This window comes from Capnocytophaga catalasegens, assembly GCF_026005215.1.
Lineage (GTDB): Bacteria > Bacteroidota > Bacteroidia > Flavobacteriales > Flavobacteriaceae > Capnocytophaga > Capnocytophaga catalasegens.
In genome coordinates, this window is record NZ_BPMA01000057.1 from 1 (window position 1) to 57,167 (window position 57,167).

Genomic DNA, 57,167 nt, shown 5'->3' on the forward strand with positions numbered 1-57,167 from the left:
AATGCGCCATGAAACTGAAAATATTCATAACTATTGATTTTGAGGCAAATATACAAAATTATTTTTAATTACGGATATACAAATTAAAATCTATTAAAATTACCACCCAATTTTTATTTTGAAAGTTGAAATGGGTAAAGTATTATTATTTCAATAATTTTACCAACTATTCACAAATAAAGGGAATAATTTTTTATGAAAAATTATTTTATGGTATAGGTAATACTTGAATATTGAGCTACACGGAAAGCTCCCAACGGATTTTCTTTTGGATTTTGTGTATTGACAACATTTCCATAAACACGAGCAGGGAAAACGAACGGTGCAGCATTTTCCAAAGAAATATTAGATAATAAATGAAAAATTTGTCGATATTCTTTGGTAACACGGTATAGCGTAATTTCAACTGTGTCATCTTTTTTGAATTTTTCATCTTTACCTCTGATGAAGAAAAGAAATTTGCCAGCGGTATAATACTTGTCATCAATGGCAAAATAGCGTTCTTGCTTGTCTCCCGAAGCTTTTATACGAACCACAAAATTGTTTTCTTGCGTAGGGTCGGTGGTAAAATCAATTTGTAGCATAATTTCATTTCCGAGGAAACCACCATTTTCCATTTGTGAAATATGAATATCACTACTATTGGGAGCTTCGAGTATTGTGCCTTGCGAGGTGAAATTTTTTCCATTGTGAGTGATTGACAGATGATAATCTTTATTCAAAGTAGGGGTAAAATTATCACAAACGTACTCACCCTTTGACGTTTCTACGAAAGAAAACGTTTCGGTGTCGGTTGTTACTTGTACGTTGGCACTGTCTATTTTTTCTGATTCTTGGTCTGAATAATAATCAGAAGTATAAAAGAGTTTTATTTTTTGAACATTGCCTGCGGTGCCTTTTTCCCAATCGATAGCGGCATCGACAACTATTTCTTTTTGTTGCGTATCCAAGTTCAAATTAATGAGTTCTTCACAACTGAGAAATGTACAAACGAATATTGTAAAAAATATTTTTTTCATCAGGAATTTATTTTAAAAACTAAAAACTAAAATTATAAGTTACACTAGGTACAATACCGAAAATAGACAATCTGACAGCTTCATTGCGTTGTGTATCTCTGTTTTGACGGAAAAAGATAGAAGTTGCATTTTTTCGGTCGTATAGGTTATATACTCCAAAAGTCCATTCGCTTTTCCAGCGTTTGTCTTTCTTTTGAGGCGTATATGTTGCCGCCAAATCAAGCCGATGGTAGGTAGGCAAGCGATATTCGTTTCGTTTGCTATAATTAGGAATCGTTAAACCTGAATATTCATATTTTGCTACGGGAAAATTTGCAGGAAGTCCTGTTTGTAGTGTGAAAACAGCACCCAAAGTCCATTTAGGCGAAAGGGCATAAGTGGCTGTAACGGACAGGTCGTGAGGTTTGTCATAAGGAGTATTGTACCAATTCCCGTGGTTGATACCAATTTCTTCGGGCGTACGACCCGGTGTGCGTTGTTCCGATTTGGAAAGCGTGTAGGCAATCCAACCGGTCAATTTTCCTGTATTTTTTCGTAGCAAAAGTTCCAATCCGTAAGAGCGAGTATGTGCGTTGAGCACAACCTGTTCTATGGCTTCGTTGGCTATCAGGTCTGCACCATCTATGTAATCTAACCGATTTTCGACCGTTTTGTAATAGGTTTCTACTTCCAAAGAAAATTTATTTTGGGCAAAATTGGTAGCATAACCCAAGGCAAATTGGTCAGAATGCTGAGGTTTTAAGAACTGGTCGCTGGGGGCCCAAACATCTAACGGAGTAGGAGAGGAGGTGTTAGAAATTAGGTGCAAATACTGAGCCATTCGCGCATAACTGGCTTTGATAGAGCGGTTATCATTCAGTGCATACGAAAGGGTTAACCGTGGTTCAAGGTGAGAGAATAAATCAATAATTTTACCACTTTTGTATGTTTTTGTACCTATGGGAGTTGCTTTTTCATATACTTGTCTGTCTGCATTGAAAACAACAGCTTGGTCATTGGTATACAGATTTACATCGCGTTTTCCTAAGTGATAGAACGAACTCAATCGCAATCCGTATGAAATATTCAACGAAGAGGTAATAGTTTGCTCAACATCGGTATATATCCCTATTTCAAGAGCATATTTGTTAGGTAAAATTCGTTCAGCAACCGAAGAAGATGCGTCTGTGGGATAAAGTTTCCCTGGGTCAAATACATAGTAAAGCCCTTGAACTCCGTACGAAAGTTTAGTTTTTTCGGACAAATAATGTTTAAAATCATATTTCAAGTTGAAATTTTTAATTCTGGAATCCCACTGAAATTTGACAAAACCAATACCTACACCATAATAATAATCACTATAAATCATAGATAAGTTAGAGAATAATTTGTCACTGAACAAATGATTCCATCGCACATTGATAAGCGAATTTCCATAAATATTTTTGAAAGAACTAGAAAGAGAAAAATGATCTCTTCCGAAATACCCTGAGAGGTATAACGTATTATTATTGTTGAGTTGATAACTTAGTTTAGTGTTCAAATCATAAAAGTAGGCAGAGCTATTGTTATCTGTCAGTTTTAAAAACAAGTGAGCATACGAGCCACGTCCTGCAATTAGGAAAGAACTTTTATCTTTTACAATAGGACCTTCGGCAAGTAACCGAGAAGATAAAATACCAATACCACCTGTCATTGCCAAATTATTTTTGTTACCTTCTTTTTGATAAATATCTAATACTGAGGAAATACGACCTCCATAACGGGCAGCGATACCTCCTTTGTATAATTTCATATCTCGAACAGCATCTGCATTGAAAACACTCAAAAAACCAAACAAATGTGAGGCGTTAAAAATAGTAGCTTCATCAAGTAAAATCAGATTTTGGTCAGCAGCACCTCCACGTACGTTAAATCCTGATGAAGCCTCACCAGCATTACTTACTCCGGGTAGTTGTAATAAAGATTTCACGATATCAACTTCGCCAATGAGTACAGGAAGTTTCTTGACCGTAGCTATCGGAATTGAAACAACACTCATTTCGGGTTTTCGTATATCTGCTTTTTGGATAGCATTTGCCGAAACTATTACGTCAGAAAGAGTAATTGTTTCAGGAGAAAGCTGATAATTTTTCTGAATATTTCGAGAAAGTTCAATCGTTTCAGTAATTGTTTGAAAACCGAGATATTCAATCGAAATAGAATAAGTTCCCGAAGGAAGTGTTAGTGAATAAAATCCGTATTCGTTGGTTGTTGTTCCCGTGGTTAAATTATGAACAATATAGTTTACTCCAAGCAATTTTTCGCCGTTAGATTTATCAGAAATACTACCACTTATGGTATATTTTTGCTGAGAAAAACTACTACTTACCCACAATAAAAATAGTAAAAAAAGTATTTTTCTTTTCATAATTAAAAGAAATTTAAAGTGGCAAAATTAAGAAAATAAATAGGGAATATAAATATTTTATGTAGAAAAATTGATAAAAAAATAACGCGAGCTAAGCAAATAACTCACGTTATAGTCCACTAATTTTTTTTGATTGTATATATTTAATGGTATAAATGTTAAAATTCGGCATTTTGTGGTGTGCGTGGATATGGAATGACATCGCGAATGTTTGTCATTCCTGTTGTGAATAATACCAAACGTTCAAAACCAAGCCCAAAGCCACTATGTACTGCTGTACCAAATTTACGTAGATCTAAGTACCACCAAAGTTCTTTCTGGTCAATCCCCATTGCTTTTATTTTTTCAACCAATACATCATAACGTTCTTCGCGTTGCGAACCTCCTACGATTTCTCCTATGCCAGGGAAAAGAATGTCCATAGCGCGAACTGTTTTCCCATCTTCGTTCAACCTCATATAGAAAGCTTTGATTTTGGCAGGATAATCATATAAAATAACGGGTGATTTAAAATGTTTTTCGACTAAATAACGCTCGTGTTCGCTTTGCAAATCAGCTCCCCATTCATCAATTAAATAGCTAAATTTTTTATTTCTATTAGGTTTAGAATTTTTCAGAATATCAATAGCTTCTGTATAGCTTACTCGTTTAAAATTATTATGGATAACAAATTCTAATTTTTCGATAAGAGAAAATTCACTTCGTTCATTTTGTGGTTTTGTTTTTTCTTCTTCTTGAAGGCGTTTTTCTAAAAATTCAATATCTTCTCGACAAGTTTCAAGTGTATATTTTAAAACATATTTAATAAAATCTTCTGCCAAGTCCATATTTCCTACCAAATCAAGAAAAGCCACTTCGGGTTCTATCATCCAGAATTCAGCCAAATGCCTAGATGTATTGGAGTTTTCAGCTCGAAAAGTAGGTCCAAAAGTGTATATTTTTCCCAAAGCCATTGCAAAAGTTTCTCCTTCGAGTTGCCCCGAAACAGTCAAATTCGTTTCCTTGCCGAAGAAATCTTTTTTATAATCTATATTACCTTCTTGGGTAAGTGGCGGATTTTTAGCATCAAGGGTTGTTACACGAAACATCTCTCCTGCACCTTCTGCATCACTCCCTGTAATGATCGGTGTATTTACGTAGAAAAAACCATTGTCTTGAAAATATTTATGAATGGCATACGCCAATGTAGAACGAACACGCATCACAGCACCAAAAGTATTAGTTCTGATACGTAAGTGTGCATGCTCACGTAAGAATTCCAACGAATGTTTTTTTGGTTGAATAGGATAAATTTCGGGGTCAGAGTCTCCCAAAATTTGCATTTCTTTGACTAAAATTTCTACTGCTTGTCCTTTACCTTGACTCTCAACGATACTTCCTGTTACTTCAATAGCAGCTCCAGTAGTAATTCTTTTTAAGAAAATTTCATTAAAATTTTCAAAGTTAACAACAGCTTGTATATTTTCAATGGTAGAGCCGTCATTTATTGCAATAAAACGATTACTTCGAAAGGTACGAACCCATCCTTTTAGGGTAATTTCTTGCCCAATTGTACCTTCTTTTAAGATAGATTTGATACTTTTAAACATATTTATTATTTTTTTGAATGAAAAAAATCCCTGCAAATATCGGTTTTTTTTATTGATTTTGATACAAAACGAAGAAAAATTTACAAAAAAATATAGAAAAAACTTTTTTATTCCGAACTTTTTTCTAACTTTGCCCCGTGGTAAGAATAATTATAAAAATCATTTTAACAATTTAATTAGAGTTATCAACATATTGTTGAAAAAATATTTTAAAAATAGTTTGGATTTTTAAAAATAATTTAAGTAAATTTGTCCCTTGAAAAAATATTGTAAATTATGATATTAAAACTGAAAAGAGTAGTATTTTTGGTGATCCTTACATCTTTGGTAGCCTGTGGAGGTGGAGATAGAGGAGAATTGGTAGGAGTACAGGGTAAAAGTTGGAAACAACCTAAACCTTATGGGATGACGTTGGTTCCAGGTGGCGCTTTTCTGATGGGTAGTGCAGACTATGATAAAACTCATGCGGAAGATGCTCCTACAAAAACGGTAACAGTTCGTTCTTTTTATATGGACGAAACTGAAATTACCAATAGTGAATATCGTCAATTTGTTAATTGGGTACGTGATTCTATTGTACGTAGACGTTTGGCGATAATGGCTGAAGAAACAGGTCAAACCGCTGGAAGTGGAGGTATTGGAGAATATGCTTTCTTAGATGCTGATTCTGAGAATTTGAGCGTATATGATAAATATATGTATGAGAATTACGCAGATGGGCAAAATGGAGTAGAAACTCGTAAAATCAATCGTAAGACAAAACTAGTTTGGGATAAAAATAAATATCCTGATGAGTATTACGTAGAGGTTATGGATACCATGTATATTCCTGTTGATGAAATGTATAATGGAAAACGTCCATTAGATGTTGAAAAATTAGTCTTTAAATATCAGTGGATGGATATTGAAGCAGCGGCTCGCTCCAAAAAAGGAGGACGTAAAGATTTTATAAAGGAAGAAATTGTGAAAGTGTATCCCGATACTACAGTTTGGATAAAAGACTTTGAATATTCTTACAATGAACCTATGCACAATGATTATTTTTGGCATCAAGCATACGGCGATTATCCCGTGGTTGGGGTTTCTTGGAAGCAAGCAAAGGCGTTTTGCGAATGGCGTACGATCAACAAAAACACCTATCAAAAGGCTAAAAAGAAAGATTTGGTGAATTCATTTCGTTTGCCTACTGAAGCTGAATGGGAATTTGCTGCTCGTGGAGGATTAGAATCGGCTACTTATCCTTGGGGAGGACCTTATACCACTGATAGTAAGGCTTGTTTTATGGCTAATTTTAAACCTATGAGAGGAGATTATGCCGCTGATAATGCGCTTTATACTGTTGAAGCAAAATCGTATGAAGCAAATGATTACAATCTTTATAATATGGCTGGTAATGTGTCTGAATGGACAAATACATCATACGATCCGAGTTCTTACGAATATATGTCAGGAATGAATCCTAATGTAAATGATTTTAACAATAAAAGAAAAGTGATTCGTGGAGGTTCTTGGAAAGATGTAGCTTACTATTTGCAAGTTAATACGCGTGATTATGAATATCAAGATTCTGCACGTAGTTATATAGGATTTAGAACTGTACAAGACTTTATGGGAGCAGAAACAGTAGGTAGTTCAGGTCGTGTTGGAAAAAGAAGACAATAAAACAAAAAAATAAAAAATAATTTTAATATTAAATAAAAATGGCAAATTCAAGAAAATCAACAAAAAAAATCATAAATATGGTTTATGGTTTAGGAGCAGCAGTAGTAATTATCGGAGCTCTTTGTAAAATTCTTCACATTGATTTAATTCCAGGTGTTATAACAGGTGGAATGGTTTTAGGTTTTGGTTTGATAGTAGAGGCTTGTATTTTTGTGGTTTCTGCATTCGAGCCAGTAGATAAAGAGTATGATTGGTCTCTTGTATATCCTGAATTAGCAGGAGGAGAGTCAAGAGGAAATCAATTAGGATTTAATCAAAAAGTTGCTGTTAAAGAAGTAGAAACTCAAGCTCTTAAAGAATCTCTTTCTGAAAAATTAGATGGAATTCTTAAAGAAGCAAAAGTAGATGCTGATTTGATGCAATCATTAGCAAAAAGTATCCGTAATTTTGAAGGGGCAGCTAGAGAGATAGCTCCTGTCGCCGATGCAATGGCTTCTACTCACAAATACGGAGAAGAACTTTCATTAGCTGCAGTTCATTTAGAATCATTAAACTCTTTGTACAAGATTCAATTAGAGAGGACAGAAATGCAAGTGAATGCGCAGGGAGGAATGGTTGATAATTTGAATTCGTTGAATGCACAAGTAAGTTCATTTAAAGAACATCTGAAATCACTCAATAGTGTGTATGGTGGAATGTTGTCTGCTATGGGGTTCAATAAATAATTTTTAATCCAAACGTTAAAAAAGTTACGTAATGGCAGGAGCAAAATTATCACCACGGCAGCGGATGATTAACTTGATGTATCTCGTTTTTATCGCGATGATGGCTCTTAATATGGGAAAAGAAGTATTAAGTGCATTCGGATTGATGAATGAGAAAATAGAAACATCAAACAAACGCGCACAAGAAAATATCGCAGTAGCTTTTGAATCTCTTAAAATCAAAGCAGCTGAAAAACCAGAAGATTTTCAAGAATCTCTTGAAAAGGCTCAAAAAGTAAAAGAATTATCAGATACTTATTATTCATATCTTGAATCTTTAAAAACAGATGTAATGTCTCAGGCTTCTGATAAAAAAGATTATCAAGTAATGGATAAATCTGATTATTTAGATAGTAAATTCTTCAATGCAGGAGGTTTGACACAAGAAGGGAAGACTTATGTTGAAAACTATCAAAACTTCCGTAAAAACATTATAGAATTGTTAGGACAGAAAGGAACAGATCTTAAATCAACTGTTGAAAAACGTTTTGATTATGGAGAAAATGGTAAAGTTAAAGACAGAGAAGGGAATACTCAAAATTGGTTGAATTACAACTATGAAGGATTTCCTTACATTGCAGCTGTTACCAAAATGTCTCAAATTCAGGCTGATATCCGACAAACAGAACAAGATTTCTATGCAGTTATGTTAGGAGAGCAAATGAAAAGCGAAATTTCAATGAAAAACTACACCACGTTGTTGGAACAAGCACGAGGAGCTTTTTATGCAAACCAAGCATTTGAAGGAGCAATTGTATTAGGAAGAAAAGATAATTCAACGAAACCAAGTAAAGTAGATCTTAGTGTTGATGGTAGAAAGTTAGCTGATTCTGAATATGATGTGCAAGAGGGAAAAATAGTATTGAAGATGAATACTGGAAATGTGGGAGACCATAAAATAACAGGAACTCTTTTTTATGAACAAGATGGAGAAGAAGTTCCAGTAAATGTAGATCAGGCTTTTACTACTATCCCTCGTCCTAATGAAGCTGTTATTTCTGCAGATAAAATGAATGTAGTGTATCGAGGAGTATCAAACCCAATGACTATATCAATGCCTGGAGTTCCTGATAATAAAATTACAGCTTCAGCACCTGGTTTGTCTAGAAAAAGTGGTTCAAGTTATGTAATGAATCCAGGTCAAGGTAAAGAAGTTAATATCGTTGTTACAGGAACTATTGATGGACAAAAGTTTACTTCATCTAAAAAATTCCGAATCAAAGGGCTTCCAAAACCAGAAGGAGCAATTTTGCGTACTACGGGAGCTGTTAAATTAGGAAAGCAAAATATTACAGCTGGGGAAATATCAGTTATGTATAATGATTTTGATTTTGATTTGTCAACTCGTGTAACATCTTTCAGAATATTAGTTCCTGGACAGCCAAGTATTGTAGTTCAAGGAAATAGAGTTAGCCAAAGTGCAGCAGCAGCGGCAGCAGTTAATAGAGCAAGAAAAGGTGATGTTATTCAGATTTCTGAAATCAGATATAACGTATCAGGATACAGCGGTACACCAGTACCTGCAACTCCGATATCAATTGAAGTATTATAATTAACAGAAAAATACTAAACTATGTCAAAAAGGAATAATATAGGATTTGTTATTGCATTATTATTGTTGTTGAGTCAATCAACCTTTGCTCAAGCAAATTTATTGAATGCAAAAACACCTTCTGAAATTGGACGTAAGAGTGAAGCTCAAATAGAGTCAGATAACGATAATCCGTTGCCTTACGTTTATGTAGATGATAGAGATATTATGTGGTCAACCACAACGTGGGAAATAATTGATTTAGATGAAAGAGTGAACTTTCCTTTATTATTCCCCATTGATACAATCGATATTGGTGCTGATAGACGTTCACTATACGATGTATTACTTAGAGCAATGAAAGAAGGAAGGCTTAAGGAAACGTATGTGGATTCATATTTTACTGAAAAAAGAACTTACGATGATCTGAAGTTCAGTCTTTCTAAAGCAGATACGTTAGATGCTGGTTATGAATTGCTTAACTCTGGAGAAATGTTACCTCCTGAGTATATTGTAAGAACTGATATTACTGCAGGTGACATTGTACAATATCGTATTAAAGGATTATGGTATTTTGACAAACGTCAAGGAGAGTTAAAATATCGTCTGCTTGGTTTAGCTCCTGTAGCACCCGATGTGAGTGTACTTGGTACAGACGATTCAGAATCTAATTTGGTTGAATTATTCTGGGTTTGGTTCCCAGCAGCTCGTGATATTTTACATAATGCGAAAGTATTTAATGCTAAAAACTCAGCTAGACCGCTTTCTTTTGACCATTTGCTCAATTCAAGACGCTTTACAGCAGTTATCTATAAAGAAGATAATGCTTATGGAGATAGAGCTATCAAAAGTTATATCCCTGATAATGCATTATATCAATTGTTAGAAGCAGACCGAATTAAAGAACGTATCCGAGATAGAGAACAGGATATGTGGGCTTACTAAAAATGATTTGAAAAATTCTTATAAAGAAGAAAAACGCTTCAAAACTTGAAGCGTTTTTTTCCATTTTATATTTATAATATGAAAGATTATATAATTGTAGGATTTGGTTTTGCAGGTGTAGCTTTGGCGCATTTGTTGAATAAAAATCAAAAAGATTTTGTTGTTTTTGATGATGGCTCTTCTTCTTCAACCTCTATTTCAGGAGCACTTTATAATCCGGTAGTACTCAAACGATTTACTCCCGTATGGAAAGCAACGCAACAGATACAACTCTTGCAAAATTTTTATGTAGAAATGCAAGAAGATTTGGGAGTAAAACTAATAGCTCCAATTCGAATATTGCGAAAATTTGCCTCATTGGAAGAGCAAAATAATTGGTTTGTAGCCTCAGATAAACCTGAACTTTCTTCATTTTTATCTACTAAAATTATAAAAGAAATTAATTCTTATATAAATACGCCTTTTGGTCTGGGAGAGGTATTACACACAGGACGTATTCTTACAAACAATATGCTCAGTGCTTATAGAGATAAAATCAATAAAAAAAATATTTTCTATAAAGAAAAATTTGATTATTCTGCAGTAAAATTTCATAAAGAAGGCGTTTTATACAAAGGCATTGTCGCTAAGCGAATAGTTTTCTGTGAAGGATATGCCGTTATGAAAAATCCTTATTTTACTTATTTACCAATGCAAGGATGTAAAGGAGAATTACTTACTTTTTCTGCTCCTGATTTACATATAAAAGATATTATCAAATCAGCTGGATTTATTTTTCCAAATCAAGAAAATACTTATAAAGTAGGGGCAACATATAATTATAAAGATACAACCGATACAATAACAGAGCAAGGGAAGGAAGAACTTATAGATAAGCTCAAAAACTTAATAAGTTGTGATTTTACCATTATTAACCAACAAGCCGCTGTACGCCCAACAGTACTGGATAGACGACCTCTTGTAGGAGTACATCCTGAGATACAAAACATGTTTATACTCAATGGCTTAGGAACTCGAGGAGCTATGCTTGCTCCCTATACAGCTACTGCTTTGTTTGATTTTATTGAAAAAGAAAAACCTTTGGAAAAAGAAATGAATATTAGTCGTTTTCAAAAGCGTTATCGTCTTAGAAATCAAAAGTAGGTTATTTGTTACGGATTATTTCTTTAAAAGGAAGAATTGTTTTAAATCCTTTGGAAATAAAGTAATTATGAATATAATCAGATTCTCCAAAAGCAAGTATAAAATCTCCCCCCCAAGCACCTAAACTTTTTGTAACTCCTTCGAAATCAGAAAAATATTGGGTTTGGATAGGAATAGTATTTATACATTTTGAAATTATTTCCTCGTGTTTTATTAACAATTCACAAAATTCCGTTTCAGACGGATACCTGAGGATATTTTCGGTAATTTCAGTAATTTGTTCAATAATTTTGGATTTACTTTTTTTGAATTTTCGATATTGGGAAATACCTTCTCTACTATTTTGTTTTTTATTCAGATGAATAAAAAATAATTTATGACTAAAAGGTGGTTGGAAATCAATCGGATAAGCATTTGGAGTTTTATTGTTTAATTGATAAAGTATTGGAGAAAGGGCTCTTGCACAAGCAATATCATATCCGCTTCCTCCAAAACTATCAAATAATAATTGGTAAGGATTAACTTTTGCCCATTGAGCGATGCAGTCGATAAGGGTTGAGGAGGAACCTAATCCCCAATTTTGAGGAAAATCTAATAAAGTTTCTACAACAACTCCTTCGTTGTTAAGTAAGAAATTTGGATTTTGCTCTTTGGCGCAGAGCAAAATTTTCTCTAATGTTTTTGCTATTGAATTGGAACTTTTTGAGAAAAGTTTTTCTTCAAACCAGATAGATTTTTCATTAGTAAAACTTTTCCAAAGAATCCCTTTTTCTTTAGAAGGGAAAATTCGTAAACTTTGTCCCAATTTCGTAGGTAATGCAAGGCTTAAAGCACCATCAAGAACTACATACTCACCTGTAAGAAGTAATTTTCCATTACTTTTATAAAGAGTCATACGAAAAATTTATAAATCTTTGGCAAAAACTTCTTCTTGTGGAAGAAAATCAACTTGATTAGGTCGAATAATTAGTTTCCAATATAGGTATTGTCTCTGTTTCGTAATAAGTGCTCGCCCTTGTTGGTTATTTGCTGTTATGAAATCTACTTCAAAAGAATTATCTTTAATGTTTGAAATATCTATCAAAGCTGAGCATTTATAACTTGAAGAGCAATCCTCATTTTTTCCGTCGGGAGAAACATAACAATAATTTAGACACAAATTACCACCTGCTTTTTTTTCAATTCCGATAGTAAAATGGGGAATATCTCCTACTTGGGCAATAAGTTGCGTCGTACTAATCCAATTTCCTAAAAAATGGTCTATATCGGTTTGTGCATTAGAAAATCTACTATAAAGGAAAGAGAAAAATATAAGAAAATTTTTCATGAGTTTGAATGTTAAGTCAATTTTTAAACCTTGTTCGTAAATTTATTTTTGCAAATCTACAAAATTCTGAAAGAAATAAGGTATTGTTTCGATTCCTTTCAAATAATTAAAAATACCATAATGTTCATTAGGGGAGTGAATAGCATCGCTATCAAGCCCAAATCCCATAAGAATAGATTTGCTTTTGAGTTCGTCTTCAAATAGAGCAACAATAGGAATACTCCCTCCGGAACGCATAGGAATGGGTTTTTTACCAAAAGTAATTTCGTAAGCTTTAGATGCTGCTTGATAACCGATGTTGTCAATAGGAGTTACATAGGCTTGTCCACCGTGATGAGCTGATACTTTGATTGTTACGCTTTTTGGAGCAATACTTTCAAAGTACTTGGTGAAAAGTTCAGTAATTTCTTCCCAATTTTGATTAGGAACAAGTCGCATCGAAATTTTAGCAAATGCTTTACTTGGAATAACTGTTTTAGCACCTTCTCCTGTATAACCTCCCCAAATTCCATTTACATCAAGAGTAGGTCGAATAGCATTTCGTTCATTGGTTGTGTATCCTTTTTCTCCGTGTATGTCATTGATGTTTAGTGATTTTTTATAATCATCAAGAGAGAAAGGTGCTTTTGCCATCTCGGCTCGTTCTTCATTTGAAAGTTCTTGTACTTTATCATAAAAATGGGGAATTGTGATATGATTATTTTCATCGTGAAGCGAGGCAATCATTTGACACAAAACATTGATAGGATTGGCAACTGCTCCTCCGTACAAACCCGAATGTAAATCACGATTAGCTCCTGTAACTTCTACTTCAACGTAGCTCAATCCTCGAAGCCCTGTTGTGATAGAAGGCGTATCTTTGGCTATCATTCCTGTGTCAGAAATCAGGATAATGTCATTTTTAAGTTTATCGTGATTTCTTTTAACAAACCAACCTAAGCTACTTGACCCAATTTCTTCTTCACCTTCAATCATAAATTTGATATTGCAAGGTAGTGAATTAGTTGAAGTCATATATTCTAACGCTTTTACGTGCATATAAAATTGACCTTTGTCATCGGCTGAACCACGCGCAAAAATGGCTCCTTCAGGGTGAAGTTCTGTTTTTTTGATAATTGGTTCAAAAGGAGCAGATTCCCACAATTCGATGGGGTCGGCAGGTTGTACATCATAGTGACCATAAACTAATATCGTAGGAAGTTTTGGGTCAATAATTTTTTCTCCATATACAATCGGATTGCCTGGTGTTTCGCAAATTTCAACTAAATCACAGCCTGCTTTTTCAAGAGCCAATTTTACCACATCAGCAGTTTTTAGAATATCTTGTTTGTAAGCAGAATCGGCGCTGATAGAAGGTATTTTAAGTATTTCAATGAGCTCGTTAATCAAACGTTCTTTGTTTGTTTCGATATAATTTTTTATAGACGACATAAGAAAATGATTTTTTGGACTTCAAAGTTACATGTTTTTTTAGGCAAAAAAAAATATTTTGATAAAAAATTCGGATAACCCAAATATTATACGTACTTTTGCACTTCCAAAAAGATTAAAATATTGTAAATAATGAAAACAATACAATTCAGAGAAGCGGTTTGCGAGGCAATGAGTGAAGAGATGCGTCGCGATGAGTCCATTTATCTTATAGGCGAAGAAGTTGCTGAGTATAATGGAGCTTATAAAGCCTCAAAAGGAATGTTAGATGAATTTGGTCCCAAGCGCGTAATCGATTCTCCAATAGCCGAAGCTGGTTTTGCAGGGATTTCGGTAGGAGCTGCGATGAATGGGAATCGTCCAATAGTAGAATTTATGACTTTTAACTTTTCATTAGTAGCTATTGATCAAATTATTAACAATGCGGCAAAAATGCGACAAATGTCAGGAGGACAATTTAATATTCCGATTGTTTTTCGAGGACCAACAGCCTCTGCTGGACAATTAGGAGCTACACACTCTCAGGCTTTTGAAAATTGGTATGCCAATTGCCCAGGTCTCAAAGTGGTTGTTCCTTCTACCCCTTATGATGCTAAAGGGCTTTTGAAATCTGCTATTAGAGATGATGACCCTGTTATTTTTATGGAATCGGAGCAAATGTACGGAGACAAAGGAGAAGTTCCCGAAGAAGAATATACGATTCCACTTGGAGTTGCTGATGTTAAACGCATAGGTAAAGATGTAACGATAGTTTCTTTCGGGAAAATAATTAAAGAAGCTTTTAAAGCAGCTGATGAGCTAGCCAAAGAAGGTATTGAATGCGAAATCATTGATTTGAGAACCATCCGTCCGATGGATAGAGAAGCTATTTTTAATTCCGTTAAAAAGACAAATCGATTGGTAATTTTGGAAGAGGCTTGGCCTTTTGCAAGTGTAGCTTCAGAAATAACTTATCAAGTACAAGAAAATGTATTTGATTATTTAGATGCCCCCATTCAACGTATTACAACAGCTGATACACCAGCTCCATACTCACCGACTCTTCTATATGAGTGGTTGCCTAATGCACATGATGTTATCAAAGCTGTTAAAAAAGTAATGTACAAATAAAATTGTCTATTTGAATATTTAGTTTAAGCGAATAAAATGAAGTAAAATTTTATTCGCTTTTTTGTTTTTTAGAATAAAAAATTGTAACTTTCGCTAAAAAAAATTATTATGCAAATTTCGTTTGAAGCCATTGTAACGATTGTTATTTTGCTGACTTCGGCAGCATTTTTTATGAGTGGAAAGGTTCGTTCAGACCTTGTGGCGATGTGTTCGCTTATTTTTTTGATTCTTTTGGGAATTCTCACTCCGACTGAGGCTCTTTCCGGTTTTTCTAACTCAGTAGTGATTATGATGATAGGACTCTTTGTGGTAGGAGGAGCTATTTTTCAAACAGGACTTGCCAAAATGATAAGTAGTCGTATTTTACATTTGGCAGGAAATAATGAAACCAAACTTCTTATTTTAGTAATGTGCGTAACAGCTTTTATTGGAGCTTTTGTTAGCAATACAGGGACTGTTGCTCTGATGCTTCCTATTGTGGTAAGTATGGCTATGAGTTCCAATATTAACACCAGTCGGTTACTTATGCCTCTTGCTTTTGCAAGCAGTATGGGAGGTATGCTCACTATTATTGGTACTCCGCCCAACCTTATTATTGATGGTGAGCTTGTTAAGGCAGGTTATTCGAAACTTTCTTTTTTCTCATTTACTCCGGTAGGATTGATTGGACTAATTGTAGGATTGTTGTTTTTGATTCCAGCAAGTAAGTTTTTTTTATCTAAAAAAGGAACATCAGACGCTTTGGAAAATAAGAAAGAAGGAAAATCGTTGAATGATTTGGTTAATGAATATCAACTCTCTACCAATTTGTATCGGATTCAAATAAATGCAAATTCTACTTTTGTCAAAAAATCAATCAAGGATATAAATATTTCGCAGAAATATCAGCTTTCTGTTTTAGAAATCCGCAGAAAATCAACTACTAATAATCCCTTTTTCAAAACAACAAATCAGGAAGTTGTAAGTGCAGGAACTATTATTTTTGAAGGAGATATCTTGTATCTTCAAGGAAGATTTGACAATGTACAACGAGCTTGTAGCGAGAACAATCTAACACTTTTAGATGTGCATCATACTGAAGAAAATCGATCAGAGGTGTTTGATTTTAATCAAATAGGAATAGCAGAAGTTTTGATAATGCCAACCTCTAAATTAGTGAATATTCCCGTAAAAGAATCAAAACTTAGAGAATTATTCGGGTTGAATATTTTAGGAATACAACGACAAGACCGCTATATTCTCCAAAATTTGAAAGATGAAAAGATGCACACAGGAGATATTCTTTTGGTGCAAGGTACGTGGGAGCGTATTGCCAAATTAAGTCAAGAACGTTCTAGTTTACTTGTTTTGGGACAACCCCTAAGTGAGGCTTCTAAAGTTACATTAAATCACAAAGCACCTATTGTGGCGTTTATTATGGTTGCAATGATTTTTACGATGATGTTCGATTTTATTCCAATTTCGCCTGTAACAGCGGTACTTATAGCCTCAGTTCTTATGGTCATTTCAGGAGCGTTACGTAATGTTGAAGCCGCTTACAAAACTATCAATTGGGAGAGCATTGTACTGATAGCAGGAATGTTACCGATGGCTTTGGCTCTGGAAAAAACAGGTGTTTCTAACCTTGTATCAGAAACACTTGTGGGAAGTTTAGGTAAATATAGTCCTTATGTGCTTTTGGCGGGTATTTATTTTACGACCTCGCTTATGACCATGTTCATTAGTAATACAGCGACAGCAGTGCTTTTAGCTCCAATTGCTTTGCAATCAGCAACCTCACTGAGTATCAATCCTCAGGCATTTTTGTTTGCGGTAGCTATAGCGGCAAGTATGTGTTTTGCTTCACCTTTTTCGACACCACCTAATGCTTTGGTTATGTCTGCAGGTAGATATACCTTTATGGATTATGTAAAAGTAGGGCTTCCGCTCCAAATAATTATGGGAATTGTAATGATTTTTGTATTACCTTTACTGTTTCCGTTTTGATTAAAAAAGTTTTTTTAAGGGTAATATTGGTGGTATTTTTTATTCAAAAATTCCTCTGATAAAATACTCTAAGAGTTACGCCCGAAAATTATTTGATTTATAAAGAAATTCAAAAATGTTTAAATGACCACATAGATTGAAGTTTTTTCAAATGAGCATTTACAAAAAATTGTAAAATATTGAAATAAAATATAACTTATTCATTGTCAAAAAATTAAATTATAAGAATTGAATTTCTATACTTATTTAGTATTATCAACAAAAAAGCTATCCGTATGGATAGCTTCATATGAGTGTAGTGTATAAAAATATTTCTTATTTTTGGAATTTAGCATATTTGCTTTTGAACTTATCAATACGTCCTGCGGTATCAATAAGTTTTGATTTTCCTGTATAATAAGGGTGTGAAGTTCTTGAAATTTCCAACTTTACAAGTGGATATTCTACACCTTCAACTTCAATAGTTTCTTTGGTTTCAATCGTTGATTTGGCAATGAAAATATCTTCATTGGACATATCTTTGAATGCAACTAATCTGTAAGATTCTGGGTGGATACCTTTTTTCATTGTTATGTTATTTTAATCTCTCTAAATTTTCAGGTGGCAAAGTTACATCTTTTTTTGAATATTGCAATATTATTTCTCAAAAATATTTTTATTTTTCTATTTTTTCTGGTGAAAAACATGTAACATGCTGGTTTTTAGTTGATTTTAAACAGATACTTCACCCTTAATAGCCGGGTAAGGGTCATAGTTTTCTAATGTAAAATCATCATAATTGAATGAAAATAAATCTTTTACAACAGGATTAAGTTTCATTTGTGGTAAACTACGAGGAGTACGACTCAATTGTAGCGCTACTTGCTCTTGATGATTGTTATAAATATGAACATCACCAAAAGTATGAACAAAATCTCCCACTTGAAGTCCGCAAACTTGTGCCATCATCATTGTAAGTAATGCGTATGAGGCAATATTGAAAGGAACTCCCAGAAATACATCGGCACTACGTTGATAAAGTTGGCACGATAGTTTTTGGTCAGCTACATAGAATTGGAAAAAAGTGTGACAAGGAGGCAATGCGGCTTTTCCATTGGCTACATTTTCAGCAAAAGATACTGAAGTATCAGGTAATACAGATGGATTCCAAGCCGAAACAAGCATACGTCGACTCTCCGGATTCTTCTTAATAGTTTCAATAATTTGTTTTATTTGGTCGATGTTCTCATCGTTCCAATTACGCCATTGATGCCCATAGATAGGACCTAAATTGCCATTTTCATCTGCCCATTCATTCCAAATTCTGACTCCATTTTCAGTCAAGTATTTGATATTGGTATCGCCTTTTAAAAACCACAAAAGTTCATAAATAATTGATTTTAAATGAAGTTTTTTGGTAGTTACCAAAGGGAAACCTTCATTTAGATCAAAGCGCATTTGGTATCCGAAAATACTGGTTGTTCCCGTACCAGTACGATCGTCTTTTCGATACCCATTATCTAAGATATGTTTTAGTAAATTGTGATATTGTTGCATATTATTTTAATTTGACTCCTGTGCCAGAGCAAGTTACCATAAGCATTCCACCATCAGCACCTAGTGTTTCTTAATCTACTTTTACTCCGACAATTGCATCGCACCCCATTTGTAAGGCTCGTTCTTTCATTTCGTTAAGTGCATTTTCTCGGGCTTTCATTAGTTCTTCTTCGTAACCTGCGCTTCGCCCTCCAACAAAGTTACGAATCATTGCTCCAAAATCTTTGATGAAGTTCACTCCTGAGATTACTTCGCCAAAAACAATGCCTACGTAGTTGTCTATTTGGCGATCTTCTACTGAATTGGTTGTTGTTATAATCATTTTTTTATAATTTATAAAATTGATATTTTTTTATTTCAAAAATAGGAAAAATTATTTTCCGCTAAGCAATTTTTTTATTTCGTTGAGTTTCATCAGTGCTTCAATCGGTGTGAGCGAATTGATGTCTGTATGTAAGATTTCTTGTTTTATATCTTCGAGTAATGGGTCGTCCATCTGAAAAAAACTCAGTTGTAAGTCGTTTTTACCTGTATTTTTAAGTGTATCAGAAGTTGCCTCTGTTGTGTGTGTAGCCTCCAGTTTTTTGAGTATTTTATTAGCTTTGTCAATGACGAATTGAGGCATTCCTGCCATTTTGGCCACGTGTATTCCGAAGCTATGAGCGCTTCCTCCGGGGACTAATTTTCTTAAAAACAATACATTATCTTTCAGTTCTTTCACCGAGACATTCAAGTTTTTGATACGTTCAAACTGCTGACTCATTTCGTTCAATTCATGATAATGTGTAGCAAAAAGAGTTTTAGCTTTTGATGGATGTTCGTGCAGATACTCGGCAATAGCCCACGCAATAGAAATTCCGTCGTATGTGCTTGTACCTCGACCAATTTCGTCTAAGAGAACTAAACTTCTTTCGGAAAGATTATTAAGGATAAGAGCTGCTTCGTTCATCTCAACCATAAAGGTGGATTCTCCCATCGAAATATTGTCTGATGCACCTACACGAGTAAATATTTTATCAACAATGCCTATATGTGCCTCATTGGCAGGGACAAAACTTCCTATTTGAGCAAGTAGCACAATAAGTGCTGTTTGTCGTAAAATGGCGCTTTTACCACTCATATTAGGACCAGTAATCATACATATTTGTTGGTCTTTTCTGTCCAGAAATATATCATTGGCAATGTATGGAACTCCGTGTGGAAGTTGTTTTTCAATTACAGGATGTCGTCCTTCGATGATTTTGATATAAAAATCTTCATTTAGTTCAGGTTGGTGATAATTATTTTCAATGGCAAGTATTGCAAATCCGCACAGACAATCTAATTGTCCAATGAGTACAGCATTAGACTGAATTTGAGTAATATATTCAGTAATATCATTGACAAGTTTGTTGAAAAATTCTTGTTGAAGTTGTGCAATTTTCTCTTCGGCACCGAATATTTTTTGTTCATATTCTTTGAGTTCTGGTGTGATGTATCGCTCAGCACTCACCAGTGTTTGCTTGCGTATCCAATCGTTGGGGACTTTATCTTTGTGTGTATTGCGAACCTCAATATAATAGCCAAAAACGTTGTTATTGTCTATTTTTAATGAAGAAATTCCGGTGCGAAGCATTTCTCTTTCGAGCATTTTATCAAGATACGATTTGCCCGAGTGCGACAAGGCTCGGAGTTCATCAAGTTCGTTTGAAAATCCGTTTGCAATGGCATTTCCTTTGAGAATACTAACAGGAGCTTCTTCATTCAAAGTATGTTTTATTTGGGCAACTAATTCTCTGCATAAGTGAAGTTTATCGCCTAATTGTTTCAAATCAGAATTTTGGCTATTTTGACAGATCTGTTGAATAGGAGGTAGCATTTCGAGTGAGTTTTTCATCAGAATAACCTCACGCGGATTTATTTTCCCTGTGGCAACTTTGGAAATGAGTCGTTCCAAATCGCCCATTTTGCTTATAAATTCTTTTGTTTTGGTAAGTAAATCAATATGTTTAATAAAATACGCTACAATTTGATGGCGTTGTTTTATTTTTTGCAAATTTTTCAAAGGAAGAGCCAACCAACGCTTTAATGTACGACTTCCCATAGGTGAAGTGGTTTTGTCGATAACATCGAGCAGTGTGATCGCATTGGTATTCGAACTATTATAGAGTTCCAGATTGCGAATGGTGAATTTGTCCATCCATAAATAAGCATCTTCTACAATTCGTTGTATTGAAGTAATGTGTTGAAGTTTGTTGTGTTGAGTTTCAGAAAGATAAAAAAGTATAGACCCCGCAGTAAGTATGCCTTCTGATAGTTCTTCAATGCCAAAACCTTTAAGTGAATTGGTTTTAAAATGTCCTGTAAGTGTTTGGAAGGCATATTCTTCTTTGAAAATCCAATCTTCTAAATAGAACAGATGAAAATCTTCACCGAAATGTTCTAAAAATTCTTTTTTTTGATTTTTAGCAACTAAAATCTCGCTGGGTTTGAAATTTTGCAAAAGTTTGTCAATGTAAGAAATATTTCCTTGTGAGGTTAAAAATTCTCCTGTTGAAATATCTAAAAAACTAATACCACACGTTAGTTTGCCAAACCATACTGAGGCTAAAAAATTATTCGTTTTAGAATGAAGAATATCATCATTCAGAGCAACACCTGGGGTAACAAGTTCTGTAACGCCTCTTTTTACAATGGTTTTGGTTTGCTTGGGGTCTTCTAATTGGTCGCAAATAGCTACACGAAATCCAGCCTTGACCAATTTTGGCAAATACGTATTGATGGAATGATGAGGAAAACCAGCAAGTTCTATGCGTTCGCCTGCATTGTTTCGGCTTGTAAGTACAATATCCAGAATAGAGGCTGTTTTGACAGCATCTTCACCAAAGGTCTCGTAAAAATCACCTACACGAAACAATAACAAAGCATCAGGATATTTTATTTTTATCTGATTGTACTGTTTCATCAAAGGAGTTTCTTTACTAGACTTCGCCATATTTTTAAATTAAAAAAAGTTTTAGCATCGGCAAAGATACAAAAATAAATTAGAAAAAATTAGAAATTCGTTACAGCCTGATATACAGAATCAATCAGCCACCAACTCCAATAGATAAGTACCCCAATAGCTATGAGCAAAAGAAAAATCCCTATCAAAGCCCAAAAAGTTAGTGTATTTACTTTTTTTATGGTAGAAGCATCTTGTTTTACAAAATTGTCAATAAGTGTAAGATTTTTTTCAAAAGATTTGTAGAAAAAATCGACGATTGCACCAATGTAAGGTATCAATCCTATCAAAACATCAAGTAGGCTGTAAAATAAAATTATGATTGTGAGCCTTACAGAACCTATTTTAAAAATAGAAATATAGACAAAAACAAAATTGAATAATTGCGTTAGTATATCTCCGATGATAGGGATTAAACCAACAATTCCGTCCAGATAATAATCATCTAACCACGTTTTTAGCTTTTTAGCCCACCAATAGCTTTTGCTTTGTGCTAAGGTTTGTAATCGGCGGTCTTTTTGAGACATAGTTTAAGAAATAGGTTCGCCATACATATCAAAATCCGTAGCATCTATGATTTTTATAAGTACAAAATCACCTATTTTCACATAGTATTTGGTAGCATCAATAAGTACTTCGTTATCTACATCGGGAGAATCGTATTGAGTACGTCCTACGAAATAGCCTCCTTCTTTTCGGTCAATTAGACATTTGAAAGTTTTTCCTATTTTTTGTTGATTAAGTTCCCACGATATTTGCGACTGAATTTCCATAATTTCATTGGCTCGTTGTTGTTTTACTTCTTCTGAGATATTGTCTTCTAGGGCATATGCCGAAGTATTTTCTTCGTGGCTATAAGTGAAACAACCCAAGCGTTCGAAGCGCATTTGTTTTACAAAATCTTTCAATTGTTCGAAATCGACTTGTGTTTCGTTCGGATAACCAACAATAAGGGTAGTTCGGATAGCTATTTCGGGAACTTCCTTGCGGAAGTCTTCAAGCAAACGCATTGTTTTGGCTTTGGTTGTTCCTCGTTTCATACTTTTGAGAATAGGGTCAGCGATGTGTTGCAAGGGAATATCGATATATTTGCAGATTTTCGGTTCAGATTTAATCACTTCCAACACATCTAACGGAAAGCCTGTCGGAAAAGCATAATGTATGCGTATCCATTCAATGCCTTCTACTTTGACCAAAGCACGCAGTAAATCGGCTAATTTACGCTCTTGGTAAAGGTCTAACCCATAATAGGTTACATCTTGGGCTATTAAAATAAGTTCTTTGATTCCTTTTTTGGCCAATTTTTTGGCTTCAATAACCAAATCATCAATAGGCGTACTTTTGTGTTTGCCTCTCATTAACGGAATAGCACAAAAACTACACGGGCGGTCGCATCCTTCTGATACTTTTAAATATGCATAACTTTTGGGAGTTGTAGTTAGTCGCTCTCCGATAAGTTCGTGCTTGTAGTCTGCTCCCAGAGCTTTGAGGAGCAAGGGGAGTTCCGTAGTACCAAAATATTTATCAACATCGGGAATTTCTTTTTCCAAATCAGGTTTATAACGTTCACTTAAACAACCGGTTACGAAAACTTTATCTACTTTTCCTTGTTCTTTTTTCTGAACATAGTCCAAAATAGTATTGATGCTTTCTTCTTTGGCACGCTCTATAAAACCACAAGTGTTTATTACAACGATATTGCCTTTTTCTTCGTGAACAACCTCTTTGCCACTGGCTTTGAGTTGTCCCATAAGTATTTCGCTGTCATATACATTCTTGGAACAGCCCAGAGTTACTACGTTTATTTTATTTTTTTTGATAGATTTTGTTCGCATTGTTGTTTGTATTTGGTCGGCAAAGATACAAAAATCAGTATTATCTGTTGTTTATTTCCGAATAAATTTCTAAATTCGCACCACGTAGCCATTCCATGCAGAAACACAATGCAAAACACAATATACAGACGCCATGCATTGCCTCTGCACGATAGAAAACGTCAAATACCTATGCAGGGGATTTTCCAACGATTGGAAAGAGTCAAATACCTATGCGGGAGATTTTCCAACGATTGGAAAGAGTCAAACATCTATGTAGGAGGTTTTCCAACGAATTATTTGTAATAAATTAAATAAATTTGTATCAATAAATCAATAAATAGTTCAAAATTATGATTAAAAGAAGCAATTTGAAAGCGCTACGCCTTATGGCATTTGCACAAGTGATAAAAAATGTGCAGAAATTCCTTACAAAGGAAGAAGATTTAGAAAATTTGGGGCTTTCTCAGGTCAAAACAGAGTTCGATATGGCATTTGCAGCATTGGAAGACTTGTTAAGTCCTTCCAGAAAGAATGAACAAACAGACCTTATCCTTCAATTAGATGGACAAAGAGATGTATTGCTTATGAATTTTATCGCACACTGCAAACTCTTCATTACCCACCCCGAAACTGCAAAAGCCGATGCTGCTAAGCGTTCGGTAATTAAAATCAATGCATATGGCAATGCGCCGCAACGCCGTGCCTATCGTGATGAAACGGCTATTATTCGCAATTTGGCAGAAGAATTTGAAGAAACCGAAGCTAAGAAAGACATCACGCTCATCGGAGCAAAACAATGGCTTGATTTGCTAAAACCTATCAACGAACGCTTTGATGAAATCCACAGTAACCGTACCTTGGAGCAGTCACAGAAAGAAGTTGGCAAAAGCAAAGAAGCTCGTCAAGAAATGCAGGAGAAGTTTGACAATCTATGCCGTGCCATCAATGCAATGGCATTCGTAAAAGGCGAAGACAAATTCAAAGCCCTTGCCGATGCTATCAATGAAGAAGTGAAACTGGCGTTGGCTTCGGCGAAATAGAATACGAGGGCAGATAAATCAAAAGAAAACGAAAAAAACCTTGTGTATACTCTTTTTATATATGAGGTTTTTTTATTCTAATGTTTGCTTTGGGTGCGACAAAAACGTCAAGGATTTGTTTTCTGCAAGATTATAGGTATGCTTGGTATTCTTACTCATACCTCAAACTACAACACGGTCGCAAAGTTTATTTGACAAAGAAAATTTAAGAAGAAAGCAACCACTGAAAACATCAAATCATTCGCCTGAAAATAAACATCGAAAAAAATTGTAATTTCTCTTTTTTTTCGTATTTTCGTTTTCTGAAAATCAATTTTAACAACCCAATACTAAATAATTATTTGCAATGAAAAAGAGAATCTTTTTTTTGGTTTTTATATCAATGTTTGCCATTGCGCAAGCCCAAAAACCACTATTTACAAACTCAAAATTGGAGAGCGTAAAAGTATATTTTAACTCTGCCGAATGTACCCACTCGCTATCGGTTACTTTGCCTAAGGGAGTTAGTGAGCTGATTGTTAAAGACGTGTCAGACCTTATTAACAGTAGTAGTGTGCAGGTTTTCGCCCCGAAAAATGTGAGTGTCCTTTCGGTGCAATTTTCTACTGATTATATGTCAGAATACCAAGTCGATGAAACATCGGCAGAAATTAAAAAAGTGCACGATAGCATTTCATTGATAAAAGCCGAAATCAAGCGTGTTGCCAACTCGAAAGCAACCGAAATAAAAACCATCGAACTATTAGACAAAAATCAAGTAGTAGGTGGTAGCAATACGGGCGTAAATGTGCTGGAACTAAGCAAAGTAGTCGAATTTTACAATAACAAACGCAACACCATTTTGAATAATATCGATAAGCTGACCGAGCGCGAAGATAAACTCAAACAGACCCTGAGCCGTCTTGAAAACCGCCTCGATGTGTCTTCGTCCCAAGAAAAAAATACTTCGCGTGGCAAACTGATTCTACAAGTGATGAGTTCCGTGGCGCAAAAAGCCGACTTCAAACTCAATTACCTTACAAGCGGGGTGTATTGGCAACCCTTCTATGAGCTAAATGTAACGGATATTACTTCGCCTATTCAGCTGATTTACAAAGCGAAAATCGTGCAAAAAACAGGTCTGGACTGGAAAAATGTAAAACTTTCACTCACCAGCGGAAATCCTAATCAGAACAATAGCTTCCCCGTTTTGCAAGCCTGGTATGTATATATGCAAGAGCCTACATCTACCTCAGCCATTTCTGAACGCACCATGTATGTACAAAATGCAATGGCTTTATCTGCAAAAAAAACAAACAAAGAGGTTACTATACAAGAAGAAGCAAAGAGTATTGGCAATCTGGTTACCACCACAGATAATCAGCTAAATATCTCGTTCGATATTCAAGCCAAATATGATATTCTTTCCAACGGAAAAGCACACTCAGTTGCTCTTACCGAAGTGGAACTCCCAGCTACTTATACGTATTATTGCGCCCCACGAAAAGGTACTGATGTATTTCTGCTTGCCGAGGTTGAAAACTATTCCAATTACAATTTGTTAGCAGGCGAAGCCAATGTCATTTTCGAGCAAATCTATGTAGGTAAAACACAAATCGACCCCAATCAAACGGGAGAAAAACTCCGATTGGCATTAGGGAAAGACCCACGCGTATCGGTAAAATACGAGAAAATTTCGGATAAATCAGGTACTAAATTTATGTCGAGCAACAAAGAACAGACGTTCACTTACGATATTTCGGTACGAAACAACAAGCGACAAAATATTGATTTGGTACTCAAAGACCAATATCCGCTGAGTTCGACCAATGAAATTTCTGTAGAATTGCTCGAAAGCAGCAAGGCTCTTACCGACCTCGAAACGGGTATTCTCACTTGGGAAACGAAGCTAAAACCCAATGAATTGCAAAAATACAGAGTCAGTTACAAGGTAAAGTACCCCAAAAATAGCTTCATTCCAAACCTATGAAAGTAAAAAATAAGTTGCTTTGAAAGATTTTTTTCACAAATGTGTCCAATTGAAATTATTTTGGGTTTTACTTTTTATAAATTTTCTATCTTTGCAGCTTTAATTTATAATTATGCTTTCAGTAAACGGATTAACCGTAGAATTTGGCGGTACTACACTTTTTTCCGATGTGTCTTTTGTAATCAATCCAAAAGACCGAATTGCTCTTATGGGGAAAAATGGAGCCGGAAAATCAACTTTACTCAAAATATTAGCTGGCGTGCGTGAGCCTTCGCGTGGAAACATTTCTTACCCGAAAGATTTTACCATTGCTTACCTTCCGCAACATCTGATGACCAACGATGGTCGTACCGTGTTTGAAGAAACCGCTCAGGCGTTTGCCCATTTGCATCAAATGGAAAAACGTATCGAAGAACTCAATAACGAACTTACCGTTCGTACCGATTACGAATCCGATGAATATATGAAACTCATCGAAGAAGTATCGGCATTGAGCGAAAAGTTTTACAGCATTGAAGCTACAAATTTTGAAGCTGATATCGAAAAAACACTCCTCGGATTGGGCTTTACCCGTGAAGATTTTCATCGAAAAACCGAAGAATTTAGTGGTGGTTGGCGTATGCGTATCGAACTTGCCAAGTTGCTTTTGCAAAATCCTGATGTATTACTTCTGGACGAACCTACCAACCACTTAGACATCGATTCTATCGAATGGTTTGAAGATTTTTTGATAAATACCGCCAAGGCTGTAGTGCTAATTTCGCACGATAGAGCCTTTGTAGATAATATTACTAATCGTACCATTGAAGTTACAATGGGTCGCATTTACGATTATAAAGCCAAATATTCGCACTACCTCGAACTCCGTAAAGAACGCCGAGCACAACAGCAAAAGCAGTTTGAAGACCAACAAAAAATGATTGCCGAAACCAAGGAGTTCATTGAGCGATTTAAGGGAACGTATTCGAAAACTTTGCAGGTGCAGTCGCGTGTGAAAATGTTGGAAAAATTAGACATCATCGAAGTAGACGAAGAAGATACATCGGCATTGCGATTGAAATTTCCACCTTCGCCACGTTCGGGAAATTACCCCGTAATTGCCGAAGATATAGGCAAATCGTATGGCGACAAAAAAGTATTCTCCAATGCCAATTTCACCATCAAGCGAGGCGAAAAAGTTGCCTTAGTAGGGCGTAATGGCGAAGGGAAATCAACCTTTGTAAAATGTTTGATGCAAGAAATAGACCACGAAGGTACGCTCACTCTTGGACATAACGTACAAATAGGGTATTTTGCCCAAAATCAAGCATCTTTACTCAATGAAGAATTGTCTGTTTTCCAGACCATTGACGATATTGCCAAAGGAGATATTCGCACCAAAATCCGCGATATACTCGGAGCGTTTATGTTCGATAAAGAAGCCAGCGAAAAGAAAGTTAAAGTACTTTCGGGCGGAGAACGTACGCGTTTGGCAATGATTAAATTATTGCTTGAACCGGTAAATCTGTTGATTTTAGACGAGCCTACCAATCATCTGGATATGCGAACGAAAGATATTCTAAAACAAGCTCTTAACGATTTTGACGGAACGCTTATTGTGGTGTCGCACGATCGCGATTTTTTAGACGGATTGGTGAGCAAAGTATATGAATTTGGAGGCGGACGCATTACCGAACACCTCGAAGATATTTATGGTTTCTTACAGAAAAAGAAAATGGAAAACTTTCGACAAATCGAAACTAAGAAATAATAATCAACCACAAGAAATATCTTTATTGATAACAAAAAAACTATCTGATTTCAGATAGTTTTTTTGTTAGATATTATTAAATCTATTCTTAGAAGATTACAGATTTGGCAATATCTGAGTAATATAATAACCCAAACTACGAATACTTGTAAAGTTTATAAAATCTGTACAATAAATCGTATTTTTTTGATTATAAAAATTGTTTTATTTTTTCTGCAATTTCTTGAAATTCTTGTCCAGATAAAGTTATTTTTTTCTGAAAAGTCATTTCGTGCATTTCGTTAATCGGAATTAAATGTATGTGAGCGTGTGGAATTTCAAGCCCAACCACAGCCATTCCTACTCGGTTGCAAGGTACAGTTTTTTCTAAAGCTTTGGCTATTTTGTACGAGAAATTCATCAGGTGTTCATATACATTTTGGTCCAAATCAAAGAGTTTATCAATTTCTTGTTTGGGTACACAAAGTGTATGCCCTTTGGCATTAGGATTGATATCCAAAAAAGCAATACAATATTCATCTTCAGCTATTTTATAGCTTGGAATCTCTCCTTTGATTATTTTTGTAAAAATACTACTCATGGCAAATTATTATCTTGTAATTTCAATAATTTCCATTTGTATAGTTCCGTTAGGGACTTTTATTTCGGCAATATCACCTACCGATTTGCCCAAAAGACCTTTTCCGATAGGAGAACTAACAGATATTTTTCCTGATTTTAGGTCTGCTTCACTCTCTGCCACCAAAGTGTAGGTCATAACAGCATTGTTAGTTTTGTTTTTGATTTTGACAGTGGAAAGAACCAGCACTTTGGAGGTATCAAGTTGCGATTCGTCAATAATACGAGCATTTGATACAAGCTCTTCCATTTTGGCTATTTTCAATTCCAAAAGTCCTTGTGCCTCTTTGGCGGCATCGTATTCTGCATTTTCTGATAAATCTCCTTTGTCGCGAGCCTCAGCAATAGCTTGTGAAGCTTTGGGGCGTTCCACATCACGCAGATAATCTAACTCTGCTTTCAATTTCTTGAATCCTTCTTCTGTGTAATATGATACTTTCATAAACGATTATATTTTAAATTAAAAAAAGAGAAAATCCTCTTTTTGGAAAGAGAGGATTTTCTGCGTGCAAAGATACAAATTATATTTTGGTATCCAAAAAATATTTATAATAAAAACATTTTTCCTTTGTTTACACTACTTAACGGGAATCTTTTTTACAAATTTTTATTGTTTTGGATAGCTTCTTTTGGAAAAGGAATTGTATAACGAGGGTCGTTGGCTTGCAAGGTATGAGTTTGTCCGTTCAAAGTGTGATTGATTTGTTTTTGATTGGTACGACGCAAGTCAAACCAGCGATGTCCTTCAAAAGCCAATTCACGCATACGCTCGTTTAATATTTCGTTTATCAAATCATTTCCTGAAAGAGTATTGATGTGTTGCTCTATGGTAGCGTAATGCGTTGTCGAATATCGATTTTTGAGCAGAATCAAAAGTGTATTTTTGGCGGAAGATTCATTACCTAAACGGGCTTCACTCTCGGCTTTGTTAAGATATAATTCGGCAGTTCGGAAAGAACATTTGAACGAGTCGTTCCCTGCTTTGGAAACTTTATATTTTCCCGAATCGGAAGTCATATATGTAGCAAAACGCAAGTCGTTAGTTGTATCATACATTGCAATTAACTCATCAGAAACGAATGAAGCTTTTTGTAATTGTAAGGTAAAAGTATTCTCCAAAGCCAAGAGTGATTCAACAGAGTTGTATGCAGAAGGCTGAGTTTGAGAATTATTTAAATCGACCAGCGAATTGTTGATGCTCAGAGCTTTATTTGCATAGCTGACCGAAGAAGTATATTCTCCCATATGCAAATATACTCGTGCTGCAAGTGCATATAAATTAGCTCGTGCAAAGCGATAGTTGAGCCCAACTTCCCATGTGTTTTGTTGCATTAGACTTTCTGCTTTTTGTATGTCAGAAAGAATTTGGTCATAAGTTGCTTGTACAGACGCTTTTGGGAAATCTTGTTCCAAATCGACTATAAGGTTTATGGGTACACCGCTATCTGTTGCTGCTGTAAGTTTATTATAAGACCTGGCATACATAGAAATAAGCGAAAAATAATTGTATGCTCGTAGCGCATAGGCCTCTGCTATAAGTTGGTTTTTCTCAGGAGAATCAGGCATTCTACTTTGACCTGAGTTAATAGTTTCATTAGCATAAAAGATAGATTTGTAGAAATCTTCATACGGATATTGTAATGTTTGGGTAGTGGTTATTACATCTTCCCAAATATAAATATTTTGAAATACAGGGAAATTATCATCGTTTGTATTAGCTGTTAGTTCATCAGAGCGAAAAGCTACATTCGATTTATATTTTGGAAAAATATTGTACCCAGAATTGAGCAATTGACGAAAATCTTCTGTTGTAGAGGGGACAACCATTCCTTTGGGTTCAATATCTAAGAATTTGTCGCAGCTACTTAGTGTAATAACTCCTCCTATTAGTAAAAATTGATATAATTTTTTCATAATAATTAAAATTTAAAAAGTTAAATTAACTCCCATAGTTATTGACTTGGCTATGGGTTGAGCGTAGATGTTTCCAAAAGTTTCAGGGTCAAAAAAACCATTATAATCTGTACTGAAAACAAATAAATTACGCCCTTCTATATTAAATCGGAATGACTCAAACCCTATACGTTTTACAACATCTTTGGGTAATGAATATCCTAATCGGATACTGGTAATACGCATATAACTAATATCTTGAACCCATGTGTCAAGTCTGGAAATAGTAGAAATACCATTGGTAGCGTCTGTACCTGAAAGCCATTGATATGCCATAAACGAATCGCTACCATTCAAGAAAGTGTTTTCCCCAATAATACGAGGCATTGTAGTTTGTGTGTTATCAGGAGTCCAAGCATTAAGAATATCTCGTGAATAATTAAATCCTTTATCAACTTGAGAAGGATCATAAGGAATATTGCGAACCATTGTTCGTTTTATGTTGAAATTAGCATTGATGGACAAATCAAAATCTTTATAACGAAACGTATTGATAATTCCACCAGAGTATTTAGGGTCTTTATCACCAACATATGTATAAAGCTCTCTGATTTGAGGTTCTTTAAGTTCTGTTGCAGTCATTACACCTGGAAAGAAGGAAGCCCAAGGGTCGTATAGTTTGAAAAACTCTACCAAAGAAACGTCTTTACCTGATTTATCAATAAAAATAGGTAATCCTTCAGCATCTAATCCATTGGTTTTGAAAGCAAAAACAGCATTTACAGGAAGTCCTTCTCGCGATGGGATACGTTCATTATCACGCACTTGCATACGTTCTACTTTACTTTTGTTATGTGCGAGACTTATTGTTGTTGTCCAATCAAAGTTTTCTTTGCGAACATTGTGTGTAGTTAGTGTAAGTTCAAAACCTTTATTACTAACTTCTGCCCAGTTAATAGACGAATAATTAAATCCATTTTCTAAGGCAAGAGCACGTTGTCCTATCAGGTCAGAACTGATACGGCTATAAATATCACCCGATAAACGGATACGATTGTTAAAAAAGCCAGCATCTAAACCAGCATTGTAATTGGTTGTTTTTTCCCAACGAAGTTTGTCATTAGGAGGAGAAGTTACCGTGATGATGGTTTGTGGTGAATTAGGCAAAATATTTGTTGAATCATATGTTCCAACTACATAAGGATATGTGTTTTTATCTATATTTCCTTGTAATCCGTATGAAGCTCTTAAACGTAAATAAGGTAAAATAGTACTACCTTGTAAAAAATTTTCTTCGGAAATTAACCATGAACCCGAAACTGCCCACAGAGGCAAATACTTGTATTTTGGATCTACTCCAAAAAGATTAGAGCCATCGTAACGAAGACTTCCAAAAAGTGTATATCGATGTTTATACGTGTAAGAAGCTGTTGTATAGAAAGATACAAAAGCATTTTCTACTTCATTCTTACTATATTGTTTAAACATTGAAGAATTCGCTTCACTACTATTGGGATTGAATATGAGAGGTTTAGTAGTCAGATTTTTGTCATTGTAACCAAAGCCTTTGGTATGAATAGTTTTTGATTGATTACGACGCAATTCTACACCAGCAAACAAATCTATTTCGTGTTTGTTATTTAGTTCAAGAGTATATTGTAAATTATTTTTCCAATTGTACTGGAAAAAGTTTGTATTCCAATTTTGAATAATACCCCCATCAGGTAAAAAGTATTTGAAGCTACTTGAAGAACTATCCCAATATCTTGTATTTGCTCGATATTTTCGTGTAAAATAAGTTTCTTTTTGAGCTGTTTTTTCCGTAGCATCTGCATCAAGCTGAATCCCCAATTGAGAGGTAAAAGTCAAGTTTTTCAATATTTTATATTCAGCATCAATAATAGCTTTTATAGCTTGATTTTTCAGTTGATAATCAGTTGAAGAACGTTCTTCTAAGAAGTTGAAAGGCAAATAAATATCATCTAATCCTCGAATGTCTTGGTCATATACATACGACAAATCATTATTCAAAGGAATATAATAAGGATTTGCATCACGCGAATATTTAGAAGGGTTTGTAAAAGAACCAGTATCAGTTACATATGATTTTCGATTAGTTTGTGAACCTAATAAAGAAATACCAGTTTTAAATCGGTCATTGAAACGATATGTATTGCTAAGCGATACGTTATAACGTTCGAATCCAGTACCTATAGTTGTTCCTTCTTCGTTGTAATAACCCAAAGAAAAGTAATAATCAGCTTTTTCTCCTCCACCTGAAAAACTTGCAGTATATTGTTTGTTGAAGGTAGAACGATACAATAATTTATCCCATGCTGTGTATTGATTTTTGAGTGAATTGATAGCGTTTTGCGTATTGGTTGAAAGGGCATTGAATCCTTGTGACTGATATGTATTATATTCATTAGCATTGTTAAGGATTCGATATACTTCTCCTTTGTCTGTTCTGAATGATAAGTCATTACGTGATGCCATAGCCAATTCAAAGTCAACTTTTTCAGCAGAATTCATCAAATTGAGTTTGCTAAAATCAGGGCGTTGTGTAACGAAAGTGTTTGCCGAAATATTGATTTTCATGCTTCCTTTTCGTCCTTTTTTAGTTGTGATAACAATTACACCATTGGCAGCACGTGCTCCATAAATAGCAGTAGCGGCAACGTCTCTAAGTATTGTAATATCTTGAATATCATCAGGATTGAGCCCCGCAATAGAATAACTTCTAAGTTCATCAATGCTACTTTTCTCTGACAAATCAGGTACTTCATTTCCTTCCAAAGGTAGTCCATCAATTACCCAAAGAGGGTCTTGTGGTCCGTCAAGAGAGGCTGTTCCTCTAATTCGTATTTTGGATAATTCGCCCGGAGAACCTGTCTCTACTGTAGTAACCAAACCAGCTACTTGTCCTTGCAAAAGTTGGTCTATGCTTGCTACACCTGCTTGTTGTAGATCTTTGGATTCTATTTTGGCAATAGAAGCAGTAAGTTTACGTTTTTCTATCTTCTGATAACCAGTAACAACTACTTCTTGTAAAGTATTCGTTTCTTCTTCTAAAACAATAACATAATGAGTTTTGTTAGATATCGAAATAATTTTAGTTTGAAAACCAATAAAACTTACAGCGATTTGCTTGGTTCCTTTGGGTAGTGAAAGACTAAAATTTCCGTCAAAATCAGTAATAACTCCTACACCAACACTCTCTATCAAACCATCAATGTTAGATTGATTGGTAATAGTTTTTGAAGGAATAAATACCGAAGCCCCAGCCAAGGGCAATTTATCAGACGCAGCAGTTACGTTTCCTGTAATAGTTTGTGCTTGTATATAACTGATTGATACAAAGCATACTAATAACCACCATTTTTGTAAATAGTTCATGTCTTGATGTATTATATATGATTAGTTAAAATATTTAGTACTGAAATGATATTGATTATTGTTTGAAAAATAAAGAAATCCGATCGACAAGGTCTTGATAGTGAGCTTTGGTCTGTTTATCTCCTTTTTTGTTTTTGATAAGACTAAGCACCTCTCGTAGTTCGTTACGTTTTAGAGTTGTTACTTCCGAAACACGTTTCATCGAACTGAAATTGACCTGATTTAATTGAACAAAATCCTGAATATTAACACAATAAGAAGTATTTGTATTATCAAAATCTAATGACTTATTTGTTGTTTTTTCAAAAAGTTTTTGTGTAGAAACAATAAGTCCATCGACATAATTTTTTTGAGTCATTCGTTCTAAAATGGTTAAAGATTTTCCTTTTTTTGTGTTAGCAAAAATGTGATTGCGTAGCATTGAAAACAAATCTTTGGTAGTGAAAATGGTTTCTTTTTGAGGCTTAATTTCCATTTCGAGTAATCGTAATATACGTTCATCATCTAATAATTCGTATAGTATTGAATATTGATATTCACGCGCTAGTGTATAGGGAGAGGTTTCAAAAGCTCCTATGGGAGTATCTTTGATAGCATACGTTTTTTGCAATATTTCTTGGTCAAAAAACAACCATTGAGGTAGTGTGAATACATGGGTATTGAGATATTCAACCGCTTCTTTCTGTCTTTGATATGGTACAGGAATGTATGTTTTTTGTCCGTCATTTTGTACCAAATTATTACGATACAATCCACCTATATTGTTCATTACGTGTCTGTTATATAATTGCCATTGGTTGATGACTTCTGTATAGAGTTTTCCTGCTTTGTAATAATCAGCATCTTTTTCGGCTGTCCACTGCAGGATATGCTCGGTTACTCGTTGCAAATTTTTCAAACCATATTGACTTGCTTTGACAGGGTCATCTCCCAAATCTTCTGACTGAGAACGTGGGTCTATAATGTTTTTGGAAGATTGTTGCTCTCCATAGAAATACAAAGGATTGCCACTATGCTTATTAACCCATTCTCGGAGCGTTTTTTCGGCTGTTTTTTCATCAGGAAACCACCGATACGCCCATTCAATAGCATATCGGTCATAAACTCCGATAGTTGGATTGATATTAGGTATGTTATCTTCGGGTTGTGCTACATAATTGTAACGAGCATAATCCATAATAGAAGGGGAAATCCCATTTTTTTCTACAAAAGAAGCAGAGCGAAGTGAATCAATGGGGTAAGCATTAGATGCTCCCATATTATGTTTAAGTCCCAAAGTGTGTCCTATTTCGTGCGAAGAAACGAAACGAATAGACTCTCCCATAAGTTCATCACTAAACGTATTACTTTGAGCAAGTGGATTGATGCTTCCTGTTTGAACACGTATCCAATTATGCAAAGAAGTCATTACATTGTGCCACCAAACCACATCAGCTTCTATAATCTCACCACTGCGAGGGTCTACTACCGAAGGTCCCATGGCATTTGCCTTAGCAGAAGCCACATAAGTGATTCCAGAATAACGAACATCGTCTAAATCAAAGTTATCATCGTTTGCATCGGCTTCTTTGGCTGTGATAGCATTTTTAAAACCTGCTTGCTCGAAGGCTTTGTTCCAGTCATTAACTCCTTGAATAATATATTTACGCCATTGCTTAGGTGTAGCTGGGTCTATGTAAAAAACAATTTGCTTTCGTGGAACGACAAGTTCTCCTTGCAAGTAGCGTTGTATGTCTTCTTCTTTGGGTTCGAGTCGCCAACGGGTTACTGATTTTCTTTTTTCCATTGCGTGTTGTTTATCGTTAAAAAACCAATGTTTTTGAGTGAAATATCCTATACGTTCATCTTCAAAACGAGCTGGCATAGGAGTTTCTGGCAATAGAACCAAATTGCTTGTTACACCAATAGTTATGGGAACATTTCCTCCTCCTTCATTGACCGAAGTGGTTAAATTGGAGCGAATAACTATATTTTGTGAAAAAGCTTTCATTGACTGAATTTGTGACAGATTTGTTTTTATTGATCCTCCCAATCCGGTATGAGTAAGTACATCATTAAAACTTTTTTCATTTCCATCAAAAACTTTATTAACTTTAACAACAACAGCTGTGGAATCAGTATTATAAGTGTGAATATTAAAAAACTCAAGTATTGATGGTGCAAAATTGTCTTGTACAGAAAGTGTTATAGCGTCTTGTGCTGGTGAAAAAACAATAGGTTCAGAGGTTTTTACCCAGATTTTTTTAGAAATAGTATCTTTTTCAAACGTGATAATTTTGTTTTCAAAATTCATTCCTTTGTTAAGTCCGGCTTCATTCAACTGCATTGGGACTTGTGAAAGTTTATTTACAATCATAAAAGTTCTTTGTAAGAGCGAATCAGGAATTTCAAAATAATAATCTGTATCTTTCTGAATAATTGTAAAAAATCCTTTTTTGACTAATGATTTTTTGACCAACTCTTCGTATTTCTTTTCTTTATTCGTTTCAGTAGTATCTTTAGTCGTTTTGTCATTTTTCTTGGTTTGTGCCATTAGAGGCAGACTCATCAAGAAAAAAATTACCACATATTTGAGTGTATTCATTAGAATTTATTTTTAAAGCTACAAAATTAGATATTTTATTAAATATTTGAAAAAAAAATTAGAAGAAAATTCTTAAAAAAAGAAAAAATATATTGAAAAATATTTTTAAATAAGAAAAAAATGTAATTTTGTAGCTTTATTTTTAAACAAAGAAACGAATGTCATTACAAGCAATTTCTCCAATTGATGGGCGTTATGCCGATAAAACCCATTCGCTGATTCCATTTTTTTCAGAAGAAGCTTTGATACGTTATAGAGTGCAGGTTGAAATAGAATATTTCATAGCTTTGTGCGAGCTTCCTTTACCAGAATTGGCTGACTTTGACCTCAATTTAATCCCTGATTTGCGAGGTATTTATACCAATTTTTCAACAGAAAATGCTCTTGAAGTCAAGCAAATTGAAAAAACGACTAATCATGATGTAAAAGCGGTCGAATATTTTATCAAAAACCATTTTGACCGACTTGATTTACAATCATACAAAGAATTTATTCACTTTGGACTTACTTCGCAAGATATTAACAATACTGCTATACCGCTTTCGGTTAAAGAGGCAATAAATAAAGTATATTTGCCTTATTTACAAGAAGTTATAAAAAAATTAGAAGAACTTTCGCAACAATGGAAAGATGTTCCACTTTTGGCACGTACGCACGGACAACCTGCCTCACCAACACGCTTAGGTAAGGAAATAGAGGTGTTTGTTGTCAGGATAAAAGAACAACTACGACAGCTTCAAAGTGTTCCTTTTTCAGCAAAATTTGGAGGAGCAACAGGCAATTATAATGCTCATAAAGTAGCATATCCACAAGTCAATTGGAAAAATTTTGGAACAAATTTTGTCGAAAATATCTTAGGTCTTCATCATTCTTTCCCAACTACACAGATAGAACACTATGATAATTTGGCAGCACTTTTTGATGTTTTGAAACGAATAAATACAATTTTGATAGACCTTGATCGCGATTTTTGGACTTACATTTCAATGGATTATTTCAAACAACAGATAAAAGCAGGAGAGGTAGGTTCTTCAGCAATGCCTCATAAGGTAAATCCGATTGATTTTGAAAATTCCGAAGGAAATTTAGGAATTGCCAATGCCATTTTTGAACATTTGTCAGCAAAATTACCTGTTTCGCGATTACAACGAGACCTTACCGACAGCACCGTATTGCGTAATATAGGTGTACCTTTTGGGCATACGCTAATTGCTTTACAAGCTACGTTGAAGGGATTGAACAAATTGCTTTTGAACCAGACAAAAATTCAGGCTGATTTGCAAGCTAATTGGGCAGTAGTTTCCGAAGCTATTCAAACTATTTTGCGAAGAGAAGGCTATCCCAATCCGTATGAAGCTTTGAAAGGACTTACTCGAACAAACGAACTTATCAATGCAGAAGTCATAGCCAATTTTATTGATACACTTTCGGTCTCACAACAAATAAAAGAAGAACTTAAAACAATTTCTCCTGAAAACTATACAGGAATATAAAAATATTTTTTTAAAAATGCTCCAAATGAAAAGCCTCATTATTTGAGGCTTTAGTTTATATTTGTTATAAGAAATTAAAATAATCCGTATAATTGTGCATCAATCTTATTGATAATTTCGCCTAAATCTTCTTGGCTTTCAACAAAGTTAATAGAATCTACATCAATAATAAGAAGTTTGCCTTTGTCGTAGCTTTCAATCCATTGTTCATACCGATTATTAAGTTTGTTGAGGTAATCAATAGAAATCGAACTCTCATATTCACGCCCTCGTTTTTGAATTTGTTTGACCAAATTGGCAATAGAGCTTCGCAAATAAATAAGCAAATCGGGAGGGTAAATGAATTTTTCCATCAGTTCGAAAAGTGATGTATAATTAGCATAATCACGAGCTGAAAGTAACCCCATCGAATGCAAATTGGGTGCAAAAATATGAGCATCTTCATAAATAGTCCTATCTTGGATAATATCTCTTTGACTTTCGTGAAAATCAATAATTTGTCTAAAACGACTATTTAAGAAAAAAACTTGTAAATTAAAACTCCATCGCTCCATATTGGCATAAAAATCATCTAAATAGGGGTTATCAACCACACTTTCAAAATGAGGTTCCCATTTATAATGTTTTGCCAGAAGTTCTGTAAGAGTTGTTTTACCCGCTCCAATATTTCCTGCTATGGCAATATGCATTATACTGAGTTTTTATAATTGATGTCCTATAAATCCTTTCCCTTCAAGATATCGATTATCATCAATCATCATTTTAATCATTGATGTGTTTTTGATAGTTCTAATGATAAAAGCACTTTGGATATTTGAAATAATGTCTAATTTGGATATTTTATGTACAACAAAGTTTTGATAATCTTCCATATCTTTCAAGATAAGTTTGAGCAAGAAATCGTATCCACCAGCCATATATGAAGCCTCTAAAACTTCATCAAGATTACTGATGTATTCTTCAAATTGATTGAAGAGTTCTTCTTGATGACGAATAAGTTTTACTTGACAATAAGCAACCAATTTTTTGCCTAACGCAGCAGCATTGACAACAGCTACATATTTTTCAATAACATTGGTGCTTTCTAATTTTTTGATGCGTTCGTGTACAGGTGTAATTGACAAATTCACCTTTTCAGCCAATTTTTTGATAGATTGTTTGCTATCTTTTTGTAATTCATTTAAAAGAATTAAATCTACAACATCTAGTGTAAGCATATTTTGTTATATTTAATTTTCAAGTGGTAAAAGTATAATGTTTTTCTTAAATGTCCAAATTTTTTTGGAATATTTTTTTTACTTTTTTGAATAATAGAAACTTATTTTTAGATAAAATGTATATTGTTTTTTTGTTATTTCAATACTTCACTAACAAAATTAAGTAATTACTTGATTTTGCAAAAATAACTATATAGCTTTATTATTGAAGTATTGTTGAAGAAAGAGTTTTATTTAATCTCAACACCTTTTTTATAATAACCTTTTTCAGTATAAAATCACCTGTATTACCTCTTTCAAGTTCCCAAAATCCATCTCGCAAACCATTTATATAATTTCCTTTTCCTTCAAGTTCTTCCCAATATCAGTGTTTTATACCATAATACGTCCGCCACTTTTAGGAGAGTCGCCCTTAAAAAATACCTTCGGTTACCAAAAATTCATCTTTGTAAAAACCTATAACACGGGTGGGCTTTGAAAAATCTGGAATATTGTGTTCTTTCTAAGTTTTTCCATAGTCATAAGAAAAGTAAATCGCTTTTGAATAGTCAAAATCGTAAACAAAATTCTTATAACGATAGAATTTAAAATTTTCTCCTTTTTTGGTATATAAAAATTCTTCTATTTCAATAGCAGCACCTGTGTTAAAATAGCTATTATACACTTTTTGTCCGTATAAATTAGCAAAATTGTATTTGGCTGTCCATATTATATTATTATCTGTTGGTTTCATACAAGATATAATTAAAGTTATTACCATTAAAATTTTTCCTGTTTTATTCATTTTTTAAGTGATTTTTATTCCTTGTTTAGTTCCTTGACTATAAAGAAATTATCCTTAATTCTAAGGAGTTTATAATTAAGATTTTTGTTACTATAAAGGGTGATATTTGCAAAACTTTCTATTTCTTCTACTTCATCATTATGTTTGGTGTAAGCAGCTTGAATTTTATTGTCGTTCAAATAATTTTCAGTAGCGATACGCAAAGTGTCTTTTCCTAAAGAAATTTTGGAATAAAGAATTCCATACCAAAAATCATCTATAAGAAGACTTTTTTTGATAAAAACAGACAAAAAAGGCATTTTTTCTGATATGGGGTACATTGAATGTACATCTTTTGGGAATTTTTCATTTAAAAAGTCTTCATTTTTTTCATAATATTCAATAACTGGATAAACTTTTTTGGTGGTATAGAAAATACATAATTCATTATTTTGTTTGAATAGAACTTTGTATTGATCATCATATTTTTTGTCATATGTAAGTGTATCTAAATATAAATAAGAATAAACAGGTTTTAGAGTGCTTTTAATGATTTTATCCAGCAATTCTTCCTCTTTTTCAACAGGATAAGAAAAATCGTGGTTTAAAATTTTTATTTTTATGGAAGTTTTGTCATCGGAATTCAGCCAATTAACATACGAATTGGTTTCAAAATCTACGATTTTATCATCATAAATAAAGGCTTCATTGCTGTAATATATAGAATCTTTTTTATTTTCGTTAATATCCAATTTGGTGAATTTTTTTAATCTTTTTTTGAAATAAAGTATTCGACTGTAAATAAATTCGTTGTTTTGATTAAAATATATATCTTCATCTATTGGATATTCGATCAGGTTCGTATTTTCAAGCTGAATATCATCATAATATTTATGTCTTTTTTCCGTTGTAAGATATTTTGGGTCGCTAAACAGGTAATTATAATCTAACTCTGTAAAATAATAGTAAGAATCTCGCTCAGAGAAGTTTTGCATGCCTATTTGCTCTTTTATTGAGTGATACCAATCGCTTCCATACATCAGAAATAATATAGCTACATAACTTATGATAAGTGGTAGTATTTTATCAATAAATTTGAAATAAAAGAAAAAAAGTATCAATGATATCACAAAAGTTATAGGCGTAGCTATTAGAGCAATCACCCAACCATAACCACCTGAATTTACAAAATAAGAAAATATTGTTACACTAATCAAAAGTGTAAAAATTAGTGATTTTATGAATGGTTTCATTTTTTAGATTTAGTATTTAAGGGTTTAATGTATAGCGAAAAGCGTATAACTTTTTTAATGATAACTACTAAGCACTTGAAACTAAATTGTGAATCGAAGCTCTCGATTTTTAACTATAAAAAAATTATCCTTAATTCTAAGGAGTTTATAATTGATATTTTTGTTACTATAAAGGGTGATATTTGCAAAACTTTCTATTTGTTCTACATCATCGCTATGTTTGGTGTAAGCAGCTTGAATTTTATTATCATCCAAATAACTTTCAGTAGCGATATATAAAGTGTCTTTTCCCAAAGGAATTTTAGAATAAAGAATGCCAGACCAATAATCATCTCTAAAAAGACTTTTTTTGGTAAAAACAGACGAAAAAGGCATTTTTTCTGATATGGGATACATTGAATGTACATCTATTGGAAAATTTTTATCTAAAAAATCTTTATTTCCTTTAATTTTTTCAATTTTATAATCGTAATATATATCTCTTATGGAATGAAAAATATATAACTCATCATTTTGTTTGAATAATATTTCGATAGAATGATCTCCAAGACCAGATCGCAAAGTATCAATGCGAGTACCAAATTCCCAAACAGGCTTTGGTGTTCTTTTTGAAATTGTTGCTATCAACTCTTCTTCTTGTTCAAAGAGAAAACGAAAAATCTTGATTCAAAACTTTTATTTTTACAGATGTCGTATCTCCTGAATTTAACCAATTAGAATACGAATTTGTTTCAAAATCTACACTTTTATCATCATAAACAAAAGAATCATCACTATAAACCACAGAATCTTTTTGATTTCCGTTACTATCCAATTTGATAAATTCTTTTAATCTTTTTTTGAAATAAAGTGTTCGACTGTAAATAAATTCGTTGTTTTGATTAAAATATACATCTTCAACCATTGGATATTCGATTAGGTTCGTGTTTTCAAGCTCAATATGCTCACGATACTTATATCTTTTTTCTGTTGTGAAATAGCTAGTACCAAAATAGTAATAAACCTCTCTTTTAGGTAAGGTTTCAGCCTCTGTTAGCTGTCTTATTGAGTAATACCAATCGTTTCCATACATCAGAAATAATATAACAACATAACCTATGATAACTGGTAATATTTTATCAACAAATTTGAAATATAAGAAAAAAAGCAAAAATGACAAAATAAATACTTGTGGCATCAGTATTATAGCTCCCAGCCAACCAAAAGTTCCTCCTGAATTTGCAGCGTCGATAAAAAAATAACACAAGATAGAATTGTGAAAATAAATGACTTTACAAATGATTCCATTTTCTATTTGTCGGTTAGGGGTTAAGATTTTTAAGTTCCAAAATCCAAGTTGCTTTCTTAAATTTGTTCCTTATTTTATTTCAAATTTTTATTAAAGCGTTTGGACATTGTCCATTCCGAATTGGTAAGGTCATAAATTTTTTGAACATCTTTGAGAATATTTTCAAAATCAATTTTCAAATCAATGAGTTTTCCTGTTTTTATGTCAAAAACCCAGCCATGTACCATAGGATAGTGTTCTTCTATGTAGCGTTCTTGCACACAAGCCATTTTGATAACATTGATACATTGTTCTTCTACGTTCAGTTCAATGAGCCGATTATAGCGCTGATGTTGATCTTCAATATTGTTGAGTTCGTCTTTGTGTAAGCGATATACATCACGAATATTCCGTAGCCAAGGGTTTAAAATTCCAAAATTTTTAGATTCCATAGCTGCTTTTACACCGCCACAATCATAATGTCCGCATACGATAATGTGTTTTACTTTAAGATTACTAACGGCATAATTCACTACCGAAGTTGCGCTCATATCCAAAGCATTGACCATATTAGCAAGGTTACGATGTACGAATACCTCACCAGGTTTTAACCCCATGAGTTCTTCAGCGGTTACACGACTATCAGAACACCCAATGTATAAATATTCGGGAGATTGTCCTTCATTCATTTTTTCAAAAAAATCGGCATCTTCGTGTAGTTTTTGAGCAATCCATTCTCTGTTATTGTCAAATATTTTCTTATATGAGTGAGACATACTATCGTTTGATTTTGTTATTATTTCTATTTGATACTATTTAATAAAAGAATTGATATTCGATGTATTTGTATATTATTATTGCCTGAATTTATCTTATGACAATCAATGCCCGGTTGTTATTTCTTTCAGAATAGAAGCGCCACCATTGTGTAGAACAAATAGAGCGCAGTCTTCGGGTGTGGTATTGATATTGTCGAGAGGAATTTGCTTGCGAACTTCTATTTTCTGTGTACCACAGAGCGAAAACAAGTTGCCTACAAAGTGCAACGTATTTTTTTCGATATGTGCATATGCACCAATGGGAGCTGTACAACCTCCTTCCAGTTTTTTTAGAAATCGACGTTCAAAATCGGTACAAATAGCTGTTGGTTGATGATGTATTTGTTCAAGGGCTTCCCGTACAAACGAATCCTTTTCCATAGCTACTACAAGTATAGCACCTTGTGCTGGTGCAGGAGTCATCCAGTTTAGCACTAAGTGGTTTTGCGGAATTTTCTCTAATCGGTCAAGCCCTGCAAAAGCAAAAATAGCACCATTCCACGGATTATCAGCGAGTTTTTGCAAGCGTGTATTGACATTACCGCGCAAATTAACTACCTGATGTGTTGGATATGCATTGAGCCATTGTGCTTTACGTCTTAAACTTCCTGTGGCGATAGTTGCTTGTGGTTGTTCTAAGAAGTCGAGGGTATTTTTATATACTAAAATATCAAAAACATTGGCACGTTGTAACACAGCTCCTTGTACAATTCCTTCGGGAAGCGTAGTGGGGACATCTTTCATACTATGTACGGCGATATCAATGTTTCCTTTTATCATCGCCATATCGAGAGTACGAGTGAAAACTCCTGTGATTCCCAATTGATACAGAGGCTTTTCATCAAGCAGATCGCCTTCTGATTTTACAGAAATTATTTCAGTATTATATCCGAGATTTTGAAGTTTGTCGGCCACTAATTGAGCTTGCCAAAGCGCCAATTGGCTATCGCGCGTACCTATTCTGATTGTTCTTCGAGTCATTGCTTTTGTTGCTAAGTTTATTTTATGAAAAGAATATGATTATCATACTTGAATTATGCCTAAACTGAATGCCTGTTCTATGGGAGCGTGATTTGCCGCTTGAATCCCCATTGAAATCCACTTTCGAGTATCGAGGGGGTCTATAATTGCATCTGTCCAAAGTCGAGCAGCGGCATAGTAAGGAGTGGTTTGTTGTTGATATTTGGCTGTGATTTCTTCTAAGAGTTGTTTTTCTCTTTCGTTAGAAAGGGTCTCACCTTTTCGTTTGAGTGTAGCAGTTTCTATTTGCAACAACACTTTGGCTGCTTGTACGCCTCCCATAACAGCTAAGTTTGCCGAAGGCCAAGCTACGATCAATCGTGGGTCATAAGCCTTGCCGCACATCGCATAGTTGCCAGCTCCGTATGAGTTTCCTACAATGATTGTGAATTTGGGTACAACCGAATTGGCAACAGCATTGACGAGCTTTGCACCATCTTTGATAATGCCTCCGTGTTCTGATTTTGAACCAACCATAAAGCCAGTTACATCTTGCAGAAACACCAGCGGAATTTTCTTCTGATTGCAATTGGCAATAAATCGAGTAGCTTTGTCGGCACTATCTGAATAGATAACTCCTCCGACTTGCATTTCTCCTTTTTTGGTTTTGACAACTTTGCGCTGATTGGCTACAATGCCTACAGCCCAGCCATCAATGCGGGCATAACCAGTCAAAATAGTTTGTCCGTAGCCTTGTTTATATTCTTGAAAATCAGAATTATCAACCAAGCGTAAGACAATCTCTTTCATATCGTAGGGTTCGGTACGGCTTTGCGGTAAAATGCCATAAATTTCTTCGGGATTATGCAAGGGTTTTTCTGGTTTTGTTCGATTAAAACCTGCCTTGGGTGTATCGCCTAGTTTATCTATTATTTTTTTGATAACATCAAGAGCATCGTGGTCGGTTTCGCACTTATAATCGGTAACGCCACTGATTTCACAATGTGTAGTAGCCCCGCCCAGTGTTTCGTTATCAACTTCTTCGCCTATGGCTGCTTTGACCAGATAGCTTCCTGCCAAGAAAATACTTCCTGTTTTATTAACAATCAGGGCTTCATCGCTCATAATGGGCAGGTAAGCCCCTCCAGCGACACAGCTTCCCATAACAGCCGAAATTTGTGTAATGCCCAAACTGCTCATTTGTGCGTTGTTGCGAAAAATGCGTCCGAAATGCTCTTTGTCGGGGAAAACTTCATCTTGCAAAGGCAAAAATACACCAGCACTATCGACCAAATAAATAATCGGCAATCGGTTTTCGATGGCAATCTCTTGCGCACGCAAGTTTTTTTTGCAAGTCATCGGAAACCAAGCTCCTGCTTTGACTGAGGCATCGTTGGCCACCACGATACATTGCCGATTGCTTACAAAACCTATTTCAACAACCACTCCCGCCGAGGGACAACCACCGTATTCTTGGTACATGCCATCGGCTGCGAAAGCACCAATTTCTAAGCGAGGTTTGTTTTTATCCAATAGATAGTCAATGCGTTCGCGTGCTGTGAGCTTCCCTTGTAAGTGTAGCTTTTCAATCGCTTTTTCTCCACCGCCAAGTTTTATTTTCTGTAATCGACGTTGTACTTCATCGCGGGCTAACTTGTTGAAATCTTCATTTTTGTTAAATTCTAAATTCATTTTTTCGGTTTCAGAATGCAAAGATACATTTTTTTCTATAAAAAATAATTTTACTTGTCGAACAGCAAAAACAAGATGCTTGTTTGCATTGAGAGTTAGCTGATAAGTAATGAATTATTTTTAAGCCAACACTCTAAGCAAGCAAATTTTATAGAAAATGGAATAAATTTATACAAATTCAACGAATTCACATCTGTATCTTGGTTGTTTTATACTCAGTTTATAAAATTCACATCTGTATCTTGGTTGTTTTATACTCAGTTTATGAAATTCACACCTGTATCTTGGTTGTTTTATACTCAGTTTATGAAATTCACATCTGTATCTTGGTTGTTTTGTACTCAGTTTATGAAATTCACAGCTGTATCTTGGTTGTTTTATACTCAGTTTATGAAATTCACAGCTGTATCTTGGTTGTTTTGTACTCAGTTTATGAAATTCACACCTGTATCTTGATTGTTTTGTATTCAATTTATGAAATACCCAGCTGTATCTTGGTTGTTTTATACTCAGTTTATAAAATACACAGCTGTGAATCTCTGTTACAAAACTATTTACGAATTGTTACGTTTTTTTTTGACTTCCAAGGAGTATTTTTTTGCCAATCACCAGCCATAATACACCCATAAGGAAGTACTTCATCAACAATCTGTCCTAGATCAAATTGCTGCATTTGTTGGCGAATAGTTTCGGCATTTTTGTAAGCACTTGGCAACTCAGAAATGTCAATTTCGTTGCTGTAAAAACGCACATCAAGCCCAAATGTTTCTTCTTTGAAAATATCTTGAATGGTTTGGTCTGCTTTTGATTTTTTGTGTTGGGAACGACTCATATTACGCCCAGCTCCGTGTGGAGCAAACCCCAAGTTATGCGCCTGCTTTTGTCCCTGAACAATTAACACAGGCGACGCCATATTGAGTGGAATAAGTCGCAACGAACTTGTAGCGTCGGGTAGAAATTGGGCGTCAAGCGGGGTGGCGCCTTTGGCGTGGTAGAACAAATCACCATCTCTAAAAACAAAGTTATGCTCGTTCCAGAATCGATTTTGTGCTTGTAACGCAAGAGTGGCAAGTGTGGCGTCATGTATGAGTTCGTGGTTAAGTTTTGTCCATTTGCGAATCACTTGCAGAGCGTTCCAGTATTGCTCTCCTTGGTCTGTGTCGAAAGGAATCCAAGCGTTTTGTTTGAGTGTATCAGGAGAAATTTCTCGACGAAAACCTTCGGCAACTTTCATACCTTTGTCAAAAAGAATAGCACCAGGCGCTCGCGACCCGTGATGAGTGATAAGCATTGTATTACCTGTCATTTTTGAAATACCTACAAAGAGAAAATGATTTCCGTCTCCTTGTGTTCCAAGATGTTCGCGTGCGATGCTGATTGTCCGGTCTTCTTTCAAAAAAATATTCTGGCGGAACAAATCTTCAAGTTCGGTAGTGAGTTTGAATTGTTTCCCGCGCGCTCGACCTCCAATACCAAAATGCGTACTTTGGTGTGCGGCATCTAAGACACGTTTTGGGTCAATTTTTCCAATATCGGTTAGCATTACCGAACAGCAAATGTCGGCACTATGCATACCCGGGTGAATTGCCTTGCGAGCTACAGCTACACCACCCACAGGAATTGTTCCATTGCTTCCTGTCGGACAAGCATCGGGCATAATAGCTCCGGCAACCATCGTTGGGGTTCGCAAGAGTGTTTTCATTGTGCTAATTACCTGATTCACGTTCTCTTGTTCTATTGGGTTTTCAGCAGAAATATTGATGTGAAGAGGTGCGTGCGTGGTCAATAACTCCAAAGGGTCAGGGCTACGATATTGTTCCAAATACAAAGCTATTTGTTGCTCATTCAGGTCGTTTTGATTGATATAAAGTAAGGCTTCTTTGAACCACTTAGCGGGACGATACCCAAGTTTTACAATATAATTTCCATCTATTTTCATCAGGTTTGTTTTTAATTTTGCGGGGCAAAGTTACAAAGCTACAATGCATTCTTTTTGCGTAAATGAAAAAAAATGAAAAAAATCAATCGGTGTAACTAGTTTTTGAAAGTAAAAACTAACTATATATTTACCTCTTGTACCTGAATTTGCTCATTGATAAACACTAAAAAGGCTTTTTCTATTTATATGTAAGTTAGACACAAATATTTAAATTAGTAAAATTTTTTTTTGTAAAAAAATAATATGAAAATGCATTTTATTTGAAACGAAAAGGAGTATTAATTTTATATTATAGAAAAATATAACGCAATAAATTTAAATATTAGAAATATTTTTGATAAATAATTAAATGATTTTTTTGAAATATTTAAGGTCTTATTTTGTTTATTTGTATATATGTTGTACATTTGCCTCATAATTTTAAATTCAAACAACAAAATCAAATATTTATGTATAAAAAAAAATTCATATCACTTGTGTTGTTTATGATGGCATGTGTTTGTTCAATATCGGCACAAGTTACAGTTACAGGTAAAGTAACTGATGAGAAAGGTGTTCCACTTCCTGGAGCAAGTGTATTGATAAAAAATACATCTAAGGGAGTTGCTACAGACTTTGATGGAAAATATTCTATTGAAGCAAAGCAAAATGATGTATTAGTGTTTAGTTCCATCGGATTTTTCTCACAAGAGAGGAAAATTACGGGAGTAGATAAAATAGTTGTTGATATCCTTTTAAAGGAGGAAGTGCAAGAGTTAGAAGGGACGGTTGTAACAGCTTTGGGTATCAAGCGTCAAGAAAAAGCACTTAGTTATAATGTGCAACAAGTAAAATCTGAAGAACTTACTCGTGTCAAAGATGCTAACTTTGTTAATAGTTTGAATGGTAAAGTTGCTGGGGTGAATATCCAACGTAGTTCTTCGGGAGTTGGGGGTGCAACTAAGGTAATTATGAGAGGGGCTAAGTCTATCAGTGGGCAAAATAATGCTCTTTATGTAGTTGATGGAGTGCCTATTAACAATGCTTCATCGGCTTCAAGTGGAGGTGATTTCGGAACGCCTGGAGGAGGTGAAAGCATCTCGGACTTTAACCCTGAAGATATAGAAAGTATCAATGTTCTTACGGGACCTTCTGCGGCAGCGCTTTATGGAGCAGCGGCAGCTAATGGTGTAATTATAATTAACACTAAAAAGGGAAAAGAAGGAAAAATGGCTGTTAATTTTAATTCGAAAATTGAATTATTGACCCCCTTTATCACACCCGAATTTCAAAATACATATGGGAGTGATGGTGAGACAAGTTGGGGTACAAAATTAACTAAACCAACTTCGTATAATCCATTAGATTTTTTTGGTGTAGGGGTCGTACATAATAATTCTGTGGATTTATCTATTGGTAATGCTCAAAGTCAAACATTTGCATCTTTTGCCTCAACAGATTCAAAAGGAATTATTCCTACCAATGGATATTATCGTCATAATTTCACAGGAAGGAATACTTCTCATTTTTTCAATAATAAGGTTCATTTAGACCTTTCGGCAAGTTACATTTTGCAAGGAAATCAAAATATGTATTCACAAGGAGGAGTTTTTAATCCATTGACATCACTTTACTTATTTCCACGTGGAGATAACTTTGAGGAACTCAAAGCCTGGGAACGTTGGAATCCTTCTCGAAAAATATATGAACAGTACTATCCGTATGTGAGAAATGTTTCTAATGGAGTGGTTAAAGAGAATCCGTATTGGAATATCAATCGTCAAATATTCTTTGAGAAAAGAAAACGTAATATGTACGGAGCTTCATTAACATATGATATTTTAGATTGGATGAATATATCAGGTCGTGTACGAATTGATAATACCCAAGGCGAAGGCGAGATGAGAGCCTATGCCACATCAGACCAAAGTACAGGTGTTGGAAAAAGAGGTGAATGGCGATATACGCTTCGAACTATTAACCAAACATATGCTGATTTAATACTCAATATCAATAAAGATATGGGGACATTTATAACCAAAGATGGTGTTGAACGCAATTTGGTTAATATTACAGCAAACTTAGGAGCATCTTATGATGATAATATCAATAAAACAGCTGGATTTAGAGGTTGGTTACATATTTTGCCTAATTTCTTTTCAGCTAATAACTTAGACCCTAAAGGAGGAAAAGTACAAACAAATAGTCATATACGCAATATTGCTGTATTTGGGAGTGCTGAAATTGGATTTCAAAGCCGGTTATTTTTAACACTTACAGGGCGTACGGACTGGGCTTCGCAATTAGTTAATACCAAAGATGAGGCTATATTCTATCCTTCAGTAGGACTTTCGGCAGTAGTTTCCGAATATGTAAAAATGCCACAATGGCTTTCTTATTTGAAAATACGAGGGTCATATACTGAAGTGGGTTCGCCTATTTCCAGAGAAGGATTTACTCCTTATACACGTACGTTTGGTTTTACAGGTACTGGTGTAAGTCCTGATAAAGATTATCCATTCCCTGATTTTACTGCGGAAAGAACAAAATCGTATGAAGTAGGTTTTAATGCGAAATTCTTGAAAAATGCTTTGAGTTTTGATGTAACTTTGTACAAATCAAATACATTTAATCAATTACTTTCCTATAAATTACCTGAATCAAGTACATACAATAACCTATGGTTGCAAGCAGGTAATATAGAGAATAAAGGTATAGAAGCCTCTTTGAGTTTTGATAAAGATTTTGGTAAATTTGCTTGGAATAGTAGTGTTACATTTACTAAAAATATAAATGTAGTAAAAGAATTGGCTCGTAATTATCTCAATCCGATAGACAATACATATTTCGATATTACTGAGGTAGGAAATATTCGTGAAGGAGGTTCTATGACAGCAGTTATTGTTGATAAAATACTAAAACGTGGAGCTGATGGAAGATTGATAGATTCTGGTAAAGGAACTTTTGAAATAGATAATACACGTGAATATTTGATTGGAGATTCTAATCCCGATTTTACAATTGGTTGGCGTAATGGTTTTAAAGTTTATGAGAATTTGTCATTAGATATGATGATTTATGGTCGATTTGGTGGTGTAGTTCAATCACGTACTCAAGCCTGGTTGGATCAATATGGAGTATCCAAAGCAACTGCCGATGCTCGTGATGCAGGAGGTGTTGTCATAGATGGAGTTACTTACAATGCACGTAAGTATTATCAAACCATTGCTAATGGAGGTGTAAGTTTACCAATCTATTACACATACGATGGTACAAATGTACGCATACAAGAAGCTTCTCTTACATATCGTTTGCCTGTTGAAAAATTCAATTATGCTAAATGGCTAAAATCGTTAAGTATTTCTGTTACAGGATATAACTTAGCTATGTTGTATCTTAGAGCACCTTTCGACCCAGAATCAACAGTAAATACTACGGGTGAAGGAAGTTATGGAAATTCACCTGATTTTTTCCGAATGCCATCATTACGTAGTGTTGGTATCTCAATTAAGGCTTCTTTATAATTTAATTTTAACTAAAAATCAAACAAATGAAAAATAGGATTTTTATAAGTATAATATCTTTGATGACTATGGCTTGTACCAAAGATTTTCAAGAAATAAACACCAATCCTACTAATCCCACGCAAAAACAAGCAGAGCGAGATGGAGTTAATATTTCAGGATATTTGGGTAGTATTCAAAATCAAATTATTCCTACACGTGTTGTTGGCGGAGCAAATCTTTATCAGACATCTATCAATATGATGGGAGATAGTTATATAGGTTATATGGCTCCTCCTATCAATAAATGGAATGGTGAGAGAACAATGATTACAGGTTATATGGCACCTTGGTGGATGAATGGTAATTATACAGGAATGTTTAGTTCCATTATAGCTTCTTGGCGACAAATAAAAACTAATACAATAGATAAAGACCCTAATGATGCTACCTATAAAGCTATATATCAAATGGTCATGATATGTAGAGCTTTGGGCATGCTTCGGGCGACAGATATGTTTGGACCTTTACCTCTTTCCAATCAAGGAAAAGGTCTTGTTTCAGTGCCATATGACTCTGTTGAAGATATTTATAATCTTTTATTTAGTGAGTTGAAGGAAGCGGCTGATTATTTGAAGGATTATAAAGAATCTTACACCTTGCCCGAAAGTATCAAAGAAAGTGATTATTATTTTAATGGTGATTTAAATAAATGGATCAAGTTTGCCAACTCAATCCGATTGCGAATGGCTGTGCGTATTCGTTATGTAAATCAAGCTAAAGCCAGTGAGGAAGCAAAAGCAGCTTTGGAAGGCGGTGTAATGGAAAATATAGACGATATGGCAAAATTACAAACCAATGAGCGACTTATTATACTGAATTCGTTGGAATTAATAGCTAATAATTATAAAGATGCACGTATGGGAGCGACTATTTTGTCATATCTTAAAGGATATAATGACCCACGAATGAAAGTGTATTTTACATTAAATCCTGAACAAAAACCCGATGGTTATATAAATCAAACTGAATTACAAGGTATTCGTGCTGGATTTAAAGGAGCAAAAGAGTATTTAGGTTTTGGTTATCCAAATGTGAAGGAAAATACACCAACTTATGTGATGAAAGCCTCTGAAGTATATTTCCTTCGTGCTGAAGCAAAACTTTTTGGACTTACGAATGATACAAAAACAGATGAAGCTCTTTACAAAGAAGGAATTGAACTTAGTTTCCGTGAAAATGGTGTAACAGATAATTCTTATATTAACAATACGAATAAACCTTCGGACTATGTTGATCCTCTTGATTCTAAAAATAATCAAGGAGCACCTGCTACCATAACTACGCAATACACAGGTACAAATGAAGATAAATTGGAGAAAATAATTACTCAAAAATATTTGGCTATTTTTCCTGACGGACATGAAGCTTGGACAGAGTGGCGTAGAACAGGGTATCCAAGACAAATAAAACCCGTAGCTTACAATGCAGATGCTATTCACGGGAATACAATTATTTCGCCTGATGGAAGAACAAAAGGCGTAAGAAGAGCCATTTATCCTCAATCTGAATATCAAGGAGTGAATAAAGAAAATGTTATCAAGGGAGTACAATTGCTTGGACCAGGAGCCATTGATGATTGTAATGCGCATCTGTGGTGGGATGTAAACCCAAGTACAAGATAGAAAAATTAACTAAAAGTAAAAAAATGAGAACAATAAAACTAATAGGAGGGGCTTTAGTCCTGATGCTGACTATATGGAGTTGTGTAAAAACAGAACCCTTAGATTTAGAAAAAGATTATACAAAAGCAAGTGCGGAACGTTCCAAATCTATTGCTGAACAAGAAGCAAAAGCTAAAGCAGAAGCAGAAGCTGAGCAAGAGAAGAAATGGGAGGCTTATTATAAAATGCTTACCGATTATAAACAAAAATCTTGGAAAGGAGAAAAACCTTTTTCATATATGTTTTGGGCTGGTTGGGTAGCAGTTGAAGGAATTGACAAATCATGGTTGCAATCTATTCCAGATTCTACTACTGCAATAGCTATTTGGGGAGGATATGCAAAAGAACCCGAAGAGTTGACTGAAAATCAGAAGTTTGATTTAGATATTTTTCATAAAAAAGGAAGTAAAGTAGTAACCTGCTATCAAGTATCTAACGTAGGGCAAGGATTACCTGGTGGTTTGGAACTTTTTATAAAGAAGTATGGTAGAGAAATAACGGCAGAAAAAGAAACGGAACGAGTACAAATATACGCTCGTGATTTGGCTCGTCATATCATAGCCTTGAATTTTGATGGTTTTGACATTGATTGGGAGCCTACCATAGGAAATCATAGTAGAGCAGGATACGCCGAATTTGTTAGTACTAATCCACTTTATATGCCTGTAAATGGATATCACGCCAATATGATTACTTTTATTAAAGAATTAGGAAAATATTTTGGTGCAAGATATGAAGGAGATGAAAGAAAAACACATCTTCGGAATTTGTTTGATGAAAATTTTGCAGAATATCACGAAAAAGAAAAAGAATATATCAAAAAGTATAAACCATATTTTGAAAAACATAATGCTGTGGATAAAAAATTCTATTTGTTATTCGATGGGCAGTTCTTTCAAATGACAAAAGAAATGGATAAATATTTTGACAAATATGTAATGCAAGATTATGGAAGAGTAGATACTTTTTCTAATTATTTAAGCAGTTGGACAGCAAATGATAAAGGTAGTCGCACTCCTGAATACTATCCTCCTGCTACAAGGGCATCTTCTACTGCCGAGTTTGAGAAAGGACAATTTACGTTGATAATAGATAAAGCAAAGGCTTATAAAACCAAAAATGGAGGCGTATCTTCATACAAAGGAGAACTTGATTTTGCAACTACAGCGAGAGATATTGGTTTTTCTAATTATATGAATAATAACCATATAAAATTCAGAAATTATAAAAACTATGCTTGGATGCGCGAAGCCATGCGAGTAATGGATCCGCGTACTGACCAAGAATATGGACAATACAAAGAAGAGCTGATTATAAGAACACCCAAAAAATAAAATAATGAAAAATTTATATATAGTAGCAATAATAGTTTTGTTCGCTTTTTCTTGTGAAAAATTGCCAAATACCGATTCAAATTTAAACTCGGGAAATCCTGCATATCAGGTGTCTTTTTTGGAAAATAATAAAGTTGCTGATATAAAAGTAAAAGATGCAGAAGGAAGCGCACAAGATGTAGAAATAAAAGCAAGAATAGCTAATCCTATGGATAAGGATTCGTACTATCTCATTAGTATTGATGATAATACAATTAAAGAATACAACAAAAAAAATGGAGTCGATTATGAATTATTACCCACTGAAAATTATGAAATGACTTATACATACAATGGAGTCTCAAAAACAGGAACTTCTTTTGAAATAGTTGTCCCCAAAGGACAAGTAGTATCAGCTGGTAAACTATCTTTCAAGGTAAAACCGATGAAAGATGCCTTGGGAAATGATTTACCTAAGTCAAATAATTATGCAGTAGCCGTGAGAATGGCTCCTGTTGATAATAAAGTAATTCAACAAGCAGATAAAGAAACTTCTATTTTTTTAATTCGTCGTTCATTTAAAACAAAAGTAGCTAAAATAAATGGCAGAGCTTTTCATATGATATACGGACAGGACACTCGGTCGCAATCTACAGGCAAATCGTATGCAAAAGATGTAAAATTGGAAGAATGGACAATGCAGTATTCAATTGCTCTTACAGAATTGAGAAATAATTGGGGACTTATGTATGAAAATCCACGTAATTCAACACAATCTAAGCTCTGGAATACAATTCAAGCAAATGGTAAGTTTCTGATGAGATATGGAGCTTCAGCAACTTTGGTTTTCAATACTGCTAAAGGAGAATCTTTTAACTTTAAAGCAGCAGGAAGTAACCCAACAGCAGACAAATGGTATCATGTAACAATGACGTATAAAAAAGTAGATGGTCGTCCTATACTTAATATTTATGTAAATGGAGAATTGATGTTTGATTCGCCTTCGCCAATTATAGTTAATGATTTTCCATTAGTTTGCTTCGGAAATGCGACTACCAATGGATATATACGAGAGATACGCTTTTGGAGTAAAGCCCTTACACAAGGACAAGCCGCTGCCACACAATATTTTGTAAAACCTGACTCGGACGGACTTGAGCTCTACGTTCCATTTGACCAACAACCTTGGGAAGAAATTGACGAAATGTATGAAGGTTCTTCTATGAAGAAAAGAGTTATCAAAAATGCTTCAACCAATCCCAACAAAAAAATGCCAGAAAAATGGTATTTACATCATAATGGAAGCGAATTTCGTTATCCTACAACAAGTTTTGATACAGAAGTTGAATTTTAATATAAAAAATTATGAAAAGATATTTATTAGGGTTATTGGCTGTAACAATAGCAACCAATTGTACACCTGAAACGGAAGAATTAAAAGTTTTAAGAGAAGAAAAACCAGCCTCTCCAAAGAATATAGACGCTCCTCCAGTTGATTTATCTTATACTATTGTCGTTTTTTCGCCTTCTGAGCAACAGAAGAGAATAAATCGAGACCCAAGTACAAAGCTTATTGGTGATTATTCGTTTTCTTTTGCGCCTACTTTTAGTAAAAGAGCTATACAAGCAGGCGAATCAGCAGTGCTACAAATAGAATCCATTACGAGTCAATATGAACGCACATTGCCTACCAGTAGTTATACGATTGACAAAGCACAAATAAATTCTATGCAGAGCGGTGAGGAATTCAAAGTTACGTTGAAAAAAGATGCGTTTAAAGATTTGGATATTACTAAAGAGTATACCATTTTGTTACAGATGAAGATATTCTCCAAAACGCCTTCTCATTTTCCGATAAAAACGGAAGATAAATCGGATATTTATCGAATAAAATTAACATTTACCGACGAAGAACCTTTCCCAGAAGGAGATAATATTGAAGTGGTTGATGATGTACAGCAACAGAATATTGATAGAAAGTTATATGATTTCGAATCGAATTATCAACCAAATCATTTATCTAAGTTGAAAGATGGGTTATTTTCAGAAAATTGGTGGATAGATGTCAGAAGAGATGATATTTATTTGATAGCAAAATTTCAGGAGGATAAAAAATTAATCAAAGGCGTTAAAATTACTTTAAAATCAAGTTATTATGGACAACCATATAAAATAGGCTCTGTTAATATTTCTGCTTCTCCTGATGAAAAACAATATTATAAGCAAGGCACTTATACTTATGATAAACTTAGAGAAACTCTTATTATTCAGTTTAAGAAGCCAATAGAGACCAAAACCATTAAGTTTACTAATTTTAAAGCCATATCAGGCAATTATATAAATATTTACGAAATGGAATTTTTTTAGGGATATTTAGTTAATATTTTATTTAAGAAGGATTATCTCATTGATAATCCTTTTTTATTTTAGAATATCTAACAAAAGAGTAAAAATATTTGATGAATTTTAATTTTCTCAAATATAAAATAGAAAAATCAGAATATATAAACTTAACTAAGTGATTTTGGGATTTCATAACGAAAAAAAGGATTTAATACCCTCTCATACGTTGGCTTTTCTGTTTTAAATCTATTTTTGGTACAATTTTTTTCTAAAAATGAATAAAAGTTTCTTACATAATGTCAAACAGAACACTCTGGTCCCTTTCAAAGAAAAATTCGATAGACAGAAGAGGTATTTTTCAAATATTAAGCCTGAAGTTCTTTTAAAAAAAGAGAATACATTAAACGGCAAAACCAAATGT

The 57,167-nt window shown here is 34.4% G+C and carries 44 protein-coding genes; 17 read left to right on the plus strand and 27 right to left on the minus strand.

From position 1 onward, the window contains the following. Positions 1-203: 203 nt before the first annotated feature. The 3 genes from OO775_RS12070 to asnS form a co-directional block, all read right to left on the minus strand. On the minus strand, positions 204-1,019 hold the full coding sequence (locus OO775_RS12070) for a DUF4249 family protein (protein ID WP_264847437.1): 816 nt from the start codon (positions 1,017-1,019) through the stop codon (positions 204-206). Between the two features lie 19 nt (positions 1,020-1,038). Then, a complete protein-coding gene (locus OO775_RS12075; RefSeq protein WP_264847438.1) occupies positions 1,039-3,408 on the minus strand; it encodes a TonB-dependent receptor in 2,370 nt (789 codons plus the stop codon). Between the two features lie 158 nt (positions 3,409-3,566). Then, on the minus strand, positions 3,567-4,997 hold the full coding sequence (asnS, locus tag OO775_RS12080; protein WP_264847440.1) for an asparagine--tRNA ligase: 1,431 nt from the start codon (positions 4,995-4,997) through the stop codon (positions 3,567-3,569). 276 nt (positions 4,998-5,273) lie between these two features. On the opposite strand from asnS, the gene porK reads away from it, so the two are divergent. The 5 genes from porK (at position 5,274) to OO775_RS12105 (ending at position 11,042) form a co-directional block, all read left to right on the plus strand. Next, the gene (gene porK, locus OO775_RS12085) at positions 5,274-6,659 is read left to right on the plus strand and encodes a T9SS ring complex lipoprotein PorK/GldK (RefSeq protein WP_264847441.1); all 1,386 of its coding nucleotides are present in this window, start codon (positions 5,274-5,276) and stop codon (positions 6,657-6,659) included. A 38-nt stretch (positions 6,660-6,697) separates the two neighbouring features. Next, positions 6,698-7,384, plus strand: coding sequence for a type IX secretion system motor protein PorL/GldL (porL, locus tag OO775_RS12090; RefSeq protein ID WP_264847442.1), 687 nt, complete (start codon positions 6,698-6,700; stop codon positions 7,382-7,384). Positions 7,385-7,415: 31 nt separating this feature from the next. Then, positions 7,416-8,975 carry a type IX secretion system motor protein PorM/GldM gene (porM, locus tag OO775_RS12095; RefSeq protein ID WP_264847443.1) on the plus strand — a complete coding sequence of 520 codons (1,560 nt, stop codon included), beginning with the start codon at positions 7,416-7,418 and terminating at the stop codon, positions 8,973-8,975. 21 nt (positions 8,976-8,996) lie between these two features. Next, the gene (gene porN, locus OO775_RS12100) at positions 8,997-9,899 is read left to right on the plus strand and encodes a type IX secretion system ring subunit PorN/GldN (RefSeq protein WP_264847444.1); all 903 of its coding nucleotides are present in this window, start codon (positions 8,997-8,999) and stop codon (positions 9,897-9,899) included. Between the two features lie 78 nt (positions 9,900-9,977). Next, entirely contained in the window at positions 9,978-11,042 is a 1,065-nt protein-coding gene (locus OO775_RS12105) for an NAD(P)/FAD-dependent oxidoreductase (RefSeq protein WP_264847445.1), read from the plus strand. Position 11,043: 1 nt separating this feature from the next. On the opposite strand, the gene OO775_RS12110 is transcribed toward OO775_RS12105, so the two are convergent. Genes OO775_RS12110 through OO775_RS12120 form a run of 3 tightly spaced genes read right to left on the minus strand, consistent with a single transcriptional unit; the run spans position 11,044 to position 13,800 of the window. After that, positions 11,044-11,937, minus strand: a complete 894-nt coding sequence (locus OO775_RS12110; RefSeq protein ID WP_264847447.1) for a GYDIA family GHMP kinase — start codon at positions 11,935-11,937, stop codon at positions 11,044-11,046. A gap of 9 nt (positions 11,938-11,946) precedes the next feature. Next, entirely contained in the window at positions 11,947-12,369 is a 423-nt protein-coding gene (locus OO775_RS12115; protein ID WP_264847449.1) for a hypothetical protein, read from the minus strand. A 42-nt stretch (positions 12,370-12,411) separates the two neighbouring features. Then, positions 12,412-13,800, minus strand: a complete 1,389-nt coding sequence (locus OO775_RS12120) for a dipeptidase (RefSeq protein WP_264847450.1) — start codon at positions 13,798-13,800, stop codon at positions 12,412-12,414. Between the two features lie 132 nt (positions 13,801-13,932). Here OO775_RS12120 and OO775_RS12125 point away from each other — a divergent pair, with 132 nt between their 5' ends. After that, complete coding sequence (locus tag OO775_RS12125; RefSeq protein WP_264847452.1) at positions 13,933-14,910, plus strand: pyruvate dehydrogenase complex E1 component subunit beta; 978 nt, start codon at positions 13,933-13,935, stop codon at positions 14,908-14,910. A 108-nt stretch (positions 14,911-15,018) separates the two neighbouring features. Continuing rightward, positions 15,019-16,896: an SLC13 family permease gene (locus OO775_RS12130; RefSeq protein ID WP_264847453.1), complete on the plus strand. Its 1,878-nt coding sequence runs from the start codon at positions 15,019-15,021 to the stop codon at positions 16,894-16,896. Between the two features lie 315 nt (positions 16,897-17,211). Here the strand turns inward: OO775_RS12130 and OO775_RS12135 are convergent, their stop codons facing one another. From OO775_RS12135 to rimO, 6 genes are all read right to left on the minus strand, one after another. Then, positions 17,212-17,463 carry a type B 50S ribosomal protein L31 gene (locus tag OO775_RS12135; protein ID WP_264847455.1) on the minus strand — a complete coding sequence of 84 codons (252 nt, stop codon included), beginning with the start codon at positions 17,461-17,463 and terminating at the stop codon, positions 17,212-17,214. Between the two features lie 144 nt (positions 17,464-17,607). Beyond that, positions 17,608-18,432 (minus strand): thymidylate synthase, encoded by an 825-nt coding sequence (locus OO775_RS12140; RefSeq protein WP_264847456.1) that lies wholly within the window; start codon positions 18,430-18,432, stop codon positions 17,608-17,610. Between the two features lie 70 nt (positions 18,433-18,502). Beyond that, on the minus strand, positions 18,503-18,754 hold the full coding sequence (locus OO775_RS12145; RefSeq protein ID WP_373874577.1) for a heavy metal-binding domain-containing protein: 252 nt from the start codon (positions 18,752-18,754) through the stop codon (positions 18,503-18,505). A 51-nt stretch (positions 18,755-18,805) separates the two neighbouring features. After that, positions 18,806-21,406, minus strand: a complete 2,601-nt coding sequence (gene mutS, locus OO775_RS12150) for a DNA mismatch repair protein MutS (RefSeq protein WP_264847457.1) — start codon at positions 21,404-21,406, stop codon at positions 18,806-18,808. A 59-nt stretch (positions 21,407-21,465) separates the two neighbouring features. Beyond that, positions 21,466-21,942, minus strand: a complete 477-nt coding sequence (locus tag OO775_RS12155; protein WP_264847458.1) for a DUF4112 domain-containing protein — start codon at positions 21,940-21,942, stop codon at positions 21,466-21,468. A gap of 3 nt (positions 21,943-21,945) precedes the next feature. Next, positions 21,946-23,250, minus strand: coding sequence for a 30S ribosomal protein S12 methylthiotransferase RimO (gene rimO, locus OO775_RS12160; protein ID WP_264847459.1), 1,305 nt, complete (start codon positions 23,248-23,250; stop codon positions 21,946-21,948). Between the two features lie 108 nt (positions 23,251-23,358). Between rimO and OO775_RS12165 the strand changes: the two genes are divergently transcribed. From OO775_RS12165 to OO775_RS12180, 4 genes are all read left to right on the plus strand, one after another. After that, complete coding sequence (locus OO775_RS12165; protein ID WP_264847460.1) at positions 23,359-23,535, plus strand: hypothetical protein; 177 nt, start codon at positions 23,359-23,361, stop codon at positions 23,533-23,535. Positions 23,536-23,582: 47 nt separating this feature from the next. Beyond that, a complete protein-coding gene (locus OO775_RS12170) occupies positions 23,583-24,272 on the plus strand; it encodes a DUF6261 family protein (protein WP_264847461.1) in 690 nt (229 codons plus the stop codon). A gap of 346 nt (positions 24,273-24,618) precedes the next feature. Continuing rightward, complete coding sequence (locus OO775_RS12175; RefSeq protein WP_264847462.1) at positions 24,619-26,241, plus strand: DUF4139 domain-containing protein; 1,623 nt, start codon at positions 24,619-24,621, stop codon at positions 26,239-26,241. 112 nt (positions 26,242-26,353) lie between these two features. Further along, on the plus strand, positions 26,354-27,991 hold the full coding sequence (locus tag OO775_RS12180) for an ABC-F family ATP-binding cassette domain-containing protein (RefSeq protein WP_264847463.1): 1,638 nt from the start codon (positions 26,354-26,356) through the stop codon (positions 27,989-27,991). A gap of 190 nt (positions 27,992-28,181) precedes the next feature. On the opposite strand, the gene OO775_RS12185 is transcribed toward OO775_RS12180, so the two are convergent. From OO775_RS12185 to OO775_RS12205, 5 genes are all read right to left on the minus strand, one after another. Further along, positions 28,182-28,571 carry an HIT family protein gene (locus OO775_RS12185; RefSeq protein ID WP_264847464.1) on the minus strand — a complete coding sequence of 130 codons (390 nt, stop codon included), beginning with the start codon at positions 28,569-28,571 and terminating at the stop codon, positions 28,182-28,184. 9 nt (positions 28,572-28,580) lie between these two features. Beyond that, entirely contained in the window at positions 28,581-29,051 is a 471-nt protein-coding gene (greA, locus tag OO775_RS12190) for a transcription elongation factor GreA (protein WP_264847465.1), read from the minus strand. A gap of 155 nt (positions 29,052-29,206) precedes the next feature. After that, positions 29,207-30,523, minus strand: a complete 1,317-nt coding sequence (locus tag OO775_RS12195; protein WP_264847466.1) for a RagB/SusD family nutrient uptake outer membrane protein — start codon at positions 30,521-30,523, stop codon at positions 29,207-29,209. A 12-nt stretch (positions 30,524-30,535) separates the two neighbouring features. Continuing rightward, a complete protein-coding gene (locus OO775_RS12200) occupies positions 30,536-33,898 on the minus strand; it encodes a SusC/RagA family TonB-linked outer membrane protein (RefSeq protein WP_264847467.1) in 3,363 nt (1,120 codons plus the stop codon). 55 nt (positions 33,899-33,953) lie between these two features. Beyond that, complete coding sequence (locus OO775_RS12205) at positions 33,954-36,482, minus strand: zinc-dependent metalloprotease (protein WP_373874578.1); 2,529 nt, start codon at positions 36,480-36,482, stop codon at positions 33,954-33,956. A gap of 158 nt (positions 36,483-36,640) precedes the next feature. On the opposite strand from OO775_RS12205, the gene purB reads away from it, so the two are divergent. After that, positions 36,641-37,975: an adenylosuccinate lyase gene (gene purB / locus OO775_RS12210; protein ID WP_264847469.1), complete on the plus strand. Its 1,335-nt coding sequence runs from the start codon at positions 36,641-36,643 to the stop codon at positions 37,973-37,975. Positions 37,976-38,049: 74 nt separating this feature from the next. Here purB and OO775_RS12215 read toward each other — a convergent pair whose 3' ends face one another. The 10 genes from OO775_RS12215 to OO775_RS12260 all read right to left on the minus strand — a co-directional run bounded on the left by OO775_RS12215 (position 38,050) and on the right by OO775_RS12260 (position 47,884). Continuing rightward, positions 38,050-38,664, minus strand: a complete 615-nt coding sequence (locus OO775_RS12215) for a deoxynucleoside kinase (protein WP_264847470.1) — start codon at positions 38,662-38,664, stop codon at positions 38,050-38,052. Between the two features lie 12 nt (positions 38,665-38,676). After that, positions 38,677-39,192: an Lrp/AsnC family transcriptional regulator gene (locus OO775_RS12220; RefSeq protein ID WP_264847471.1), complete on the minus strand. Its 516-nt coding sequence runs from the start codon at positions 39,190-39,192 to the stop codon at positions 38,677-38,679. Between the two features lie 502 nt (positions 39,193-39,694). After that, positions 39,695-39,976 carry a hypothetical protein gene (locus OO775_RS12225; RefSeq protein WP_264847472.1) on the minus strand — a complete coding sequence of 94 codons (282 nt, stop codon included), beginning with the start codon at positions 39,974-39,976 and terminating at the stop codon, positions 39,695-39,697. 14 nt (positions 39,977-39,990) lie between these two features. Next, positions 39,991-41,208: a hypothetical protein gene (locus tag OO775_RS12230; RefSeq protein ID WP_264847473.1), complete on the minus strand. Its 1,218-nt coding sequence runs from the start codon at positions 41,206-41,208 to the stop codon at positions 39,991-39,993. A gap of 81 nt (positions 41,209-41,289) precedes the next feature. Continuing rightward, positions 41,290-41,835, minus strand: a complete 546-nt coding sequence (locus tag OO775_RS12235) for a hypothetical protein (RefSeq protein ID WP_264847475.1) — start codon at positions 41,833-41,835, stop codon at positions 41,290-41,292. Positions 41,836-41,848: 13 nt separating this feature from the next. Beyond that, positions 41,849-42,454, minus strand: coding sequence for a hypothetical protein (locus OO775_RS12240; RefSeq protein WP_264847477.1), 606 nt, complete (start codon positions 42,452-42,454; stop codon positions 41,849-41,851). A 116-nt stretch (positions 42,455-42,570) separates the two neighbouring features. Further along, complete coding sequence (locus tag OO775_RS12245; protein WP_264847479.1) at positions 42,571-43,251, minus strand: carbonic anhydrase; 681 nt, start codon at positions 43,249-43,251, stop codon at positions 42,571-42,573. Positions 43,252-43,356: 105 nt separating this feature from the next. Continuing rightward, positions 43,357-44,274 (minus strand): hydroxymethylbilane synthase, encoded by a 918-nt coding sequence (gene hemC, locus OO775_RS12250; protein WP_264847480.1) that lies wholly within the window; start codon positions 44,272-44,274, stop codon positions 43,357-43,359. Between the two features lie 42 nt (positions 44,275-44,316). Then, positions 44,317-45,945 (minus strand): acyl-CoA carboxylase subunit beta, encoded by a 1,629-nt coding sequence (locus OO775_RS12255; RefSeq protein WP_264847482.1) that lies wholly within the window; start codon positions 45,943-45,945, stop codon positions 44,317-44,319. Between the two features lie 550 nt (positions 45,946-46,495). Then, positions 46,496-47,884: an RtcB family protein gene (locus OO775_RS12260; RefSeq protein ID WP_264847483.1), complete on the minus strand. Its 1,389-nt coding sequence runs from the start codon at positions 47,882-47,884 to the stop codon at positions 46,496-46,498. 485 nt (positions 47,885-48,369) lie between these two features. On the opposite strand from OO775_RS12260, the gene OO775_RS12265 reads away from it, so the two are divergent. From OO775_RS12265 to OO775_RS12285, 5 genes are read left to right on the plus strand one after another with little or no spacing between them, the layout of a single operon-like run. Beyond that, positions 48,370-51,387, plus strand: a complete 3,018-nt coding sequence (locus OO775_RS12265; protein ID WP_373874580.1) for a SusC/RagA family TonB-linked outer membrane protein — start codon at positions 48,370-48,372, stop codon at positions 51,385-51,387. A 26-nt stretch (positions 51,388-51,413) separates the two neighbouring features. Then, on the plus strand, positions 51,414-53,051 hold the full coding sequence (locus tag OO775_RS12270) for a SusD/RagB family nutrient-binding outer membrane lipoprotein (RefSeq protein ID WP_264847485.1): 1,638 nt from the start codon (positions 51,414-51,416) through the stop codon (positions 53,049-53,051). 23 nt (positions 53,052-53,074) lie between these two features. Next, positions 53,075-54,424 (plus strand): glycoside hydrolase family 18 protein, encoded by a 1,350-nt coding sequence (locus OO775_RS12275; RefSeq protein ID WP_264847487.1) that lies wholly within the window; start codon positions 53,075-53,077, stop codon positions 54,422-54,424. 4 nt (positions 54,425-54,428) lie between these two features. Continuing rightward, entirely contained in the window at positions 54,429-55,757 is a 1,329-nt protein-coding gene (locus OO775_RS12280) for a DUF1735 and LamG domain-containing protein (RefSeq protein WP_264847488.1), read from the plus strand. A gap of 11 nt (positions 55,758-55,768) precedes the next feature. Further along, positions 55,769-56,770: a hypothetical protein gene (locus OO775_RS12285; protein WP_264847489.1), complete on the plus strand. Its 1,002-nt coding sequence runs from the start codon at positions 55,769-55,771 to the stop codon at positions 56,768-56,770. Positions 56,771-57,167 lie beyond the last annotated feature (397 nt).

What these genes read in the sequence shown, in the direction of transcription:
- OO775_RS12155 (WP_264847458.1), bottom strand. Translation starts at nt 21,942, where the DNA reads ATGTCTCAAAAAGACCGCCGATTACAAACCTTAGCACAAAGCAAAAGC.
- porL (WP_264847442.1), top strand. Translation starts at nt 6,698, where the DNA reads ATGGCAAATTCAAGAAAATCAACAAAAAAAATCATAAATATGGTTTAT.
- OO775_RS12135 (WP_264847455.1), bottom strand. Translation starts at nt 17,463, where the DNA reads ATGAAAAAAGGTATCCACCCAGAATCTTACAGATTAGTTGCATTCAAA.
- OO775_RS12230 (WP_264847473.1), bottom strand. Translation starts at nt 41,208, where the DNA reads ATGAAACCATTCATAAAATCACTAATTTTTACACTTTTGATTAGTGTA.
- OO775_RS12225 (WP_264847472.1), bottom strand. Translation starts at nt 39,976, where the DNA reads ATGAATAAAACAGGAAAAATTTTAATGGTAATAACTTTAATTATATCT.
- OO775_RS12285 (WP_264847489.1), top strand. Translation starts at nt 55,769, where the DNA reads ATGAAAAGATATTTATTAGGGTTATTGGCTGTAACAATAGCAACCAAT.
- OO775_RS12280 (WP_264847488.1), top strand. Translation starts at nt 54,429, where the DNA reads ATGAAAAATTTATATATAGTAGCAATAATAGTTTTGTTCGCTTTTTCT.
- OO775_RS12245 (WP_264847479.1), bottom strand. Translation starts at nt 43,251, where the DNA reads ATGTCTCACTCATATAAGAAAATATTTGACAATAACAGAGAATGGATT.
- porM (WP_264847443.1), top strand. Translation starts at nt 7,416, where the DNA reads ATGGCAGGAGCAAAATTATCACCACGGCAGCGGATGATTAACTTGATG.
- OO775_RS12170 (WP_264847461.1), top strand. Translation starts at nt 23,583, where the DNA reads ATGATTAAAAGAAGCAATTTGAAAGCGCTACGCCTTATGGCATTTGCA.
- porN (WP_264847444.1), top strand. Translation starts at nt 8,997, where the DNA reads ATGTCAAAAAGGAATAATATAGGATTTGTTATTGCATTATTATTGTTG.
- rimO (WP_264847459.1), bottom strand. Translation starts at nt 23,250, where the DNA reads ATGCGAACAAAATCTATCAAAAAAAATAAAATAAACGTAGTAACTCTG.
- asnS (WP_264847440.1), bottom strand. Translation starts at nt 4,997, where the DNA reads ATGTTTAAAAGTATCAAATCTATCTTAAAAGAAGGTACAATTGGGCAA.
- OO775_RS12075 (WP_264847438.1), bottom strand. Translation starts at nt 3,408, where the DNA reads ATGAAAAGAAAAATACTTTTTTTACTATTTTTATTGTGGGTAAGTAGT.
- purB (WP_264847469.1), top strand. Translation starts at nt 36,641, where the DNA reads ATGTCATTACAAGCAATTTCTCCAATTGATGGGCGTTATGCCGATAAA.
- OO775_RS12195 (WP_264847466.1), bottom strand. Translation starts at nt 30,523, where the DNA reads ATGAAAAAATTATATCAATTTTTACTAATAGGAGGAGTTATTACACTA.
- OO775_RS12125 (WP_264847452.1), top strand. Translation starts at nt 13,933, where the DNA reads ATGAAAACAATACAATTCAGAGAAGCGGTTTGCGAGGCAATGAGTGAA.
- porK (WP_264847441.1), top strand. Translation starts at nt 5,274, where the DNA reads ATGATATTAAAACTGAAAAGAGTAGTATTTTTGGTGATCCTTACATCT.
- mutS (WP_264847457.1), bottom strand. Translation starts at nt 21,406, where the DNA reads ATGGCGAAGTCTAGTAAAGAAACTCCTTTGATGAAACAGTACAATCAG.
- OO775_RS12270 (WP_264847485.1), top strand. Translation starts at nt 51,414, where the DNA reads ATGAAAAATAGGATTTTTATAAGTATAATATCTTTGATGACTATGGCT.
- OO775_RS12185 (WP_264847464.1), bottom strand. Translation starts at nt 28,571, where the DNA reads ATGAGTAGTATTTTTACAAAAATAATCAAAGGAGAGATTCCAAGCTAT.
- OO775_RS12265 (WP_373874580.1), top strand. Translation starts at nt 48,370, where the DNA reads ATGATGGCATGTGTTTGTTCAATATCGGCACAAGTTACAGTTACAGGT.
- OO775_RS12140 (WP_264847456.1), bottom strand. Translation starts at nt 18,432, where the DNA reads ATGCAACAATATCACAATTTACTAAAACATATCTTAGATAATGGGTAT.
- OO775_RS12200 (WP_264847467.1), bottom strand. Translation starts at nt 33,898, where the DNA reads ATGAACTATTTACAAAAATGGTGGTTATTAGTATGCTTTGTATCAATC.
- hemC (WP_264847480.1), bottom strand. Translation starts at nt 44,274, where the DNA reads ATGACTCGAAGAACAATCAGAATAGGTACGCGCGATAGCCAATTGGCG.
- OO775_RS12260 (WP_264847483.1), bottom strand. Translation starts at nt 47,884, where the DNA reads ATGAAAATAGATGGAAATTATATTGTAAAACTTGGGTATCGTCCCGCT.
- OO775_RS12180 (WP_264847463.1), top strand. Translation starts at nt 26,354, where the DNA reads ATGCTTTCAGTAAACGGATTAACCGTAGAATTTGGCGGTACTACACTT.
- OO775_RS12205 (WP_373874578.1), bottom strand. Translation starts at nt 36,482, where the DNA reads ATGAATACACTCAAATATGTGGTAATTTTTTTCTTGATGAGTCTGCCT.
- OO775_RS12215 (WP_264847470.1), bottom strand. Translation starts at nt 38,664, where the DNA reads ATGCATATTGCCATAGCAGGAAATATTGGAGCGGGTAAAACAACTCTT.
- OO775_RS12145 (WP_373874577.1), bottom strand. Translation starts at nt 18,754, where the DNA reads ATGATTATAACAACAACCAATTCAGTAGAAGATCGCCAAATAGACAAC.
- OO775_RS12130 (WP_264847453.1), top strand. Translation starts at nt 15,019, where the DNA reads ATGCAAATTTCGTTTGAAGCCATTGTAACGATTGTTATTTTGCTGACT.
- OO775_RS12105 (WP_264847445.1), top strand. Translation starts at nt 9,978, where the DNA reads ATGAAAGATTATATAATTGTAGGATTTGGTTTTGCAGGTGTAGCTTTG.
- OO775_RS12220 (WP_264847471.1), bottom strand. Translation starts at nt 39,192, where the DNA reads ATGCTTACACTAGATGTTGTAGATTTAATTCTTTTAAATGAATTACAA.
- OO775_RS12255 (WP_264847482.1), bottom strand. Translation starts at nt 45,945, where the DNA reads ATGAATTTAGAATTTAACAAAAATGAAGATTTCAACAAGTTAGCCCGC.
- OO775_RS12110 (WP_264847447.1), bottom strand. Translation starts at nt 11,937, where the DNA reads ATGACTCTTTATAAAAGTAATGGAAAATTACTTCTTACAGGTGAGTAT.
- OO775_RS12275 (WP_264847487.1), top strand. Translation starts at nt 53,075, where the DNA reads ATGAGAACAATAAAACTAATAGGAGGGGCTTTAGTCCTGATGCTGACT.
- OO775_RS12175 (WP_264847462.1), top strand. Translation starts at nt 24,619, where the DNA reads ATGAAAAAGAGAATCTTTTTTTTGGTTTTTATATCAATGTTTGCCATT.
- OO775_RS12070 (WP_264847437.1), bottom strand. Translation starts at nt 1,019, where the DNA reads ATGAAAAAAATATTTTTTACAATATTCGTTTGTACATTTCTCAGTTGT.
- OO775_RS12120 (WP_264847450.1), bottom strand. Translation starts at nt 13,800, where the DNA reads ATGTCGTCTATAAAAAATTATATCGAAACAAACAAAGAACGTTTGATT.
- OO775_RS12115 (WP_264847449.1), bottom strand. Translation starts at nt 12,369, where the DNA reads ATGAAAAATTTTCTTATATTTTTCTCTTTCCTTTATAGTAGATTTTCT.
- greA (WP_264847465.1), bottom strand. Translation starts at nt 29,051, where the DNA reads ATGAAAGTATCATATTACACAGAAGAAGGATTCAAGAAATTGAAAGCA.
- OO775_RS12165 (WP_264847460.1), top strand. Translation starts at nt 23,359, where the DNA reads ATGCAAAACACAATATACAGACGCCATGCATTGCCTCTGCACGATAGA.